At 62.5% G+C, this 56,744-nt stretch carries 50 protein-coding genes and 1 pseudogene (1 of these 51 running past the window's edge); 28 read left to right on the forward strand and 23 right to left on the reverse strand.

The genetic code is table 11. The annotated features are described in order from the left end of the window. Positions 1-152: 152 nt before the first annotated feature. Together AC0L2P_RS10095 and AC0L2P_RS10100 are read left to right on the forward strand one after the other, a co-directional pair. On the forward strand, positions 153-980 hold the full coding sequence (locus AC0L2P_RS10095; RefSeq protein WP_473501078.1) for a helix-turn-helix domain-containing protein: 828 nt from the start codon (positions 153-155) through the stop codon (positions 978-980). Between the two features lie 73 nt (positions 981-1,053). After that, positions 1,054-1,476, forward strand: coding sequence for a VOC family protein (locus tag AC0L2P_RS10100; protein ID WP_473501079.1), 423 nt, complete (start codon positions 1,054-1,056; stop codon positions 1,474-1,476). Here AC0L2P_RS10100 and AC0L2P_RS10105 read toward each other — a convergent pair. Further along, on the reverse strand, positions 1,473-2,942 hold the full coding sequence (locus tag AC0L2P_RS10105) for a cobyric acid synthase (RefSeq protein WP_473501080.1): 1,470 nt from the start codon (positions 2,940-2,942) through the stop codon (positions 1,473-1,475). The genes AC0L2P_RS10100 and AC0L2P_RS10105 overlap by 4 nt on opposite strands. A gap of 1 nt (position 2,943) precedes the next feature. Further along, complete coding sequence (locus AC0L2P_RS10110; RefSeq protein WP_473501081.1) at positions 2,944-3,558, reverse strand: dimethylsulfonioproprionate lyase family protein; 615 nt, start codon at positions 3,556-3,558, stop codon at positions 2,944-2,946. A gap of 151 nt (positions 3,559-3,709) precedes the next feature. Between AC0L2P_RS10110 and AC0L2P_RS10115 the strand changes: the two genes are divergently transcribed. Continuing rightward, positions 3,710-4,876 (forward strand): isobutyryl-CoA dehydrogenase, encoded by a 1,167-nt coding sequence (locus AC0L2P_RS10115; protein ID WP_473501082.1) that lies wholly within the window; start codon positions 3,710-3,712, stop codon positions 4,874-4,876. Between the two features lie 180 nt (positions 4,877-5,056). Continuing rightward, the gene (gene mmsB / locus AC0L2P_RS10120) at positions 5,057-5,941 is read left to right on the forward strand and encodes a 3-hydroxyisobutyrate dehydrogenase (protein ID WP_473501083.1); all 885 of its coding nucleotides are present in this window, start codon (positions 5,057-5,059) and stop codon (positions 5,939-5,941) included. Between the two features lie 321 nt (positions 5,942-6,262). On the opposite strand, the gene AC0L2P_RS10125 is transcribed toward mmsB, so the two are convergent. The 3 genes from AC0L2P_RS10125 to AC0L2P_RS10135 all read right to left on the reverse strand — a co-directional run bounded on the left by AC0L2P_RS10125 (position 6,263) and on the right by AC0L2P_RS10135 (position 11,205). After that, entirely contained in the window at positions 6,263-7,642 is a 1,380-nt protein-coding gene (locus tag AC0L2P_RS10125; RefSeq protein ID WP_473501084.1) for an aspartate aminotransferase family protein, read from the reverse strand. A 239-nt stretch (positions 7,643-7,881) separates the two neighbouring features. Further along, positions 7,882-9,951 (reverse strand): prolyl oligopeptidase family serine peptidase, encoded by a 2,070-nt coding sequence (locus tag AC0L2P_RS10130; RefSeq protein ID WP_473501085.1) that lies wholly within the window; start codon positions 9,949-9,951, stop codon positions 7,882-7,884. A gap of 96 nt (positions 9,952-10,047) precedes the next feature. Continuing rightward, complete coding sequence (locus AC0L2P_RS10135) at positions 10,048-11,205, reverse strand: MFS transporter (RefSeq protein WP_473501086.1); 1,158 nt, start codon at positions 11,203-11,205, stop codon at positions 10,048-10,050. A 208-nt stretch (positions 11,206-11,413) separates the two neighbouring features. Here AC0L2P_RS10135 and AC0L2P_RS10140 point away from each other — a divergent pair, with 208 nt between their 5' ends. The 4 genes from AC0L2P_RS10140 (at position 11,414) to AC0L2P_RS10155 (ending at position 18,705) form a co-directional block, all read left to right on the forward strand. After that, positions 11,414-12,991: a trimethylamine methyltransferase family protein gene (locus AC0L2P_RS10140; RefSeq protein WP_473501087.1), complete on the forward strand. Its 1,578-nt coding sequence runs from the start codon at positions 11,414-11,416 to the stop codon at positions 12,989-12,991. A gap of 136 nt (positions 12,992-13,127) precedes the next feature. Beyond that, positions 13,128-15,701, forward strand: coding sequence for a GcvT family protein (locus AC0L2P_RS10145; RefSeq protein WP_473501088.1), 2,574 nt, complete (start codon positions 13,128-13,130; stop codon positions 15,699-15,701). An 87-nt stretch (positions 15,702-15,788) separates the two neighbouring features. Continuing rightward, a complete protein-coding gene (locus AC0L2P_RS10150; RefSeq protein ID WP_473501089.1) occupies positions 15,789-17,366 on the forward strand; it encodes an ArnT family glycosyltransferase in 1,578 nt (525 codons plus the stop codon). 25 nt (positions 17,367-17,391) lie between these two features. Beyond that, the gene (locus AC0L2P_RS10155) at positions 17,392-18,705 is read left to right on the forward strand and encodes a M24 family metallopeptidase (RefSeq protein ID WP_473501182.1); all 1,314 of its coding nucleotides are present in this window, start codon (positions 17,392-17,394) and stop codon (positions 18,703-18,705) included. 131 nt (positions 18,706-18,836) lie between these two features. Here AC0L2P_RS10155 and AC0L2P_RS10160 read toward each other — a convergent pair whose 3' ends face one another. Continuing rightward, complete coding sequence (locus tag AC0L2P_RS10160) at positions 18,837-19,637, reverse strand: phosphate/phosphite/phosphonate ABC transporter substrate-binding protein (RefSeq protein ID WP_473501090.1); 801 nt, start codon at positions 19,635-19,637, stop codon at positions 18,837-18,839. A gap of 82 nt (positions 19,638-19,719) precedes the next feature. Then, on the reverse strand, positions 19,720-20,730 hold the full coding sequence (locus AC0L2P_RS10165) for a fatty acid desaturase (RefSeq protein WP_473501091.1): 1,011 nt from the start codon (positions 20,728-20,730) through the stop codon (positions 19,720-19,722). A 228-nt stretch (positions 20,731-20,958) separates the two neighbouring features. On the opposite strand from AC0L2P_RS10165, the gene AC0L2P_RS10170 reads away from it, so the two are divergent. Then, positions 20,959-21,801 carry a helix-turn-helix domain-containing protein gene (locus AC0L2P_RS10170; protein ID WP_473501092.1) on the forward strand — a complete coding sequence of 281 codons (843 nt, stop codon included), beginning with the start codon at positions 20,959-20,961 and terminating at the stop codon, positions 21,799-21,801. An 89-nt stretch (positions 21,802-21,890) separates the two neighbouring features. Further along, positions 21,891-22,907, forward strand: coding sequence for a betaine--homocysteine S-methyltransferase (gene bmt, locus AC0L2P_RS10175; RefSeq protein WP_473501093.1), 1,017 nt, complete (start codon positions 21,891-21,893; stop codon positions 22,905-22,907). Positions 22,908-23,054: 147 nt separating this feature from the next. On the opposite strand, the gene AC0L2P_RS10180 is transcribed toward bmt, so the two are convergent. The 4 genes from AC0L2P_RS10180 to AC0L2P_RS10195 all read right to left on the reverse strand — a co-directional run bounded on the left by AC0L2P_RS10180 (position 23,055) and on the right by AC0L2P_RS10195 (position 28,166). Continuing rightward, complete coding sequence (locus AC0L2P_RS10180) at positions 23,055-25,175, reverse strand: vWA domain-containing protein (protein ID WP_473501094.1); 2,121 nt, start codon at positions 25,173-25,175, stop codon at positions 23,055-23,057. A 2-nt stretch (positions 25,176-25,177) separates the two neighbouring features. Continuing rightward, positions 25,178-25,738, reverse strand: coding sequence for an RNA polymerase sigma factor (locus AC0L2P_RS10185; RefSeq protein WP_473501095.1), 561 nt, complete (start codon positions 25,736-25,738; stop codon positions 25,178-25,180). A 74-nt stretch (positions 25,739-25,812) separates the two neighbouring features. Continuing rightward, entirely contained in the window at positions 25,813-26,484 is a 672-nt protein-coding gene (locus AC0L2P_RS10190) for a hypothetical protein (RefSeq protein WP_473501096.1), read from the reverse strand. Positions 26,485-26,591: 107 nt separating this feature from the next. Further along, on the reverse strand, positions 26,592-28,166 hold the full coding sequence (locus tag AC0L2P_RS10195) for a trimethylamine methyltransferase family protein (protein WP_473501097.1): 1,575 nt from the start codon (positions 28,164-28,166) through the stop codon (positions 26,592-26,594). Positions 28,167-28,474: 308 nt separating this feature from the next. Here AC0L2P_RS10195 and AC0L2P_RS10200 point away from each other — a divergent pair, with 308 nt between their 5' ends. Continuing rightward, positions 28,475-29,173 (forward strand): corrinoid protein, encoded by a 699-nt coding sequence (locus tag AC0L2P_RS10200; protein WP_473501098.1) that lies wholly within the window; start codon positions 28,475-28,477, stop codon positions 29,171-29,173. 81 nt (positions 29,174-29,254) lie between these two features. On the opposite strand, the gene AC0L2P_RS10205 is transcribed toward AC0L2P_RS10200, so the two are convergent. Further along, complete coding sequence (locus AC0L2P_RS10205) at positions 29,255-29,395, reverse strand: EncA/B family entericidin (RefSeq protein ID WP_473501099.1); 141 nt, start codon at positions 29,393-29,395, stop codon at positions 29,255-29,257. Positions 29,396-29,459: 64 nt separating this feature from the next. On the opposite strand from AC0L2P_RS10205, the gene AC0L2P_RS10210 reads away from it, so the two are divergent. After that, entirely contained in the window at positions 29,460-30,089 is a 630-nt protein-coding gene (locus tag AC0L2P_RS10210) for a DUF1638 domain-containing protein (RefSeq protein ID WP_473501100.1), read from the forward strand. 8 nt (positions 30,090-30,097) lie between these two features. On the opposite strand, the gene AC0L2P_RS10215 is transcribed toward AC0L2P_RS10210, so the two are convergent. Beyond that, a complete protein-coding gene (locus AC0L2P_RS10215; protein ID WP_473501101.1) occupies positions 30,098-31,021 on the reverse strand; it encodes an NAD-dependent epimerase/dehydratase family protein in 924 nt (307 codons plus the stop codon). Positions 31,022-31,142: 121 nt separating this feature from the next. Here AC0L2P_RS10215 and AC0L2P_RS10220 point away from each other — a divergent pair, with 121 nt between their 5' ends. From AC0L2P_RS10220 to AC0L2P_RS10255, 8 genes are all read left to right on the forward strand, one after another. Continuing rightward, positions 31,143-31,718 (forward strand): DUF4893 domain-containing protein, encoded by a 576-nt coding sequence (locus AC0L2P_RS10220; protein ID WP_473501102.1) that lies wholly within the window; start codon positions 31,143-31,145, stop codon positions 31,716-31,718. 78 nt (positions 31,719-31,796) lie between these two features. Then, a complete protein-coding gene (locus AC0L2P_RS10225; protein ID WP_473501103.1) occupies positions 31,797-31,997 on the forward strand; it encodes a hypothetical protein in 201 nt (66 codons plus the stop codon). 43 nt (positions 31,998-32,040) lie between these two features. Next, positions 32,041-32,952 (forward strand): fatty acid desaturase, encoded by a 912-nt coding sequence (locus tag AC0L2P_RS10230; protein WP_473501104.1) that lies wholly within the window; start codon positions 32,041-32,043, stop codon positions 32,950-32,952. Between the two features lie 236 nt (positions 32,953-33,188). After that, complete coding sequence (locus AC0L2P_RS10235) at positions 33,189-33,491, forward strand: virulence factor (RefSeq protein WP_473501105.1); 303 nt, start codon at positions 33,189-33,191, stop codon at positions 33,489-33,491. Beyond that, positions 33,484-34,107, forward strand: a complete 624-nt coding sequence (locus tag AC0L2P_RS10240; protein WP_473501106.1) for a methylenetetrahydrofolate reductase C-terminal domain-containing protein — start codon at positions 33,484-33,486, stop codon at positions 34,105-34,107. The genes AC0L2P_RS10235 and AC0L2P_RS10240 overlap by 8 nt, the downstream gene beginning before the upstream one ends. Continuing rightward, positions 34,104-35,195 (forward strand): methylenetetrahydrofolate reductase, encoded by a 1,092-nt coding sequence (locus AC0L2P_RS10245; protein ID WP_473501107.1) that lies wholly within the window; start codon positions 34,104-34,106, stop codon positions 35,193-35,195. The genes AC0L2P_RS10240 and AC0L2P_RS10245 overlap by 4 nt, the downstream gene beginning before the upstream one ends. 80 nt (positions 35,196-35,275) lie before the next feature. Beyond that, positions 35,276-36,250, forward strand: a complete 975-nt coding sequence (locus AC0L2P_RS10250; RefSeq protein WP_023676516.1) for a methyltetrahydrofolate cobalamin methyltransferase — start codon at positions 35,276-35,278, stop codon at positions 36,248-36,250. A 113-nt stretch (positions 36,251-36,363) separates the two neighbouring features. After that, the gene (locus tag AC0L2P_RS10255) at positions 36,364-38,433 is read left to right on the forward strand and encodes an ASKHA domain-containing protein (protein WP_473501108.1); all 2,070 of its coding nucleotides are present in this window, start codon (positions 36,364-36,366) and stop codon (positions 38,431-38,433) included. Positions 38,434-38,460: 27 nt separating this feature from the next. Here AC0L2P_RS10255 and AC0L2P_RS10260 read toward each other — a convergent pair. Together AC0L2P_RS10260 and AC0L2P_RS10265 are read right to left on the reverse strand one after the other, a co-directional pair. Next, positions 38,461-39,015, reverse strand: a pseudogene (locus tag AC0L2P_RS10260) (class I SAM-dependent methyltransferase); the annotation flags it as partial. Next, the gene (locus tag AC0L2P_RS10265; RefSeq protein WP_473501109.1) at positions 39,006-39,293 is read right to left on the reverse strand and encodes a methyltransferase domain-containing protein; all 288 of its coding nucleotides are present in this window, start codon (positions 39,291-39,293) and stop codon (positions 39,006-39,008) included. The gene AC0L2P_RS10265 and the pseudogene AC0L2P_RS10260, both read right to left, overlap by 10 nt. 278 nt (positions 39,294-39,571) lie before the next feature. Here AC0L2P_RS10265 and AC0L2P_RS10270 point away from each other — a divergent pair, with 278 nt between their 5' ends. Both AC0L2P_RS10270 and AC0L2P_RS10275 read left to right on the forward strand, forming a co-directional pair. After that, a complete protein-coding gene (locus tag AC0L2P_RS10270) occupies positions 39,572-39,757 on the forward strand; it encodes a hypothetical protein (RefSeq protein WP_473501110.1) in 186 nt (61 codons plus the stop codon). 271 nt (positions 39,758-40,028) lie between these two features. Beyond that, a complete protein-coding gene (locus tag AC0L2P_RS10275; protein ID WP_473501111.1) occupies positions 40,029-41,012 on the forward strand; it encodes an alpha/beta hydrolase in 984 nt (327 codons plus the stop codon). Between the two features lie 6 nt (positions 41,013-41,018). Here AC0L2P_RS10275 and AC0L2P_RS10280 read toward each other — a convergent pair whose 3' ends face one another. Then, positions 41,019-41,918, reverse strand: a complete 900-nt coding sequence (locus AC0L2P_RS10280) for a LysR substrate-binding domain-containing protein (RefSeq protein ID WP_473501112.1) — start codon at positions 41,916-41,918, stop codon at positions 41,019-41,021. A 230-nt stretch (positions 41,919-42,148) separates the two neighbouring features. On the opposite strand from AC0L2P_RS10280, the gene AC0L2P_RS10285 reads away from it, so the two are divergent. The 3 genes from AC0L2P_RS10285 to AC0L2P_RS10295 all read left to right on the forward strand — a co-directional run bounded on the left by AC0L2P_RS10285 (position 42,149) and on the right by AC0L2P_RS10295 (position 44,092). After that, positions 42,149-42,334 (forward strand): hypothetical protein, encoded by a 186-nt coding sequence (locus AC0L2P_RS10285; RefSeq protein ID WP_473501113.1) that lies wholly within the window; start codon positions 42,149-42,151, stop codon positions 42,332-42,334. 335 nt (positions 42,335-42,669) lie between these two features. Beyond that, positions 42,670-42,804, forward strand: coding sequence for a hypothetical protein (locus AC0L2P_RS10290; RefSeq protein ID WP_013894968.1), 135 nt, complete (start codon positions 42,670-42,672; stop codon positions 42,802-42,804). Between the two features lie 349 nt (positions 42,805-43,153). Further along, positions 43,154-44,092, forward strand: coding sequence for a GlxA family transcriptional regulator (locus AC0L2P_RS10295; RefSeq protein WP_473501183.1), 939 nt, complete (start codon positions 43,154-43,156; stop codon positions 44,090-44,092). A 25-nt stretch (positions 44,093-44,117) separates the two neighbouring features. On the opposite strand, the gene AC0L2P_RS10300 is transcribed toward AC0L2P_RS10295, so the two are convergent. The 7 genes from AC0L2P_RS10300 to AC0L2P_RS10330 all read right to left on the reverse strand — a co-directional run bounded on the left by AC0L2P_RS10300 (position 44,118) and on the right by AC0L2P_RS10330 (position 53,494). Next, positions 44,118-44,906 (reverse strand): ABC transporter ATP-binding protein, encoded by a 789-nt coding sequence (locus AC0L2P_RS10300; protein WP_473501114.1) that lies wholly within the window; start codon positions 44,904-44,906, stop codon positions 44,118-44,120. Further along, entirely contained in the window at positions 44,903-45,679 is a 777-nt protein-coding gene (locus AC0L2P_RS10305; protein ID WP_023676527.1) for an ABC transporter permease, read from the reverse strand. Before AC0L2P_RS10305 ends, AC0L2P_RS10300 begins: the two co-directional genes overlap by 4 nt. Before the next feature lie 71 nt (positions 45,680-45,750). Continuing rightward, entirely contained in the window at positions 45,751-46,701 is a 951-nt protein-coding gene (locus tag AC0L2P_RS10310) for an ABC transporter substrate-binding protein (protein ID WP_473501115.1), read from the reverse strand. Positions 46,702-46,812: 111 nt separating this feature from the next. Continuing rightward, on the reverse strand, positions 46,813-47,661 hold the full coding sequence (locus AC0L2P_RS10315) for a DUF1194 domain-containing protein (protein ID WP_473501184.1): 849 nt from the start codon (positions 47,659-47,661) through the stop codon (positions 46,813-46,815). Between the two features lie 96 nt (positions 47,662-47,757). Continuing rightward, positions 47,758-50,319, reverse strand: a complete 2,562-nt coding sequence (locus AC0L2P_RS10320; RefSeq protein WP_473501116.1) for a GcvT family protein — start codon at positions 50,317-50,319, stop codon at positions 47,758-47,760. 262 nt (positions 50,320-50,581) lie between these two features. Beyond that, on the reverse strand, positions 50,582-50,845 hold the full coding sequence (locus AC0L2P_RS10325; protein WP_473501117.1) for a hypothetical protein: 264 nt from the start codon (positions 50,843-50,845) through the stop codon (positions 50,582-50,584). A gap of 156 nt (positions 50,846-51,001) precedes the next feature. Continuing rightward, complete coding sequence (locus tag AC0L2P_RS10330; protein ID WP_473501118.1) at positions 51,002-53,494, reverse strand: mechanosensitive ion channel family protein; 2,493 nt, start codon at positions 53,492-53,494, stop codon at positions 51,002-51,004. A 244-nt stretch (positions 53,495-53,738) separates the two neighbouring features. On the opposite strand from AC0L2P_RS10330, the gene AC0L2P_RS10335 reads away from it, so the two are divergent. The 3 genes from AC0L2P_RS10335 to AC0L2P_RS10345 form a co-directional block, all read left to right on the forward strand. Then, the gene (locus AC0L2P_RS10335; RefSeq protein ID WP_473501119.1) at positions 53,739-54,998 is read left to right on the forward strand and encodes a sarcosine oxidase subunit beta; all 1,260 of its coding nucleotides are present in this window, start codon (positions 53,739-53,741) and stop codon (positions 54,996-54,998) included. Between the two features lie 67 nt (positions 54,999-55,065). Then, the gene (locus AC0L2P_RS10340) at positions 55,066-55,362 is read left to right on the forward strand and encodes a sarcosine oxidase subunit delta (protein ID WP_473501120.1); all 297 of its coding nucleotides are present in this window, start codon (positions 55,066-55,068) and stop codon (positions 55,360-55,362) included. After that, positions 55,359-56,744: the beginning of a sarcosine oxidase subunit alpha gene (locus AC0L2P_RS10345; protein WP_473501121.1), read on the forward strand. It continues 1,611 nt past the right edge of the window; 1,386 of the gene's 2,997 nt are visible here — the first part of the coding sequence; its start codon is at positions 55,359-55,361; its stop codon lies beyond the right edge, outside the window. Before AC0L2P_RS10340 ends, AC0L2P_RS10345 begins: the two co-directional genes overlap by 4 nt.

Consider the following 56,744-nt stretch of genomic DNA (forward strand, 5'->3'; position numbering starts at 1 on the left):
GGGGGCCGGCGGGCGGCTTTTGGGGGGTAAAAAAAAAATTAAATAACACCCCAAACCCCCAAACCTCCCCCACCGGGGGCCCCCCCCAAAACCGCGGGCCGCTTTTGATTCTGCAGGATGGTCTGTTAGAATTCCTGGACGAGGGAAAGCACATGCCCGCCAGCGAAGACGGCAGCCGCCACGACGGCCCAGGGTTCGATCGGTTCGAGATGGTGCGGCGCCCGCCCAGTCATCGGCTTCAGGGCGCCGTCACCGACATATGTGGCTTTCGCGAAACCATGCCAGGCCATTTCCGCGACGTCGAATATGCCTCGCTGACCGTGCCGCTGGTCATCAGCTTTGCCGAACCGTTCGCCATCGGGCTCGGCAAGGACCCAAGCGACAATGACCGCTTCGCCAGTTTTGCCGCCGGCCTCTATGCCGGGCCGGTGGTGATCGAATCCTGCGGCGGTGCCTGCTGTGCACAGATCAATTTCACGCCGCTCGGCGCTCGTCGCTTCTTCGGCCGGCCGATGAGCGAACTGACCGACCGCATGGTCGGCCTGGATGACGTGCTCGGCGTTGAAGGCATCGCGCTGCGCGAAAGGCTCGGCAATGCGCCGGATTGGAGCGCACGTTTCGCCATCGCCGAGGCCTTCGTCGCGGATCGGTTGGCAACCGCAGACCGCGCTCAAGCCGAAATGGTCTGGGCCTATGAGACGATCGTCTCGACGCGTGGGCGGATCCGCATCTCGACGCTGGCCGAAAAGCTTGGCTGGAGCCGCAAGCATCTTGCCGGAAAATTTTCGGACGCGATCGGCACCGGCCCAAAAACGCTGTCGCGAATTGTCCGCTTCAACCATGCGCTCGGGCTGTCGAGACAGGCCAGCAGCGATTGGGCCGACATCGCCGCCGACTGCGGCTATGCCGACCAGGCGCATCTGGTGCGCGAGTTCCGCGACCTCGCAGGCACCACGCCGACGACTGTCGCCGCGAGGTGACATTTCTTCAAGACGCGCAACCGGCGTTCGCGCAGACTGGGTTGATCGACCAACCCACTGAAGGAGATCAGCCATGCCGAACACCACCGAAGCACCGCGGCTTTACCCGGCGCTACGCTACAAAAATGCCGGCAAGATGATCGACTGGCTGTGCGACGCTTTCGGCTTCAGCGTTCGCGCCCGCTATGGCGAAGGGGACGTGGTGCACCACGCCGAACTCGCATTCGGCTCATCGATCATCATGCTCGGCACGGCCCGCGACGATGCCTACGGCAAGATGGTTGGTGCGCCCGGCTCGGGCGGCGGCAAGTCGATCTATATTGCGGTCGATGACGCCGACGCGGCATATGCTCGGGCAAAAGCGGCCGGCGCCGAGATTCTTGAAGAACTCACCGACCGCGACTATGGCAGCCGCGAATTCATCTGCCGCGATCCGGAAGGCAATGTCTGGTCGTTCGGCACCTACTGGCCGAAGGCTAACGAAGCTGCCAACTAACGAGCCAGCCCAAAGATGGCGTCGCAGTCGAGGTGGGTTTCCACTTCGGCTGCGATCTCGTCCAGTGCCCGTTCGACCTCGGCGCGGTAGTCGATGCCGCCGCCCTTGACGCCGAGGCTTTCGAGGAATTTCGCCCGGAAGGCGTCGGCGGAAAACAGCCCGTGCATATAGGTGCCTGATACCTTTCCGTCGGCCGAGATAGCGCCGTCATCGACGCCGTTGATAACGGCGGATGGCCGCAGCGTGTCCGGACCGGTGGTGCGGCCGAGATGGATCTCGTAGCCCTCGAGCGGCAGATCGAACGGCACCGAGCACGCGCTGACATTGCGCACCGTCTTTTCCGGCTCCATCACCGTTTCGACGTCGAGCAGCCCGAGGCCTTGCGTCTCTGTGACGCTGCCCTCGATGCCCTCGGGATCGCGCACGCTATGGCCGAGCATCTGGAAGCCACCGCAAATGCCGACGATATGGCCACCGCGTTTCCTGTGCGCGGCAAGGTCGTGGTCCCAGCCGTTCTCGCGGAATTTCAGGAGATCGCCGATCGTCGACTTCGAGCCGGGAATGACCACCAGCCCTGCATCTTCGGGCAAGCGCTCACCAGGCGGCACGAACACCACCTCGACCTGCGGTTCGGCCTTGAGCGGGTCGAGGTCGTCGAAATTGGCGATACGCGAGAGTACCGGCACGGCGATCTTCAGCGCGCGCTTCTCGCCGGACGCCAGCCGTTCGAGCACGACGGAGTCTTCTGACGGCAGCCGCGCCGCCGCCCTCAGCCACGGCACGAGGCCAAAACAGCGCCAGCCGGTGAATTTTTCGATCGCCTCGATGCCATCGTCGAACAGCGAGACATCGCCGCGAAACTTATTGATGAGATAGCCGACGATCATTCGCCGGTCCTCGTCCGGCAGGATCAGATGGGTGCCGGCGACCGAGGCGATGACGCCGCCGCGATCGATATCGCCGACCAGGATCACCGGCACGCCGGCGCGCGTGGCAAAGCCCATATTGGCAATGTCGCGGCTCCTGAGATTGATCTCGGCCGGCGATCCCGCGCCCTCGACAATGACCAGATCGGCGCCCTCGCCGACCTTCGCCCAGGAGTCCAGCACCGCATCCATTAACCGGCCCTTCAGCGCCTGGTAGTCGCGCGCCCGCGCCTCGCCGAACACCTTGCCCTGCACGACGACTTGAGCGCCGACATCGGTTTGCGGCTTGAGCAGCACCGGGTTCATATGGACGGTCGGCGCCACGCCGCAGGCGATCGCCTGCAGCCATTGGGCGCGGCCGATCTCACCACCGCCTGAACCGCCAGGAATATCAGCGACGGCCGCGTTGTTCGACATGTTCTGCGGCTTGAACGGCCGCACTTTCAAGCCGCGCTTCTTCGCCGCGCGGCAGAGGCCGGCAACGAGCACCGTCTTGCCGACATCCGAACCCGTACCCTGCAGCATGATCGCCTTGGCCATGTCAGCCTCTGCCCTGTGCAACGGTTCCGGTGATCGTCGACTTGGCTGCCAGCGGGCCGCCCCGCCAGAGATAGAGCGCCAGCAGCGGCTCCGGGCCGGTGCGCATGGCGTGGCTGACGCCAGAGGCATGGTGGATCACCTCGCCCGCCGCTCGAACGCGAAAACCGCCATCGCCCATGCGCCATTCGGTGCCGCCGGTCAGCGGGATGTAGATCTCCTCCGCAACATGATGATGGTCGGGATAGACGATGTCGGGTCCAAGGATCAGCAGGCCGGCCGCGACCTCTTCATTGACGAAATGGCCGCGCGTACCGAACACCTCCAGCCAGCCGTAATTGTGGATGAAAACCTTCCCGAAATCCGCTTCGCCATAGGTCTGGCCCCAGTGCAGATCGCCGCGACGCTCCGCAACCAGCCGCGCCAGCGGCTTGGCCGCAGCGGGAGCGAGTTCGACGATACGGTCGAGCTGGACGAGACAAGGCAGTGCATGCGGTTCAAGTTGCCGGCCCGGCATGTCCCAGCCGATCTGGGCCGCGGCGTCGCGCACCAGCGCATCGTCGAACGTCTGGAGATAGGCATGGAAGCGTCCAAGCAGTTCGTCTAAATTTGTTGTCACACTTTGCTCCAAAGCGCATTCGCGCACAGCGGCTGCCCAGATAGTTGGGTCGAGACGGTCGGGTTGCGCGGCGGCATCATTGGTCTAGATTGGACTGCGCGCAAAGCCAAAAACGACAGGCCAGCAGGCCGGAAACATGAGGGAGCACGCCATGGACGCCGCTGTCGATGCGGGCACCAGCCAGTTCGAACTCAACGAGGACCAGCGCGCCATCCAGGAGATGGCCGAGGCCTTCGCCGCCGACCGTGTGGCGCCGAACGCACTCGACTGGGATCGCAACAAATATTTCCCCGCCGATGTGATCCGCGAGACAGGCCCGCTCGGCCTTGGCGGCATCTATGTCCGCGACGATGTCGGCGGCTCGGGGCTCGGCCGGCTCGACGCCGTGCTGATCTTCGAGGCGCTTTCGCGGGCCGATCCGGCGTTTTCAGCCTTCATCTCGATCCACAACATGGCGGCATCGATGATCGACCGCTTCGGCAGCGACGAGCAGCGCCGGCGCTTCCTGCCGAAGCTGACCTCGATGGAATGGCTGGCCAGCTATTGCCTGACCGAGCCGGGTTCGGGATCGGATGCGGCGGCGCTGAAGACGCGCGCGGTCAAAAGCGGCGGCGATTATGTGCTGAACGGCGCCAAGCAGTTCATCTCCGGCGCAGGCGACAGCGACATCTATGTCGTCATGGCGCGCACCGGCGCCGACGGGCCGAAGGGCATTTCCACCTTCGTCGTGCCGAACGATGCGCCCGGCCTTTCCTTGGGCGGCAACGAGCACAAGATGGGCTGGCATATGCAGTCGACGCGCCAGGTCGTCTTCGAGGACTGCAAGGTGCCAGCGGAAAACCTTCTGTCGGCAGAAGGCGCCGGTTTCGGCATCGCCATGGCCGGGCTCGATGGCGGCCGGCTGAACATCGCTGCCTGCTCGCTCGGCGGCGCGCAATCGGCGCTCGACAAGGCGCTCGCCTACACCGCCGAGCGCAAGGCTTTCGGCTCGAAGATCAACCAGTTCCAGGCGCTGCAGTTCAAACTCGCCGACATGGAGACCGAACTGCAGGCAGCGCGCATCTTCCTCTACACCGCCGCTTCGAAGCTCGACCGCAAGGCGCCGGATGCCTCGAAATGGTCGGCAATGGCCAAGCGCTTCGTTACCGACACCGGCTTCAACGTCGCCAATGACGCCCTGCAGCTGCATGGCGGCTATGGTTATCTGCACGATTACGGCATCGAGAAGCTGGTGCGCGACCTGCGCGTCCACCAAATCCTCGAAGGCACTAACGAGATCATGCGCGTCATCATCGCACGCGCGCTGATCGGTCGATAGAGAATTTAGTGAGTAGTGAATGGTGAATCAATCATATAGACCATGACTAAACCATGACCTGCTGACCACTGACCACTGACTACTCACTACTGACTACTCATCGCTGGCTACTCACCACTTACTACTCACTATTCACTATTAACTATCCACTATTCACCACTCCACTGACGGAGCGCCGCTATGACCACCATCGCCTTCATCGGCCTCGGCAATATGGGAAATCCCATGGCCGCCAACCTGGTCAAGGCCGGGTATACCGTGCACGGCTTCGATCTGGTGCCGGAAAACCTCGTCATCGCCAGAGAGCACGGCGTCGTCATCATGGCCAATGCCGTTGCAGCGGTGAAGGATGCCGATGCGGTCATCACCATGCTGCCGGCCGGCAAGCATGTGCTGTCGGTTTATGCAGACATCGCGGCCAAGGCGAAAAAAGGCGCGCTGTTCATCGATTCTTCGACCATCGACGTCGAGTCGGCTCGAAAGGCCCATGCCATCGCCGCCAGGCACGAGTTGCTGTCGATCGACGCGCCGGTCTCCGGCGGCACGGGCGGTGCGGCGGCCGGCACGCTGACCTTCATGGCCGGCGGTTCGAAGGATGCATTCGCCAAGGCCGAACCAATCCTCAAGCCGATGGCTGGCCGCATCGTTCATTGCGGCGACGACGGCGCCGGACAGGCGGCGAAGATCTGCAACAACATGATTTTGGGCATTTCGATGATCGGCGTTGCCGAGGCTTTCGTGCTGGCGGAAAAGCTCGGCCTGTCCCACCAGGCGCTGTTCGACGTCGCCTCGACCTCGTCCGGCCAGTGCTGGTCGCTGACTACCTACTGTCCGGTGCCCGGCCCGGTGCCGACATCGCCCGCCAACAATGGCTATAAGCCAGGGTTTTCGGCGGCGCTGATGCTGAAGGACTTGAAACTGTCGCAAGAGGCCGCACAGAGCGCCGGTGCGGCAACGCCGCTCGGCGCCGAGGCAGCCCAGCTCTATGCGCTATTCAACGCACAAGGAAATGCCGGCGCGGATTTCTCCGGCATCATCAAATTCGTGCGAGGTGACCCGGCGTAGGCTTTAATTTCGCAGGTTTTCGATCTGCCGGAGCGGAAAGTCGGCAAATTTAGGTTTGCTTAAGCTCTTGCTAACTCTGCAGTAACGATGTGCGTTTAAAACGGATTGCGAGGCGGACATCCGCCCGGCGCTCCGGATCAGGTCTCGCGTACCGGAGCCCGTAAGTTTCGCCGTACGTTTCGCAGGTGTTTAGTTGGCGAAGCGCCATGCGTATCTGGCAAAGCCGCGTTCCGATGGAGCGCGGTTTTTGCGTTTTGCATCCTCGCCCAGCAAGCGCTCAATCGATCGCCGGGCGCCCGATACGGAGCGCCCGGTCGTCATTCACCGCTTGCGCAAATCTGCTTCGGCCAGGTCGAGCGCCCTGGCGATGCGGTCGCAGGCCTCGTCGATCGTCTCGCGCGTCCAGATCAGCGGCGGCGACAGGATCATCGTGTCGCCGGTAGCGCGCAGCATCATGCCCTGAGCAATCGCATGGTCGCGAACCGTCACCGCCGCGCTGCCAGCCGGCAGGAAGCGCTCCTTGGTCGCCTTGTCCTTGACGATCTCGATCGCCCCCATCAGCCCGAACGAGCGCACCTCGCCGACCAGATCGTGACCGCCGAAACGTTCCTGCAGCGCCCTGGCAAAGTAAGGCCCGGTATCGTTCCTGACACGCTCGACCAGGCCTTCGCGCTCGATGATCTCGAGGTTCTTCAGCGCCACCGCGCAGGCCACCGGATGCCCGGCATAGGTGTAGCCGTGGTAGAATTCGCCGCCCTTTTCGACCAGCGTCGCCGCGATGCGGTCGCCGACCAGCAGCGCCGATAGCGGCTGATAGCCGGAGGTCAGCGCCTTGGCCGTGGTGATGGTGTCGGGCTCGACATCGAAGGCTTGTGCGGCGAACCACTCGCCGGTGCGGCCGTAGCCGGTGATGACCTCGTCCAGCATCAGCAGGACATCGTACTTGCGGCAGATGCGCTGCACCTCCGGCCAATAGCTCATCGGCGGGATCTTCACCCCGCCTGCCCCCATCACCGGCTCGCCGATGAAGGCGGCGACCTTGTCGGCGCCGGCTTCCAGGATCGCGTCCTCGATCGCCTTTGCCGCGCGCAGGCCGAAATCATGGTCGCTTTCGCCGGGCAGCGCGAGCTCATAGGCATAGGGCATCATCACATGGACGATGTTGGGCACGGCGCCGCCAAGCTGCTTGTGCATCAGATCCATCCCGCCGAGCGAGGCGCCGGCGATGGTCGAGCCGTGGTAGCCCATCTTGCGCGAGATGATGCGGTTCTTCTCGGGTCGGCCTTCAAGCACCCAATAGTGGCGAACAAGACGCAGCGCCGTGTCGTTGGCCTCCGAACCGGACGAGCCGTAGAACACCTGGTTGGTATGCGTCGGCGCAATCTCCGCCAGTTTCTTGGCGAGCAGAACCGGTGTCGGCGTCGAGCATTTGAAGAACGAGTTGTAGTAGGGCAATTCCTTCATCTGGGTGTAGGCGGCGTCGGCCAGCTCGTCGCGGCCATAGCCGACATTGACGCACCACAGCCCGGCCATGCCGTCGAGGATTTCCGTCCCTTCGGAATCGTAGATGAACGGCCCGTTGGCGTGGGTGATGATGCGCGAGCCGGTCTCGCGCATCTCCTTGTGGTCGGTGAACGGATGCAGGTGATGCGCGGCATCGATCTGCTGAAGCTGCTTCAGCGAATAATTCTGGTAGGTCATGACTGGTCTTCCTCTTGAACCAATCCGGCAGCTTTCGCGCCGGGGCGGATTCGTCAGAGGACAGCGGGTGGCGAATAGCCGATGCGGGCGCAAAGCCGCAACAGCTCGGCGCGAAGCGTGCGCGACGACGGCGTTACCGCCACCCCAAATGCGCAACCCGATTTCGCCAGCCGAGCCATGCAGGTACCTTAGGCTGCCTCGAGCCCTCAGTTCAAGCCGTGCCGGTCAAGCGACGCCGGTCAATTGGTGCCAGTCAGGGCCCGCTGCAGGAAGACGTACTTCATCGCCGCCTGGGCGGCCTGCGGCCGCCGGTCGCCGCGCCCGCCATGGCCTCCCTCGGTCTCCTCGAAGAACAGCGTCTTGGCATGGCCGGCCGCCTGCAGCCGTGCCGCCATCTTGCGGGCATGGCCGGGATGTACGCGATCGTCGGCGGTCGAGGTCGTCAGCAACACCGGCGGATAGGCTGCATCCGTGTCTACATGCTGGTAGGGCGAATAGGCGGCGAGCCAGGCTGCCTCTTCCGGCTTCGACGGATCGCCATACTCGGCCATCCATGACGCGCCGGGCGGCAGCTCGGTGTAACGCAGCATATCGAGCAGCGGCACGTCGATGATCACCGCGCCGAACAATTCCGGGTGCTGGGTCAGCGAGACGCCGGTCAGCAAGCCACCATTCGATCCGCCCTGGATGCCCAGTGTGGCGGGCGTAACAATGCCCCGTTTGACCAGATCTTGCGCGACCGCGGCGAAATCGTCGAAGGCATTCTGGCGATTGGCCTTGAGCGCCGCCTGGTGCCAGTTCGGGCCGAACTCGCCACCGCCGCGGATGTTGGCCTGCACATAGGCATTGCCCTTCTCCAGCCACAGCCTGCCGCGCACGCCGGCATAGCCGGGCAACAGCGGCACTTCAAATCCGCCATAGCCGTAAAGCAATGTCGGCACCGGCCCGTCCTGGTCGCGCCGCCGGACGACGAAGTACGGGATCATCGTCCCATCCTTCGAGCGCGCCTCGAACTGTTCGGAGACCAGGGACGACGCATCGAAACGCGGCGGCTGCGATTTCACCGCTGCCATCGTCGCAGCATTGTCGTCCGACCAGATGATCGAGCTCGGCGTCAGGAAATCGGTGAAGGAGAAGGAGATGCTGGAACCGAAATGCTCGGCATGGCTGATGCCGACATTGCCGTTTTCGGGCAATGCAACGGGCTTGAACTCCCAGCCGCTGTCGCTGCGCTCGCCGGCGATGACCTTGCCGCGCACATTGTCCATCAAATTGATGAACAGCCGGTCCTGCGTGCGGGCAATGCCGGCGATCGAGACGCGGTGCGCCGGCTCGAGAACGGTATCGATGGATCCGAATAGCCCGGTTTCGATCCAGCGCTCGAAATCGAGTGAATAGAGCCCGTCGGGCTTGCACAGCGTGCCGTCCGGCGCCGTCCATGGGGTACGCACGCCGAAGACAAGCTGGCCCTTGAACAGCGCCGTATCGGTGACGTCGTCCGGCAACGGGATGCGCCTGTTTTCGCCCCATGGCAGCCGCAGGAAACTGTGCGAGGCGAAGAAGTCGATGGTCCGGGCCAGCAAGACATGACGCTTGTCGCCGTCGAATTCGACGGACCCGCCGACGGCAAGATCCTGCTTCAGCGCCTCAAAGATCGGCATCGCCGCTTCCAGTGGCGTGCCGCGCCGCCAAAGCTTGACCACGCGCGGATAACCGGACTGGGTCTGGTCGTCCTCCTCGAAGGCGGCGGCAACGATAACTGCGTCCTCGTCCAGCCAGCTAAAGCTCGATTTCGAGGCAGGAGCACGAAAGCCGCCGTCGACGAAGCACCTGCTTTCGATATCGAATTCGCGCATCTCGCTGGCATCGCCGCCATCCGGCGACAGGCTGAGCAGGCAGCGGCTGAAGTCGGGGTAGAGCCGACTGGCGCCGCTGAACACCCATCTCACCCCCTCTTTCGCCGCCAGACTATCGAAGTCGATGATCGTCTGCCATTCCGGCTTGTCGGTCTTGTAGGAGGCGACCGAGGTGCGCCGCCAGAGGCCGAGTACGTTCGTCCGGTCCTGCCAGAAATTATAGACATGGCCGTTGATAGCGGTCCCGACGGCGATGTTATCCTCGGCCGTCATCAGGTCGAGCGCCGTCTCGAACGACGTCTGATAGGACGGATCACGCTGCAGCTCCCCGACCGTGATCGCATTTTGGCGATGCACCCAGTCGAGTGCCTGCTTGCCTCGTCTGTCCTCCAGCCAGAGAAACGTATCTTCGGCCGCCGGATCCGGCTGGGTCTGGCTGTTCAATTTGGTCATGAAGTCTCCGGTTAAGTCGGGCGTCGGTACCGCCCAGATCGACATGGGGCCGCTTATATTCAAGTCATTGCTTCAGGAACGGCGACCTTCTGGCATTCACACCATCCGCCTTCGAATAACGGTCACAACCGCCAGCGCCAGGCAAATGGCGCCGAGCATCGGCAGACCGCCTGCCCCAAGGACATCCATGGCGCTGCCCGCCAGCGGCGGCACGGCGATGCCGCCGACGCCCCACATCAGCGAGAAGGCGGCGTTGCCGGCAACCAGTGCCGAGCCGGTGAAGCGCTCGCCGAGCTCGATGATCGACATCGTGTAAATGCCGTAGGAAACCGCGCCCCAGATGAAGACGCACGGCCATATCAATGGCGTCTCGATGAGAACCGGCAGCAGCACGCATCCCAGCACCGTCATCGAAACACAGATGAACCGCACCAGCCGCGCCGTCAGCCGTTCCGCCAACAAGCCGAGCGGCACCTGCATAGCGATATTGCCGGCGATCATCACTGACAGCAGCGCCGAGATGCGCGCTTCGGCGATGCCGTAATGTGTTCCATAGACCGGCAGCAAGGCGAGCACCGCCTGTTCAAAACCGGCGGCCACGACGACCGCCGATAACAACAGCCAAGCCTGCGGCACGAACCCTAGGACCGAAACCCGGTGCCCGCGCTCGTCGACCCTCGGCAGCCGTGCCAGCACCGAGGCGAGGCAGGCGCCGCAAAACAGGAATGCGCCGATGCCGACCAGAAATGGCGGCCATCCCACGGTGCCGACCGCAAGCAGGCACAGCGGCCCCGCCGCAAAACCCGCCGAAATGATCGTCGAATAGATGCCCATGACGCGGCCGCGGCGTGCTGGCGGCGCCTGTGCGATCACCCAGACTTCGCTCAGCACGTAGAGCGGGTTGGTGACGGCGCCGATCAAAAAGCGCAGCGGAAACCACAGATAGACATTTTGCGTCCAGCCGATCAGCGCCAGCACCAGCGCGGAAAGTGCCGCGCAAGTAAGCGCGGTGCGCCCGGCCCCGAAACGGCGCGCCAGCGCTGGAACCAGCGGCGAAGAGACGATGAAGCCGATCGGCGTCATGGCCGCCGACAGGCCGATCATGGCCGGCGAGACGCCCTGGCGCTGCAGGATGAAGCTCAACAGCGGATAACTCAGCCCTTGCGCGATGGCAAACACCGAGACGGTGGCAATCACGCCGGTGATCGCCGCCCATTGCCCTATCTCGCCGCTGCTCTGTTCCGCCCGGTCCATGATGCAGGACTAGCGTTTCGTTTCCGTCGCAGTAAGCACCGGCAACGAAAACCGCTTGCGCCAGCCGGAAGAGATAAGAGCCCGACGATCCCGCCGGCTGCCCCCAGGGCATGTCGCTTCCCTCGTCCTAGTGGTCGCCGCCTCCGCAATGGCCGGGCGGCCGGCAGTCCATTATGCTGCCGCACTGCCGCAGCGTACGAGGACTATCATGACCGCCGCCCTTCAGCCCGCCGAACCGGCACCGGCAAACGACCGCGCCCGTCGCGGCGGCCGCGCGGGGAAGCGTGCCGGCGGATCGGCGGCGTTCGAGCAGCCGCCGTTTCGGCAGTTGAAGAACCCGCTAGCGCCGACCCGGCTGGTTTCTGACGACGAGCTGGAATCCATCCACCTCGCCTCTCTGCGCGTGCTCAGGGAAATCGGCGTCGACGTGCTGCATGACGAAGCCCGCCGCATCATGAAGGCGCATGGCGCCGATGTCCGCGAAGGCAGCGAGCGGGTCCGCTTCGACAGCGACATGATCCTGGAACTGGTTGCGTACTGCCCGCCGGAATTCACCATCCACTCCCGCAACCCGGCGCATAATGTGCGCTTCGGTGGCGATAATCTAATCATCTCGATGATGGCGTCGGCGCCCAATTGCTCCGACGTCGACCGCGGCCGCCGGCCAGGCAACCAGCAGGACTACCGCAACTTCCTCAAGCTTGCGCAAATGCACAACATATTGAACTGCACGGGCGGCTATCCGGTCGAGCCGATCGACATCCATCCGTCCGTGCGCCACCTCGAATGCATCCGTGACCTCGCCACGCTGACCGACAAGATGTTCCACATCTATTCGCTCGGCAAAGAGCGCAACGTCGACGGGATCGAGATCACCAGGATCGCGCGCGGCATCAGCCATGAGCAGTTGCTCGCAGAGCCGTCGGTATTCACCATCATCAACACCAATTCGCCGCTCAAGCTCGACGTGCCGATGATGGAAGGCATCATCCAGATGTCGAGCAAGGGCCAGGTGGTCATCGTGACGCCCTTCACCCTGTCCGGCGCCATGGCGCCGGTGACGATTGCCGGTGCGCTGGTGCAGCAGAATGCCGAGGCGCTGTCCGGCATCGCCTTCGCGCAGATGGTGCGCAAGGGCGCACCTGTCGGCTACGGCGGGTTCACCTCGAATGTCGACATGAAGTCCGGCGCGCCGGCCTTCGGCACGCCGGAATACATGAAGGCGCAGCTGGTCGGCGGTCAGCTCGCCCGCCGCTACAACATTCCCTACCGCACCTCCAACACCTGCGCCGCCAACACGGTCGACGCGCAGGCCGCCTATGAAAGCGTGTTCTCGCTGTGGGGCGCCATCCAGGGCGGCGGCAATCTGATGATGCATGCCGCCGGCTGGCTCGAAGGCGGCCTGCGCTGCTCCTATGAGAAGACCATCCTCGACATAGACCTGTTGCAGATGGTCGCCGAGTTCCTGACGCCGCTGGATCTTTCTGAGGAAGCGCTCGGTTTCGACGCCATCCGGTCGGTCGGCCCCGGCGGCCATTTCTTCGGCACTCAGCATACACAGGACCGCTACAAGACCGCCTTTTATGCGCCCATCATTTCCGACTGGCGCAATTTCGAGAGTTGGGCGGAGGCGGGATCGCCGACCGCGCTCGAAAAGGCCAATCGCGTCTGGAAGGAGCGGTTGGCGTCCTATGAAGAGCCTTATATGGATCCGGCGATCCGCGAGGAGCTCAACGCGTTCGTCGACAAGCGCCGGGCCGAAGGCGGCGCGCCGACCGATTTCTGATCACTGGTTTAATGAACAGTCGACCCCCACTCCGTCTTGATGGCAGGCTGGCCGAAAACCTCGCAGTATCCGATCTCCGCTTTGTTTTCGCGCCCCGCTCACTCGATTCAATCTCTTCAAAAACGGAACTATCTTCATGAAATCTCATGCAAAAGCGGTTGTCATCGGCGGCGGGGTCGTTGGCTGCTCGGTGCTCTATCATCTGGCCAAGGCTGGCTGGACCGACATCATGCTGATCGAGCGTTCGGAGCTGACCTCCGGCTCGTCCTGGCATGCGGCGGGCGGCTTCCATACGCTCAACGGCGATCCCAACGTCGCCAAGCTGCAGGCCTATACGGTGCAGCTCTATAAGGAGATCGAGGAGATTTCCGGCCAATCCTGCTCGTTGCACCTGACCGGCGGCGTGATGATGGCCGACACGCCCGAGCGCATGGATTTCCTTCGGCTCGCCCACGCCAAGGGCCGCTATCTTGGCATGGACACCGAACTGATCACGCCGTCCGAAGCCAAGGCAATGTTCCCGCTGATGGATGAGACAAACTTCGTCGGTGCCATGTGGGATCCAGTCGAGGGCCATCTCGACCCTTCCGGCACCACCCATGCCTATGCCAAGGCCGCCAGGAAGCTGGGCGCCGAGATCTTACTGCGCAACCGCGTCGTCGAGCTGACGCAGGAGGTCGACGGCACCTGGAACGTCGTCACCGAGCAAGGCACGGTCAAAGCCGAGCATGTCGTCAACTGCGGCGGCCTGTGGGCGCGCGAGATCGGTCGCATGGTCGGCGTCGAGCTGCCGGTGCTGGCCATGGAGCACATGTATCTCCTGACCGAGCCCATGCCCGAGGTCGAGGAATTCAACAGGTCGACCGGCCGCGAGATGATCGGCGTGCTCGACTTCAAGGGCGAGATCTATACCCGCCAGGAACGCAACGGCATCCTGCTCGGCACCTATGAAAAGGCCTGCAAGCCGTGGTCGCCGGTCAACACGCCCTGGGATTTCGGCCACGAGCTGCTGCAGCCTGACATCGACCGCATCGCGCCGTCGCTCGAGATCGGCTTCAAGCATTTCCCCGGCATCGAAAAGGCCGGCATCAAGCAGATCATCAACGGTCCCTTCACCTTTGCACTCGACGGCAACCCGCTGGTTGGCCCGGTGCAGGGTCTGACGAATTTCTGGTGCGCCTGCGCTGTCATGGCCGGCTTCAGCCAGGGTGGCGGCGTCGGCCTGGCGTTGTCGAACTGGATGGTCCACGGCGATCCCGGTTTCGACGTCTGGGGAATGGACGTTGCGCGCTTCGGCGAATGGGCAACGCTGCGCTATACCAATGCAAAAGTGCGCGAAAACTATTCGCGCCGTTTCTCCATCCGCTTTCCCAACGAGGAATTGCCGGCGGCAAGACCGGCGCAGACGACTCCGCTTTACGACACCATGCTCACCAACAACGCCGTCATGGGTGACAGCTGGGGTCTCGAAACCCCGCTCTGGTTCGCGCCGAAAGGCTCAGAGCCGAAGGATATCGTGTCCTTCCACCGCTCCAATGATTTCGGCCCGATCGGCGAGGAAGTGCGCGCCACCCGCGAGAGGGTCGGCGTCACCGAGATCGCCAACTTCGCCAAATACGAAGTCTCCGGGCCAGGGACCGAGGATTTCCTCAACCGGCTGATGACCAATCGCATGCCAAAGACCGGCCGCATCGTGCTGACGCCGATGCTGAACGAGTTCGGCCGGCTGATCGGCGACTTCACCATCGCCAAGGCGGGCGAAGAACGCTTCATGATCTGGGGCTCTTCCGCCGCGCAAAAATACCACATGCGCTGGTTCGAGAAGCATCTGCCAAAGGATGGAAGCATCCGCATCCATCGCTTCGACCAGACGCTGGTCGGTCTCTCCATCGCAGGGCCGAAATCCCGCGACCTGCTGCAGAAACTGGTCGATGTCGACATCTCGACCAAGGCGTTCCGCTTCATGGATTTCCGCGAGATGGCGGTCGGCGGCGCGCCCTGCATGGTCAACCGCATCACCTATACCGGCGACCTCGGCTATGAGATCTGGATGCCGCCTGCCTACCAGCGCCTTGTCTACAAGGCGATCAAGGAGGCCGGCGAAGAGTTTGGCCTTGTGGATTTCGGCATGCGCGCTTTGCTCTCGATGCGGCTTGAAAAGAACTTTCCGACCTGGTTCCGCGAGCTTCGTCCGATCTATGGGCCGTTCGAGGGCGCGATGGACCGCTTCATCAAGTTGGAGAAGAACGATTTCATCGGCCGGGAGGCAGCGGCCAAGGTACAGGCGGAAGGGCCGAAGCTGCGCCGCGTTTCCTTCATCGTCGATGCCGCGGACGCCGACGTCATGGGCGACGAGCCGATCTGGGCCAAGGTCGGCGACAAGGATTACGGCACCGTGGAAAAGCCGCATGGCTATGGCGCGCCGCGCTTCGACGCGGGCGGTAACGAAGTGCGCGGCTCGAACGCCGCCGAAGGCGCGTCTGCCGTGCGCGGCGTTGTCGATGGCGAGTGGCGCGTGGTCGGCTGGGTCACTTCCGGCGGCTATGCGCATTATGTCGAGAAGTCGATGGCGCAAGGCTATGTGCCGGCAGCGCTTGCCGAGAACGAGAGCGCCGGACTGTTCGAAATCGAAATCCTCGGCCACCGGCGGCCGGCACGCATCAACGTCGAGCCGCCCTTCGACCCGAGCGGCGAGAAGATGCGGATGTAGGCGCAGCCGGCCGGTCGCATTGTGCGAGCATACTCTCCATGCTAGCGCAGCCGGCAACACTCTGCTGGCAAGGGCGATGAGATTTCATTGAAGTACAATCCGAGATGGGCCGAGTGGCTGGCCGAGGGACGGATCGGCCCCTTCCCGGCCGCGATCGTCATGGTCGCGGCTTACTTAACCTTGCAGACCATCACACTGTCTTTGTTGAGCGCTTGGGCGGGCACCGGCGTCGGCATCGACGATGCGGAGCAGCTGATCTATGTTCCATATCTCTGGGCCGGTTATGGCGGCTCGCAACCACCCCTCTACACCTGGATCAACTGGCTGGCCGCGCATGTTTTCGGTACCAGTATCTTCACGCTGAAGCTCGTCAAATACTCCGTGTTGTTCCTTGCCGCCTGCAGCGTGTTCGCCGCCATGCGGCGGTTCGGCTACACCAAAGCGACAGCGGCGGCGGCCATGTTCGGCCTGTTTACGGTCCCGCAGATCGTCTGGGAATCGCAGCGCGCCTTGTCGCATTCCGTCGCCGTCGTCGGCTTCTGCTCGCTGCTCCTGCTCGCCATGGCCTATCTTCTCGAGCGGCGAAGCATGATCGCTTATGCGGCGTTTGGCCTGGCCACCGCGGCGGCAATTCTTGCCAAATATAATGATGTCTTCCTCGTGGTCGCCCTTGTTGCGTCAGTGCTGTCGCTGCGCGAATGCCGCAGCGCGATCCTTGATCCGAAGTTCGCCATCAGCATAGCGGTCGCGATATTGGTGCTGGCGCCAACCACCTACTGGAGCCTCATGCATCCCGCCGACTTGTTGTCGAGAGGCGAGAAGTTCGGAATAGACTCGCAACAAGGGCGCATGGCGGCGGCCTTTGTCGGCGCCGGCAAGTTTATCATGGGGACCTTCAATTTCGCGGTCTTGCCGGTGCTCGTTTCCGCCCTGGCATTCTGGCTGGGGAAGTTGCGTTTCCCCGAGCGGCACCCGAAAGGTCCGGCCCGGGAAATTCTGTTGTGGCGTACCTTGGCGCTCGGCTTGGCCATGCTGGCTACACTTGTGCTGGCCACCGGCGTGACGGTGGTGAAGGACCGCTGGCTGCTGCCGGTCCTGTTCCTGTTGCCTCTGGCCATCGTCGCCACTATGGAACGGCTGGCGCCGCGCGGCCGGAATACGCAGCTCCTGGTGATCGCGGCTGGAGCGACCATCGCCGTGCTGCTCGCGCCCGCCACCTGGTACGTCCAGATAAACGGGACAAGTGGCCTGTCGCGGATGATCCGCGTGGATTACCCCGCCCTCTATCGCCAACTGACCGCGGACGGACCGGTCAAAACCGCAATATCGGACGGTGCATGGGTCGGAAACCTGCGGTTGGTCGACGAAAAACTGGTTGCGCTTGACCAGGAAGTGCCTAGTTTCGAAACGCTGATGCGGGAGCCGGCCGTACTCGTCTGGCTTGACCGCGACGATCCGCGGCCGGTCATTTTGGACCAGCTCAAAGCGGCCGGCTATGAGCCGGACGGCCAACCGCGGCAAATCATGGTTCCGTTGTTGCGTGGCACCGACAAGTCCGCCCGGCCCGGCGCCTATATAAGATTGAAGAGAATGGCGAAGGGAGGAGGCACGGCGCCCAAGGAAGCTGTTAGCGAAGGAGCCGAGGGTGGACAGGAACCCGACTGACCGGCCCCGTCATAATCGCAAGATCATGCCGTTCGAGCCGGCCGGCTCGATCGATGCGCTGCGCAAAAAATCGCGGCTGAAGGCCGCTGAACTCAACCAGCATGTGCTGGGCTATGGAGCGCTGGCGGAAGCCGAATGGCAGGCGGCGGGCATTGCTGCTCCTGACCTGCCCGCCATGCGCCGATACCGGCTCGAGCGCATCCGCGCCGAGCTGAAGCGCCGCGATTATGCGGGAGCCCTGCTCTACGATCCGGTCAATATCCGCTACGCCACCGACGCGACCAACATGCAGCTCTGGGTCGCGCACAATTCCACCAGGCATTGTTTCGTCGCCACCGATGGGCCGGTGGTGCTGTTCGACTATTTCTCCTGCGAGCATCTTTCCGATCATTCCGGCGTCGTCGACGAGGTGCGGCCGGCGGTGTCGTGGGCTTATCTGTACAGCGGCGAGCTGACCGGTCAAAAAGTCCGCCGCTGGGCAGCCGGCATCGCCGAGGTGGTATCGGAACACGGCGGCGGCAATCGCCGTATCGCCGTCGACCACATCAATCTCGAGGGCATCGAAGAGCTCGCCCGTCTCGGCATTTCGACCGGCAATGGCGAGGCGGTATTGGAAAATGCGCGGCTGATCAAATCGCCCAACGAGATCCTTGCCATGCGCCGAGCGATCGTCGCTTGCGAGGCGGCGATGGGTGAGATGCAGCAGGCGCTGAGGCCGGGGATTTCAGAGACCGAATTGTGGGCCGAACTCCATCGCGGCAACATCGCCCGCGGCGGCGAATGGATCGAAACCCGGCTCCTGTCGTCGGGCCCGCGCACCAATCCATGGTTCCAGGAGTGTTCGTCGCGAACGATCGAGTCCGGCGAGCTCGTCGCTTTCGATACCGACCTGATCGGTCCCTACGGCTTCTGCGCCGACCTTTCGCGCACCTGGCTTTGCGGTGACGCGCCGCCGTCGCAGGAGCAGCGCGGCCTGTTTCGGATCGCCGCCGACCAGATCGCCCACAATACGGAGCTGATGCGGCCGGGCGTATCGTTCCGCGACCTCGTCGAGCGCTCGTCGGTGCCGCCGGGAGATTGCTTCCCGGCCCGTTACGGGGTGCTCTATCACGGCGTCGGCCTTGCCGACGAATACCCGACCTTGCCGCATGCTAGCGACTGGACCGACGACACACCCGACGGAGTGCTCGAACCTGGCATGGTGCTGTGCGTCGAGAGCTATATCGGCCGGCTTGGCGGCTACGAAGGCGTCAAGATCGAGGAACAGATCCTGATCACCGAGACCGGTAATGAGAAGCTTTCGACTTACCCGCTCGACGAGCGGCTGCTTGGCGGCTGAGCGAAGCTAATGCATGTCGCGCAAAAGCATGTCCTCGGGCTTGACCTGAGGGTGTGCAGCGGTTTTGCGATAGCGACATGCCTAAACAGGAACCTAAGCCCGTTGCATGAGGACGACCAACGCAACGCGCTTTATGTGAGCGCGGCGATCGCTTCGCGCATCGCGGCGACAATCTCTTCCGGTGTCGTTCTGGCGGTGATGAACGGCAAGCCTTTGCGCCGCCTTGTCCAGCCGACGACCGTCACCTTCTGCGCCGTACGCTCGAAACGCTGCGCCAGCGCCCAGCTCTCGCAATCAATCGCCGCCGCATCCGCGCTGCCCTCGGCAACAGCAACGATCGAAGCACGGTGCCCAAAGCTTTCGCTCAGCGCGGAAAAGATATCCAAACTCTCGCCCAATGCTTGCAGGTCGCGGCTTGGCGCGATGATGCCCGACATGGAATCGAGACTATTGAAGGTGAAACGTTTACCGCGCAGCAGATCGAGCGGAATGGCGGCGCTGCCGTCGGCCGGCGACCTTGCCGGCGATGCCTCGCCCGCCCTCATGACGATGGCGCTCGAATAGAGTTCGCCGTGTCCGCCCTCGAAGGCATCGTAATGCGGCTGGCCGACGAGTTGGACACGTTGCGACAGGCCGAGTTCCATCGGTCCCCAGCAGGTTTGCGCAAAGAGCAGCGCCGGGTGCAGCCAGAGCCGGTGAAAATCCAGCTCGTCCGGCGGCAATGTCGCCGGATCGGGCGCGATGAGTTTTCCCTGATCGTCGCGAATACCGCCAGGCATTGGAGGCAAATCGCCATTGCGGCGAATAACCGTCTCCGGCGCATCGATGCCTTTTTTTCTGAAAGCATCGCGCAGCCGTGCCCATTGCGCGTCGACCTCGTCCCGCGCTTCCGGCCAGTCATACATCGGCAGAGCCGCAATGAATTCGCTCATGCCGGGATTTGACCGTTATGCGGGGAATTGACAAGGTCAGGAAAGCGTCGTCCGCGCGGCACCGCCTGCGACAATGCAAAAATCATTCCTTCGGCGGCTCGGCGGGTACCGGTGCGCTGCCAAGCCCGTTGAGGCTGCGCGCCCTGACACGCGGCTTGAACGCGCGTCCCGGTTCCGGCATGCGCCGCAGCACGGGATGGACGACCGGCTCCTTCGCCTTGAAGGCATAGGCCCTGAGCAGCGCGAAATAGTTCGGATAGGCGTAGCCATTGTTCATCCGCAGCCACTCGTCGCGGCGGTCGTGAAACAGCTTCGGCAGCCTGTACCAGGCCACTGTCGGGCTCTTGTGATGGACGAAATGCAGATTGTTGTTGAGGAACAGGAAGGATAGCGGCGAGCGCTCGACGATGATCGTGCGGCCTTCCGGATGTTCCGACCATTGGTGCTCGGCGTAGGTGCGGATCGAAATCAGCGATTGCCCAAGCCACACCGGCACCAGAACGTAGAGCCACAACGGCAGGCCGAAGCCGAACTGCACGACGGGCAGCACGATGGCGAGGCCGATCGCGTGCAGTAGCCAGGCCCTGCGGACGACCTTGTCGCCCGCGGCAACCTGCCTGGCGTCGTCGATGAAGAAGCCGATGCAGGAAAGCCACGGACCGAGCACCAAACGCCCGAGCATCGTGTTGTTGATCTTCAGCAGGAACTTCATCGCCGACGGCAGTTCTTCGTGCTGCCAGAGCGCCTTGTAATAGCTTTCGGGATCGTCGAGCGGATCGGTCAGGCGCTCGTCTGCATGGTGGCGCAGATGAATGGTCTTGAACCTGCGAAACGGCCAGACAAGCCCAATCGGCAGGAACACAATGGCTTCGTTGAGCCGCGCGTTCCGGGTTGGGTGGCCGTGCAGGACCTCGTGCATTAGCGAGGATTGCAGCGCCGCAATCAGGGCCAGAAGGGCAAGCGCCAGCAGCGGGTAAGAGGGCCAGAGCACAAAGCCGGTAGCGAGCCAGCCGCCGTAGCAGAAAAGTGCGAGAAACACCGTCGGCCATTCGATGGTCGCCGCGCCGTGTCGCCTGTTGCCCATGCTCGTCATGCTATCGACCACTGCCTTTCAGTCGCCGGAACCCGCTTGATTCCTGACAGCATTGTGTCAGGAGCGTTGCATTGCTGCAACGCGATAAAGCGCACAAACTGTTGCGATTGCGCATTTTCAGCTGCATATGTTATGCATTGTAAACAACGTACCGGATTCATTTACGCCTGAAGCTCCGCGTCCGCGGCTTCAGCGCAATTTTTTCCTCCTATCTGGTGGAGTGGCGATTTGGACAAGCGCGACCTGTCGACGATCTTTCGCGAGCGCCTGAAAATGCTCTTGACAAGGTCCGATCTGAACCAGTCGGCCTTCGCCGCCGCGGTTGGCATCGACCGTTCGGCGCTGTCGCAGCTGCTCTCCGGCGCCTCGACCCGCCTTCCCCGCGCCGAAACCCTGCTCAACATCGCCGCCGAATTCAAAGTCTCGCTCGACTGGCTGCTCGGCCTCAGCCACGACGAGGGCGTCACCGGCGAAATCCGCGAGAGCCTTGAGATCGAGGAGGCGCCGGACGGCTTCGACCGTACGCTGCTGGCTCGCTGGCATGCCGAGGCGGCCGGAACGAAAATCCGCTACGTGCCGGCCGGCATTCCCGATCTTCTGCGCACCGAGGCGCTCGTCGACTACGAAGCCGTCATCGCCAACAAGAGCCGCGAGGCACAGGCCGGCGAAACGCAGTACCGCATCGACTACAACCGACGGCCCGAAACCGACATGGAAGTCTGCATGCCGCGCCACACGCTGGAGATTTTCGCGCGCGGGCTGGGCGTGTGGGACCGCTTCCCGGAGGCCGACCGCCACCAGCAACTCCTGCACATGGCGACGCTGCTCGACGACCTCTATCCCACCTTCCGCCTGTTTCTCTATGACGGGCGGATGCGCTATTCGATCCCCTACACCATCTTCGGGCCTTATCGCGCCGCCATTTACGTCGGCGACATGTATCTGGTGCTGAATGCCACCCAGCCGATCCGCATCCTGACCAGCCATTTCGACAATCTGATCCGTGCCGCGGACGTCAACGCGCATGAGGCGGCCAACTTCACACGAAAGCTGGCGGAGATGCGGTTTTGACCGGTTGCTCTTCGCGCCGACATTGACGCCACATAAAGAGTTCTTTATATCCTTATCTCAGTTATTCTCCCGGGAAGGCGTATTTCACCATGACCAATCCGATCGACGCGCTGCTTGCCGAAAAGGGCGTCCTGCTCGCCGACGGCGCCACCGGCACCAATCTGTTCGCCATGGGCCTTGAGGCCGGCGAGGCTCCCGAGCTCTTGAACGAGACCGCGCCCGACACCATCACCAGCCTGCACCAGAACTTTGTCGATGCCGGCGCCGACATCATCCTGACCAACTCTTTTGGCGGCACTCGTCACCGGTTGAAATTGCACCATGCGCAGGACCGGGTCTACGCTCTGAACAGGCGCGCCGCCGAGATCGCAAGCGCCGTTGCAAAAAACGCTGGCCGCAAGGTGATCGTGGCCGGCTCAGTCGGCCCGACCGGCGAGTTGCTGGTGCCGCTCGGCGCCATGACCTATGACGAGGCGGTCGAGGCCTTTGCCGAGCAGATCGGGGGGCTGAAGGCCGGCGGCGCCGAAGTCGCCTGGATCGAAACCATGTCGGCGCCGGACGAGATCCGTGCCGCCGCCGAAGCCGCCATCCGCGTCGGCTTGCCCTATACCTATACCGGCTCCTTCGACACCGCCGGCCGCACCATGATGGGGCTGCTGCCGAAGGACATCCACGGTGTCGTCGACGGCCTGTCGCAGACGCCGCTCGGTGTCGGCGCCAATTGCGGTGTCGGCGCCTCCGACATTCTCGCCTCGCTGCTCGACATGACCGAGGCGAAGCCGGAAGCAACGGTGATCGTCAAGGGTAATTGCGGCATTCCCGAATTTCGCGGCGCCGAGATCTACTATTCCGGCACACCCGAGCTGATGGCCGACTATGTGCGCCTCGCCGTCGATGCCGGCGCCAAAATCGTCGGTGGCTGCTGCGGCACCTCATTCCAGCACCTTGCCGCCATGCGCAAGGCGCTCGATGCGCACACCAAGTCGGATCGCCCGACCGTCGAGCAGATCGTCGAACGCATCGGCCCGATGCGCAACAAGCAGGCGACGGTCAACGTCGCCGAAACCAGCGAAGCCCGCCGCGAGCGGCGGCGCGGACGCGCCTGACGCTTTCGGTTGCGAGGCGGTCCGCGAAGCGATGCAGCCACAAAAAAAGGCCGGCAAGGTTTCCCTCGCCGGCCTGCCTCACCCGCCCATAGGCCGGCTCCTCCTGTCAGAACGATCCCATCTGAAAGAAACCGGCCATCATTGCCACTACCGGTTACCGCCCAGCGCCGAGGCAAGGCGCACAAGCGAGAGGAACTCGGACCGGTACCCAAACGGGTCGGCTCCTCTGGCCGCGGTGGCAATCTCCATGATCTTGTCGTAGCCGAACTTCGCGGTCGCATCCTCGTCGCGCAGCTTCTGGCCGAAGGCAGCGACGGCAACGGAGAAACGCTGGTCGGTGCTGGCCTGGTCGAACGACGCCACCTCGTTGGCTGACGTCACCGGCGTGGTGATCAGCTTCGAAGTGTCCTCGTTGGGCAGCTTGTAGCGGATCTTGACGAAGGCATATTCGTCGGCATTGGCGACGCCGCCATTGTTCACCGAGGCCTGGCCATAGCGCAGCTGATCGATCTGTTCGCCGCCGCTGCCCTTAGGCGTGATCTCGTACATCGCGGTGACCGAATGACCCGAGCCGATCTCGCCGGCGTCGACGCGGTCGTTGTTGAAATCCTCTCGGTTCAAGGCGCGGGTCTCGTAGCCGATCAGCCGGTATTCCGAGACCTTGTTCGGGTTGAACTCGACCTGGATCTTCACGTCCTTGGCAATGGTGAACAGTGTCGAGGAGGCATCCTCGACCAGCACCTTCTCGGCCTCCGCCAAAGTGTCGATATAGGCGGCGGTGCCGTTGCCGTTCTGGGCGATGGTCTGCATCATCTGGTCGTTCAGATTGCCGCGGCCGAAGCCGAACACCGACAGGAACACGCCTGTCTTGCGCTCCTTTTCGATCAGCCGCTTCAGATCGTCGTCGTCGGTCTGGCCGACATTGAAATCACCATCGGTGGCGAGCATCACCCGGTTGATGCCGTCCTTGACGAAGGATTTCTGCGCCAGCCTGTAGGCTTCCTTGATGCCCGCCTCGCCTGCCGTCGAGCCGCCGGATGCCAGATTGTCGATGGCAGCGAGGATCTTGTCCTTTTCCGAAGCCTTGGTGGGCTCCAGCACGGTACCGGCATCGCCAGCATAGGTGACGATCGAGACGGTATCGTCGGGCCTCAGCTTGTTGACCAGCAGCCGGAAGGCCGACTGCAGGAGCGGCAGCTTGTCCTGTTCGTTCATCGAGCCCGACACATCGATCAGGAAGACCAGATTGGCTTTGGGCTGCTCGGCCGGCTTCACGTCGAAACCCTTGATGGCGACATGCATCAGCCTGGTGTGCTCGTTCCACGGCGTCGGCATGACGCTGACCGTCGAGTTGAACGGCACCGAGGCCAAGTCCGGGCCTTTCCAGTCATAGGGGAAGTAGTTGACCATCTCCTCGACGCGTACCGTATCGGCCTGCGGGACAAAACCGTCCTTCAGCGAGCGCCGGACGAAGGAATAGGAAGCGGTGTCGACATCGATCGAGAAGGTCGACACCGGGTCTTCGAGTGCGGCATGCACCGGATTGGTCTTGAAATCCTTGACGCGGTCGCGGTTTTCCTCGTGCGGCAGCATCTGGTCGGCCGGCGCAGCCGCGGGCTGCTGTGCCATCAGCTTGGAATCGGCAACGGTACCGGGCATGCGTCCGACCCGCGCGCCGCCATCGACTGCCGGAGCAGCGGAGCTTGCACCCCCATCCAGCGCAAACCCGCCGCTCTGCGCCGGTTCGGGTGCATTGCGGGTGAGCACGTTCTGCTGCGTCAACCCGCCGACTGCGGTCGATTCCGCTTTCGGCGGCGATGTCGGCGCCACAAGCGCCTCGCCGGCATCGCGGCTTTCGCTGTCGGCGTCCACCTTCTTCTGCTTGTCCGCTTCGGCAACGACCGGCGGTTTGACGGTCGCCGGCTTGTCAGCCAGCGTCTCGGTGATCTTTTCGTCGCCGCCGAATTCGGGCCCGCCGAATTTGGATTCCCCCAGCATATGGATGGTGGCATATCCGGCGATCGGCAGGGCAACAAGCCCGGCAATAGCCGGCGTGGCGAAGAGTTTCCTTTGCATGATTTCGCTCCAGAGCCTTTGTGCTCGCTCTGTGAGACGAAGCCCGCTCACCGATCCTTGGGCGGCCGGCAAAGTTTTTTCTTCCATGTCATAGGCGCGCAGCGCGGCCTCGAGGGCACGCACCTTTGCATCCGCGCCGGGCGCCGGTGCTGCGATATCGCGCAGCCTATTCAGTTGATTGTCGTCGACCATGGTCACACTTCCCCGGCTGAACGCATCAGCGTCTTCAGCCGTTTCTTCGCTTCATGGATGTGCCAGGAAACCGTTGCCTCCGAAATCGCCATCGCCTCGGCGGCAGCTGCGTGGCTCAGCCCTTCGCCATAGACCAGCAGCACCGCGTCGCGCTGCTTGTCAGGAAGCTTGCGCACCGCCGTCCAGAGCGCCTCGGCCGGGTCTTCCAGCTCTGCAGAGGTTTCCCCCGAAATCAGCGCATAGGCGCCATACGCCTCGGTCTTGACTGTCTCGCGCGCGGTCTTGCGCATCATGTCGCGCGCCGCATTCAGCGTCATGGTGTAGAGCCACGTCGTGAAGGCGCCGCTGCCGTGATAGTCGCGTATCGCCCGGCCGAGCCGGACGCAGACTTCCTGGGCGATATCCTCGGCGTCGGCCTTTTTCCCGCACCAGCGATAGGCGGCGCGATAGACGAAACCATAGTGTCTTTCGAGCAATTTGCCGAAAGCAGCCCGGTCTCCGCCCTTCGCTCGCCCGATCAGTTCGGCGTCGGAGGCTTCGCTTTCGTCCAGCATCATCGCCATCATTTGCCTGTTGGACGAAGGCTAATGGCGGTTCCTTGGGGCGATGGGAAGAATCTTTTTGGCGGGCAGTCACGTTACAAACGCGCGAATGCTGCCATGTGAAAGGCCTGAGCCTCGGCCGGATAGCGATAATCGGTGCCGTAAGGACAGGCATTGCGATCAAGGCAGCCGCCGGTCCGGCAGGGCGCGCCGTTTTGCCCACGCACATGCGTCAGACAGGTTTCATGCGCAAAACCATCGGCAGAATACGCGTCGACCGGACAGGATTTCAGGCAAGGTTTTTCCAAACATGTATCGCAAAGGTGGATCACGTCGCGGGGTTCTTGGAGCGCGAATTCGTCTTCGAACAGCAGCGCGCCGCGATAGGCGTGCCAGAGCCCGTATTGCGGATGCATGAGGATGCCGAGCGGCGACGGCTTCAGCGCCTCCGCCCGCATCGCCCATTGCTGGAACGGCAGATAAGGCCTGTCGGACGGCGACACCGCGCGTGCCCCGAATCTTTCGGCCACGACACCGATCGCTTCGCGAGACCAAGCGTCGAGCGGATCATCAAGCGGCTGTGACTGTTTCTCCAGCCAGCGCAGGAAGTGCGGCCAAGGTGCGGCACCTGCCTGCCCGACCAGCAGGACCGATCTGGCGGCGTTGCCGGAGAGACCGGAAGGTGTTTCCCCACCGCCTGCAAAATTGAAGCCGCCACGCAGAATGAGGCCGTTGGCGGAAAGCGCAGCCGCGATGGTTTCCGTCATGCCGCGCTCAAGTATCATCCCTTCTTGTCCGGGTCGGAGAAGGCGCTCCGCCAGACTTCCTTGTGGATGATGTTGGCGACTTTAGCCCCGCCTGATTCGGGCTCCCTTCAGGTGAAGGCGTCGGCCATCGACGCCTTCTTCCTGGCGATGAAGTCCTTCAGCCCGTCGTCGATGCCCGGGTCGAGATAAGGCGCCTCGTAGCTCTCGAGCCAGCGGCGGGCGAGCTCGTTCGCGCGCTGCGGCGCGGTTTTTTCGCCTTCGGCCAGCCACTGCTCGTAGGAATTGTTGTCGGCGATGTTGGAACGGTAGAACGCGGTCTGGAAATTGGCCTGGGTGTGATCGCAGCCGAGGTAATGGCTGCCTGGGCCGACCTGGCGGATGGCATCCATCGCCTGACCGTTTTCCGACAGGTCGACACCCTCGGAGAACTTCTGCGTCATGCCGAGCTGGTCGATATCCATCATGAACTTTTCGTAGCAGGAGGCGAGACCGCCCTCGAGCCAGCCGGCCGAATGCAGCACGAAGTTGGTGCCGGCGAGGATCGTCGAGTTCAGCGTGTTGGCGCTCTCATAGGCGGCCTGCGCATCGGGGATTTTTGAGGCACAGAGCGAACCGCCGGTGCGGAACGGCAGGCCGAGCCTGCGGGCAAGCTGTGCAGCGCCATAGGAGACCAGCGACGGCTCCGGCGTGCCGAAGGTCGGCGCGCCCGACTGCATCGAGATCGACGAGGCGAAGGTGCCGAACAGCACCGGCGCGCCCGGACGGATCAGCTGTGTGAACGAGGCCCCGGCCAACACTTCGGCCAGGACCTGCGTCAGCGTGCCGGCGACAGTCACCGGGCTCATCGCTCCGGCAAGGATGAACGGCGTGACGATGCAGGCCTGGTTGTGGCGCGAATAAACTTTCAGCGCCCCCAGCATGGTCTCGTCGAAGACCATCGGCGAGTTGGCGTTGATCAGGCTGGTCAGCACCGTGTTGTTCTCGACAAAATCGTCGCCGAACACGATCTTGGCCATTGCCACCGTATCTTCAGCGCGCTCGGGTGCCGTCACCGAACCCATGAACGGCTTGTCCGAATATTTGATATGGCTGTAGACCATGTCGAGATGGCGCTTGTTGACCGGCACGTCGACCGGCTCGCAAACCGTGCCGCCGGAATGGTGGATCGACGGAGCCATATAGGCGAGTTTCACGAAATTCCGGAAATCCTCGATCGTCGCATAGCGCCTGACGCCGTCGAGATCGCGCACGAAGGGCGGTCCATAGACCGGCGCGAGCACTGTCGCGTTGCCGCCGATCTGCACCGAGCGCTCGCTGTTGCGGGCGTGCTGGGTATAGACGGACGGAGCGGTCTTCAATAGCGAGCGGCAGAGGCCCTTGGGGAAATGCACCCGCTCGCCCTTGACGTCGGCGCCCGCCTCTTTCCAAAGCTGCAGTGCCTCGGCGTCGTCGCGGAAGATGATGCCGATCTCTTCGAGCACAGTGTCGGTGTTCTTTTCGATCAGCGCCAGCCCTTCCTCGTCCAGCACTTCATAAACGTTGATCTTGCGCTTGATATAGGTGAGCTGTGTGCCGGGGCCGCCGCCCGAACGCGCAGCCCGTCGGGCTGCGGCGCCACCGCTGGCAGCGCGCCCGCGCCGTGCGTTTGACGCTTCCTGATCGACCGGCGCGTTCTCACTCATGATCGTTCTTCCCTGGCTTTCGTTCTGGCCTGATTTACTCCGGCCGGGCTCTTGTACCGGCCTGAAATCCGTTTGCGGCCGCATATTGCGGTCTCTGGCCGGATCGTAGCCATGCACCCTATTCGAAACGGCCCGCCAGCGCCAACGCCTGTCGCAAAATCGACAAGAATTCCAGGAGATTTACGGTCGCTTTCGTTTTGCGGGAAGTCGCAAATCAGCTATGGACAACCGGCCCGCGCAGGTTAGGTATTGACGCGATATTTTTAAGCTGCCGCAATAGTTGTAGCCGGCAAGGAGCCTGAGAAAAAATGGCCGACGACGAGATCATCCTTTCGGAACTCTCCGACGACGAATTGGTGCAGCAGATGCACGACGATCTTTACGACGGGCTGAAGGAAGAGATCGAGGAAGGCACCAACATCCTTCTCGAGCGCGGCTGGCAGCCTTACAAGGTTTTGACCGAGGCTCTGGTCGAAGGCATGCGCATCGTCGGCGAGGACTTTCGCGACGGCATCCTGTTCGTTCCCGAAGTGCTGCTGTCGGCCAACGCGATGAAGGCCGGCATGTTCATTCTGCGTCCGCTGCTTGTCGCCACTGGCGCACCGAAGCAGGGCAAGATGGTGATCGGCACCGTCAAGGGTGACATCCACGACATCGGCAAGAACCTGGTCGGCATGATGATGGAAGGTGCCGGCTTCGACGTCATCGATCTTGGCATCAACAATGCGGTCGAAAAATATCTCGATGCCATCGAAAAGCACCAGCCCGACATCATCGGCATGTCGGCGCTGCTCACGACGACCATGCCTTACATGAAGGTCGTCATCGATACGATGAAGGAAAAGGGCATTCGCGACGACTATGTCGTGCTGGTCGGCGGCGCACCGCTCAACGAGGAATTCGGCAAAGCCGTCGGCGCCGACGCCTATTGCCGCGACGCCGCGGTGGCGGTCGAGACCGCCAAGGACTTCATGAAGCGCAAGCACAACGTCCGCGCTTCGGCTTGAGCTAACAAATTCGGCACCGACGAAAAAAGCCGCGCCTTGCAGTGCGGCTTTTTTATTCCCAAATGTTTGAAATCGTGCAGATCAGGGTTTCTTGACGGTATCGTCAACCGCCTTCGCAGTGGATTTGAGATCCTTACCGACGCCGCGCACCGTGTTGGCGCAGGCTGAAACAGCCAAGGCGCAGGCGAGAATAGCGATTGGCGCACCGCGGAACAATTTCATGAATGGTGTCTCCCTCAGCAAATAAATTCGCTGGACAGCAACGAAGATCGATTAGACTGGTTCCATGACTACCGCGCGAAAACAACGATCAGATCAAGGTGACAGGCTGCTCGTCATCGCCTGCGGGATGATTGCGCGCGAAGTTCTGGCGGTCAAGGAGCAGCTCGGGCTCGACCATCTCGACCTGACCTGCCTGCCGGCGGAGTTCCATTTCTATCCGGACCGCATCGCGCCGGCCATGGACAAGGCAATCGCCAAGGCCAAGGTGGACGGCTACAAACACATCTTCGTCGGTTATGCCGATTGCGGCACGGGTGGCCTGCTCGATCGGATCTGCGAGAAGCATGGCGTCGAGCGTATGGCCGGGCCGCATTGCTTTGCCTTCTACCAGGGCATGGATGCCTATGCGAAGGTCGCCGATGACGACATGATGTCGTTCTACATGACCGATTTCCTCTGCCGGCAATTCGATGCATTCTTCATGAAGCCGCTCGGCCTCGACAAGCACCCGGAGCTGATCAAGGACTATTTCGGCAACTACGAGAAGCTGATCTATATCGCTCAGACCGACGACCCGGAACTCGACAAGGTCGCCGAAAAGGCGGCGAAAATGCTCGGCCTCGCTTATGAGCGGCGCTCGACCGGCTATGGTGACCTGACAAAGGAACTGGCCCGCGCTGCAATCCAGGCTTGACGATATTTCTAGGCAAAGCCTTCGTCAGCTTCGAGCCCTGCGAGCACATCGGCAAAGCTCGTCTTGCAGACGAAACCCAGCCGGTCCCTCGCTCGCGACGCGTCGTAGACCCGGTCGATCGACGAAAACATCGTCCAGCCTTTCTTCGCGTAGAGTGCCGGATAATCCGGAAAATAGCGTGCGACAACCGACGGTGCGTCGGCGATCAATGCCCCGCAATCATCGGGCTGAAATGGCGTCGGTGCTGAGATGATGAAGATGTCGAAGCCCAATTGCGGCGCTTTCTCCAGGGCAGCGATGTGGGCGTCGGCCGCATCCTCTACCGTCAGCCGGCGGAACAAAAGCTCATTGGCCTTGGTGTTGGCGTCCGACTGTTCGATCACATGCGCCATGTCGTCTGCCTCTGGAAAAAACCGGGCGGTGCGCAACACGACCACCGGCAGGCCGAACTGCAAATGATAGAGCTGGCAGAGGTGTTCGGCTGAAAGCTTGGTGACGCCATAGATGTTGCGCGGTTCAGGCGACATGTCTTCCGTCAGCCATGCCGCCTTGCGCGCCCCGCCGGTGAGGCCGGTGCGGATGGTTTGGGAAATCATCAGCGATGTCGTCGACGTGAAGACGAAACGCTGAACGCCGAATGCAGCCGCCGCGTCGAGCAGGTTGAGCGTGCCGCGCACATTCGTCTCGACGAAATCCTCGTTGCGATGACGTTCGATGTCGGGCTTGTGCAGCGCGCCGCTATGGATGATGGCCTCGATGCGGTTCTCCTCGACCGCCCTCATGACCAGGTCGCGATCGGCGACTGAGCCGACGATTGGCGTTTCCGAGGATGGGACGGGATCGAGGCCGGTGACGTCATGGCCGAGAGTCCGCAGGCGTGGCGCCAAGGCCAGGCCCAGCCAACCGGACGATCCCGTCAGCAAGATCCGCATTCTTTCCACCTCCTTTCTGCCGTCGATGCTCAAGCACGGATGACAGAGCGCGGCGAAACATTAAGGTATGCGCCAGACAAGAAAACAGGCTGCTCCAGCCATCAAAAGGGAAACGCCACCGATGATCGCTCGCCTCATCACTGCCGCAGCAGTTGTCTTCTGCTTTGCCCTGCCCGCGTTCGCCGATGGCGAGGTGCAGAAGCTGATAACCGCCGCCGACAAGGCGCGGCTCGACAAATATGGCGAGACGCGCAAGGCAGCGCTTGACGAGGCGAAGGCCGGCGATCCCGCCGAGGTCAAGCAGCTCGACGCCTTGCTGGCAAAGCCGCTGGTTTCTTTTTCCGATACGGACCTGACCGGCAATTGGCAATGCCGCACCATGAAGGCCGGCGGATTGAGCCCGCTCGTCATCTATGGCTGGTTCAAATGCAAGGTGAGCGACGACGGTTCCGGCTGGAGACTGGAAAAGATCACCGGCTCGCAGCGCACCAAGGGCCGCTTCTTCGACGATGGCGAGAAACGCGCGGTCTATCTCGGTTCCTTCTACGTCAACGACAATCCGGCAAAGCCCTACGGCAGCGGCCCGGAAAGCGACCAGGTCGGCTATGCCTTCCGCAACAGCGCCAGCGAATGGCGCATCGAGTTCCCGGCGCCCTACTACGAATCGAAGCTCGACATCCTCGAATTCAAGCGCTGAGCCCTCCGATCACCAAGGGTTAACCCGGCCGATCTTGCATTCGCGCGCAAAGAACAGGTCTTTGTAGGGTCGCGAAGCATGGCACGGTCGAAAACAAACCAACGGCCGATCGTCGTCGTCACCGAAGGCGGCCCGCATATCTGGGCGATCGTCAACGCCATCGCCGACCACCTCGCGCCTGTCAGCGTCATCCTCGAAACCCCTGAATCCAAAAAGCAATTGCTTCTCGGGCGGGCGCAGCGGCAAGGCTGGACCGGGATAAGGAACGGCGTCTGGTGACGCGCCGATTTACCGGACGGCCACCTGCCGCTAACATTGCATCATGAGCGACATCGACCACCGCACCATCATTGCCGGTCTTTCGGTCGAGGACCGTCGCGACCTCACCGCCAGGCTTGACGGGCCAGGCATTGTCCGGCTGGCCGGCCATGGCGGGCTGGTTATCCTGCTGGGCGCGCTGATCGCTGCCCGCATCCCATTCTGGCCGCTTCTCGTCTTGCCGCAGGGAATCCTGATCGTCTTCTTCTTCACGCCGTTGCACGAGACCATCCATGAAACGGCGTTCAGGACGGCGTGGCTCAATCGCGCTGTTGCCGCCGTGGCCGGCTTTCTAATCCTGCTGCCGCCGGCATGGTTCCGCTATTTCCATTTCGCCCATCACCGCCATACACACGACCGGGAAAACGACCCCGAACTGATGGCGCCGAAGCCGGAGACCATCGGCCAATATCTGCTCTATCTGTCCGGCGGCCCCTATTGGATAGGCATGGCTCGCGTGATCGCAACCAATGCGGCCGGCCGCAATCGCGACGGCTTCGTGCCGGAAAAGGGTCGCGGCAAGGTGGTTGCCGAAGCGCGGCTGTTCCTGATCGGCTATGCGGTGTTGCTGGCCGCATCGCTAGCCGCGCAGTCCGAGCTGCCGTTGTGGGTCTGGATCCTGCCGGTGCTGGTCGGACAGCCGTTTTTGCGGGCCTACCTGCTGGCCGAACATGCGATGTGCCCGCATGTCACCAACATGCTCGAGAACACTCGCACCACCTTCACTACAAGGCTGGTGCGCTTCGTCGCTTGGAACATGCCGTACCATTCGGAGCACCATTCCTATCCGGCCGTTCCCTTCCATCGCCTGCCGCGCTTCCATGAGATCGTCGCGGAGCATTTACGCACGACCGAACGAGGTTACGTGCGCTTCCACAGGAAGCTGGTCGGCAGCTTCGATGGCCGCGCCGGCTGACCAGCGCTGGAAGAAAGTCCGCTTTCAGCCGCGGCCGCCGATTGCGTCGCTTTTGAAGGCGCCCGCGTCGTCCCATAACAAGCAGCCCAACAACGCTTCCGGCAATGCTCGAAACCACTGCACCGGCCCAAAAGATCGGAATCGATCTTCGGACGGAGCGATGCAGCGGAGTTAGGTGGTAGAGCATCGTTTGTGCGTTCGATTGGACGCGCGGCGCTCTGCAGGAGCAGGAATTCATGGCCGATCTGATCGTCGTCTACTGGCGCGACATCCCCGCCCAGGTCATCGTCAAGAAGGGCCGGCAGAACGCCAAACGCGAACTGCCGTTGCGCTTCACCGAGGCGATCGACATGTGCGCCATGCGCACCGGCGCCGGCGGCACCGACGACTATCTTGCCGAATGGCGCAAGGCAGAGCCCATCCCAGTCGGTGACGATCTTGAAGTCGAGGCCGAGAAGGCCCTTCAGGAACTTGATGCGAAGTACGACCGTGAGCGGCTGGTCGCTCTGGTCAAGGCGGGCGGCAAAGAAAATGTCTGATCCCCAATCAATGCCGGCGACGACGGCTCAAGCCGGCGTGACCCAGGCGACCATCGTCAAGAAGGCGGCACCGAAATCCGACTACAAGCCGGCCGACGTGTCGCCGCAGCGGCGCGTGCAGCGCTCGTTTGCGGTGCGGCTTTGGTCGGTGCGGCACTCGCGGCTCCTTGAATGGTTCTACGCCAGGTTCGCCGACATGTTCCTGGCTCTCCACCCACTATGGAAGGGCATCGGCTACAGCCGTGTCGAAGGGCCGGTGAAGTTTGTCGAAAAGCGCGTCAAGGGCTTCATGTTCGACTGCCGCATGTGCGGCCAGTGCATCCTTTCCTCGACCGGCATGTCGTGCCCGATGAACTGCCCCAAGCAATTGCGCAACGGCCCTTGCGGCGGTGTCCGAGCGAACGGCAATTGCGAGGTCGAGCCTGACATGCCTTGCGTCTGGGTCAAGGCCTGGGAAGGCTCGCAGAATATGGTGCATGGCGACAAGATTTTTGACGTGCAGAAGCCGGTGGATCAGTCCTTGCGCGAAACCTCCGCCTGGCTGCGGGTCACCGCGCAGGCCGCGGCCGCCCGCAATGCGGCCCAGAATACTACGAACACCGGAGCATCGGCATGATCGGCCGCCAGCTAGACGAGAATCCGGCCGGCATCCATTTGCCGCTCGATCCCCTGCCCGGCCACACCTCCCGCGGCCGGCTTGAGCGGGTTCTGCGACGCGGCGAGTTCGCAGTCACGACCGAGCTCAATCCGCCCGACAGCGCCGATCCGGAAGACGTCTACAACCGCGCCAGGATTTTCGACGGCTGGGTCGACGCCATCAATGCCGTCGACGCTTCCGGCGCCAACTGCCACATGTCGTCGGTCGGCATCTGCGCGCTGCTGACCCGCATGGGCTATGCCCCGATCATGCAGATCGCCTGCCGCGACCGGAACCGCATCGCCATCCAAGGCGACGTGCTTGGGGGTGCAGCGATGGGTGTCGCCAACATGCTCTGCCTGACCGGCGACGGCGTGCAGGCCGGCGACCAGCCCGGCGCCAAGCCGGTGTTCGATCTCGACTGCATGTCGCTGCTCGAAACCTGCCGTATCATGCGCGACAACGGAAGATTCCTGTCCGGTCGCAAACTCACGACGCCGCCGCAGCTTTTCCTTGGCGCGGCCATTAACCCGTTCGCGCCGCCGATCGATTTCCGGCCCTATCGGCTTGGCAAGAAGATCGCCGCCGGCGCGCAGTTCGTGCAGAGCCAGTACTGCTTCGACGTACCGATGTTCCGCGACTACATGCAGAAGGTCCGCGATCTCGGCTATACCGAGAAATGCTTCATCCTGTGCGGCGTCGGGCCGCTGGCCTCGGCCAAGACGGCCAAATGGATCCGATCCAACGTGCCGGGCATTCACATTCCCGATCAGATCGTCAAGCGCCTGGAAGGCGCCCAGGATCAGAAGAAGGAAGGCAAGCAGCTCTGCATCGACATCATCAATGAGGTGAAGGAAATTCCCGGTGTGTCCGGCGTCCATGTGATGGCCTATCGCCAGGAAGAATACGTCGCCGAGATCGTCGACGAATCCGGCGTGCTGAAGGGCCGCCGGCCGTGGAAGCGCGAAATCCGCCGCGACGACCAGCTCGTTGCCGACCGGCTCGACCACATACTGCATGACGACCTCACCGAAACCCAGGTCGACATGGTCAAGACTGCGCATTGACGGCGCGAATCGTCAGCATTCGCTTGATCAGAAACAGATAACGATATAAAGAACTCTTTATATCACGACGGAGAGATTTCATGACCCGGACCATCGTCGCCTCGGCGACACGAGAAATCATCATCGGCTTCGATCAGCCCTTCTGCGTGATCGGCGAGCGCATCAATCCGACGGGCCGCAAAAAGCTGGCCGCCGAAATGATCGCGGGCAATTTTGAGACCGTCATCAAGGATGCGCTGGAGCAGGCCGCCTGCGGGGCGACCATGCTCGACGTCAATGCCGGGGTCACCGCAGTCGATCCTAACGCCACCGAGCCGGCGCTGCTGGTGCAGACGCTGGAGATCGTGCAAGGCCTGGTCGACCTGCCGTTGTCGATCGACTCCTCCGTGACTGCGGCAATCGAAGCGGCGCTGAAGGTCGCCAAAGGCCGGCCGCTGGTCAATTCCGTCACCGGCGAGGAGGAAAAGCTCGAAGCCATCCTGCCGCTGATCAAGAAATACAATGTTCCGGTCGTCGCCATCTCCAACGACGAGACCGGTATTTCGATGGACCCCGATGTGCGCTTTGCCGTGGCCAAGAAGATCGTTCAGCGCTGTGCCGACTTCGGCATTCCGGCGCATGATGTGGTCGTCGACCCGCTGGTCATGCCGATCGGCGCGCTGGGCGATGCCGGCCGCCAGGTATTTGCCCTGCTGCGCCGGCTGCGCGAAGAGCTCAAGGTCAACACCACCTGCGGCCTCTCCAACATCTCGTTCGGCCTGCCGCACCGTCACGGCATCAACGCCGCCTTCATCCCGATGGTGATCGGCGCCGGCATGACCTCGGCGATCATGAATCCGGTGCGGCCGCAGGAAATGGAAGCGGTGCGCGGCGCCAACGTGCTGAACGGCACCGATGAGAACTGTACCAACTGGATCAGGACCTACAAGGACTACAAGCCTGCCGAAGGCGGCCAGGCCGTTGCCGCCCGGACACAGGTCAACGCGCCGGGCGACGGCAATGGCAATGGCGGACGCAGGCGCGGCGGCCGCGAAGCGCGGATGGCACGGGGTTGAGCCATGGCTTGGCCGACACGATATGGGGCCTAGGACTGGGGAGGAACCGAAACACAGCGGCATCGCTGCCGTGGCCAAGTCCCGAGCAGCGTAGAAAGTAAAGTCTGGAACGTATGAACTCTCCCGTCAACATCACCGATCCGCTCGTGCTGTTCATGCCGTCGGGCAAGCGCGGGCGGTTTCCGGTCGGCACGCCGGTGCTGGATGCCGCGCGCCAGCTCGGTGTCTATGTCGAGAGCGTGTGCGGCGGGCGTGCCACTTGCGGGCGTTGCCAGGTCGAGGTGCAGGAAGGGAATTTCGCCAAGCACAAGATCGTTTCCTCCAACGATCACCTCTCGCCCAAGGGCGCCAAGGAAGAGCGCTACGAGCGCGTGCGCGGCCTGCCCGAGCGGCGCCGCCTGTCCTGCTCGGCACAGATCCTCGGCGATCTCGTCGTCGACGTGCCGCAGGACACCGTCATCAACGCGCAGACCATCCGCAAGGATGCCGACACCAGGGTCATTGCCCGCGATGCGGCAATCCGCATGTGCTATGTCGAGATCGAAGAACCCGACATGCACAAGCCGCTCGGCGACCTCGACCGCCTGAAGATCGCGCTGATGAAGGACTGGGGCCTCAAGAGCCTCGATTTCGATTTCCATCTGTTGCCGCAGGTGCAAGGCATTTTGCGCAAAGGCAACTGGACCGCGACCGCCGCCATCCACAAGGACACCGATAGCGAGACCGCACGGGTCATCGCTTTGTGGCCCGGCCTCAAGAACGAGGCGTACGGGCTTGCCTGCGATATCGGCTCGACCACGATCGCCATGCATCTGGTGTCGTTGCTGTCGGGCCGCGTTGCCGCCTCGTCGGGCACATCCAATCCACAGATCCGCTTCGGCGAGGATCTGATGAGCCGTGTTTCGTACGTGATGATGAACCCGGATGGGCGCGAAGGCATGACGGTCGCCGTACGCGAGGCCATTTCGGGTCTTGTCGACAAGGTCTGCGCCGAAGGCAATGTTCAGCGCAACGACATCCTGGATTCCGTCTTCGTCGGCAATCCGATCATGCATCACCTGTTCCTCGGCATCGATCCGACCGAGCTCGGCGGCGCCCCCTTCGCGCTTGCCGTCTCTGGCGCCGTGCACATCAAGGCATCGGATATCGGCCTGAAGCTCAACCAGGGCGCCAGGCTTTATATGCTGCCTTGCATTGCCGGCCATGTCGGCGCCGACGCGGCCGCCGTGACGCTGTCGGAAGGCCCGCACCGCCAGGACGAGATGATGCTGATCGTCGATGTCGGCACCAATGCCGAGATCGTGCTCGGCAATCGCCAGCGGGTCGTGGCGGCCTCGTCGCCAACCGGCCCAGCCTTCGAGGGTGCGGAAATCTCCGGTGGCCAGCGCGCCGCACCGGGTGCCATCGAGCGCGTCCGTATCGATCCCGAAACACTGGAGCCTAAATACCGCGTCATCGGTTCGGAACTCTGGTCCGACGAGCCGGGCTTCCTCGACAGCGTGCAGGCGACCGGCGTCACCGGCATTTGCGGCTCCGGCATCATCGAGGTGGTCGCCGAGATGTACCTCGCCGGCATTATCTCCGAGGACGGCGTCGTCGATGGATCGCTGAGCGGCCGCTCGCCTCGCGTCATCGCCAACGGCCGCACCTTCTCCTATGTGCTGAAGGAAGGCGAGCCGAAGATCACCATCACCCAGACTGATGTGCGCGCTATCCAGCTTGCCAAAGCCGCCCTTTATGCCGGCACCAAGCTTTTGATGGAAAAGCAGCACACCGATTATGTCGACCGCATCCACTTCGCCGGCGCATTCGGCTCGTTCATCGACCCGAAATACGCAATGGTGCTGGGCCTGATCCCGGATTGCGACCTCGACAAGGTCTCGGCCGTTGGCAATGCGGCCGGCGCCGGCGCCCGCATGGCGCTGTTGAACCGTGGCTATCGCCGCGAGATCGAGGAAACCGTTAGTAAGATCGAGAAGATCGAGACGGCGCTGGAGCCGAAATTCCAGGAACATTTCGTTTATGCCATGGCGCTCCCGAACAAGATCGACCCGTTCCCAAAGCTCTCGGCGGCGGTGAAACTGCCGCCGCGCAAGACGGTGAGCGAAGACGGCATTGCCGGCGACGCTGCCCCGCGGCGGCGTTCGCGGGAAGGCCACGCCGCGCGGCGCGGCCGGGGGTGAAGAAACGCCGGACGGCTTGAGACCCAATCAGATGCGCGACCACGCACCGGTTTCCGCCCGCCCGATGACCACGCTTCCGAGTGAAACGACCTCGTCGAGCATTCTTGCCGACAGGGTTTTGGTATCGATCTCGTCTTTGGTGACGATTCCGAGACGCTCCATGTCTGGTAGCAGCGTCCGCACAAGATCAGCGACAAGATCGAGCTTGTCTGCATCCGCCAGGCCCGCACCGACAACGGATTCAAGTCGCATCGATGGTGGACGAATACCGGCTTTCACAAATGCGGCCTGCAATTTCGGACCCATGCCGGTTTCGGCACCGAGACGGCGAATGGTTTCGGCGCACAGCGCACAGCAGCGGTCGTAGAGCGGCGCAGGTGGCACCGAGCGCGCGCCAGCCCAATCCAACTCGTGGAAGACGATGATGCCGCCAGGAAGCAAATGGGTCTTCAGTTGGGCCAATGCGGCTGCAGGATCAGCCATGAACTGCAGGACGTAGCGGCCGACAATTGCGTCGACGGGCTGCGCCGGATGCATCTGCGTCAGATCACCCATATCGAACGTCACATTGTTCAATCCGAGCGCGGCGACCGACGCCGGGCAACGTCGAGCGCCGTGGCGGAAGTATCCATTCCGACAACCTTTCCCGTCGGGCCGACCAAATCGGCAAGCAGGATGGCGACATCACCAGCGCCCGAACCGACGTCGAGCACGCGCATTCCGGGAGCAATTCCAGCCTCCATGAAAAACCGTCGCGTGATCGGATCTATGAGGCGCGCCTGGGCACTGAGGCGCTGCAGTTCCAACTCGGAATGACCTAGTGCATACGGCACTTCACTGATTGCGTCGGCGCTGCCCATCACAACCTCTCGTCTATGGGATCAAGACACTAACAACGCCGGGCGCTGTAAACCAGCGGATCGGTCACATGTTCTTGCCACCGCGACAGTCATCCAGGTGTCGACAACGGCATTCCGCTCGGATTTCATTTGTATGCAAATGTTTCCAAATCGCGCCTATCTGGAAACGAAACTGCGCCTTCGTGAAATCTCGCAGATACAGGGACGGAGCATTTAGCTGGCATCGAACGGCAGCGAGAAGCAATTTCCGTTGCCGCAACACTCCAGGGGAGATCAAGATGTCGATGTTTGGAACGCTCGGCCGCTATGGCGCGGCCATCAAGCATGCACACAGCAGAAGCAAGTCGATCCGCGCACTCAACAGCCTGCCGTCCGAAATCCAGAAGGATATCGGCTGGCCCGTGTCGCAGCGCGATGATCCGCAGGCCAAGCTGGCGGCCCTGCTGCTGGGTTCGGCGCGCTGATGACCTTCGCCGACAAATGCAAGCTGCTCGGCACACGCCAGGGTCGGTATGTGGCCTTGACCCTATCCGACAATCGGCTGCACGCCACGTTGCTGCCGCGAGCTGAGCGGCCCGGGTGGGCCAGCGACTTCATGGACCGGACGGTTTGTCGCCGGCTGGGATCAAACCAACGTGTTGAGATTGCATAAATCTTGACTTTTTTGGTGGCGACACAATCTTCGAAATGGTCGGGGGTTCTCTTAGTCGGCTCAGCCGAAGTCCGTGTATCTGCATGCCCAGTCTCAAAAGCCACGTCGTGTCGTTCATCCTCAGGTACAGCCGCAAGAAGGCGTTTTCCAGCCCCGAGAACCTGCAGCGCTGGATCGCCTACGCGCGCAAGACGGAAAACCATCAGCCGCCCGCGCCGCTGAGGGCGCGCCTGGAGATCACAACCCGCACGATCAACGGCTTTCCCGTCTACGAGATCGCGCCCAAGGCTGGTGAGCGCAGACGGATTCTGTACCTGCACGGCGGCGCTTACGTCTTTGAAATTACGCCCTACCATTGGCGGCTGATCGCCGACATGGCCGACCGCCTCGGGTTCGGTATCACCGTGCCGATCTATCCCATTGCTCCCGAAGACGATTTTCACGCCATGTTCGGTATGGTCGGCGCCGTCTACCGCCAGATGTTCGGCGAAACCAGGGCGGATGACATCATCTTCATGGGCGATTCCGCCGGCGGAAACATGGCCGTCGTGCTGACCATGATGGCTGCGCAAGACGGCCTGCCCTTGCCATCACGCCACGTGCTGATTTCGCCCGGCCTCGACGTGTCGCTCGCCAATCCAGAAATGTATGAGGCTGAACGCAACGATCCGTGGCTGGGCATTGCCGGCGGGCGCGAGGCGATCCGGCTTTACAGCGCCGGCATAGATCCCACCGACTGGCGCATCAGCCCGGTTTACGGCGACTTATCGGTTCTGCCCAAAACGCTGCTGCTGACCGGTTCACGCGACCTGCTCACCCCCGACAATCTGGTTTTCGCGGAAAAGGCACGCGCCGCCGGCGTCGAAATTGAGGTCGTCCATGAGCAGGGCATGTTCCATGTGTGGCCGTTGATCGACATGCCGGAGGCGCGGCGCGCGCGTGACAGTATAGTGGCCTTCTTGACCAACGAATCCGACAGTTATCATGCCAAGGCAGGAGAGTTGTCGCTGCAGAGGACAGACCGCGACGGAACCCCTCGCGATCTGGTTGCGCCGCTCAGGTCATAGTTTGGGTCAGAACTTCCCAGTTTCCCTGAACATCTCGAACGTCGCGCGGATATGGTCGGCGACTGCCTTTACCGGCGCGCTGGCGTCCGGCGTCACCACCATGGCGAGGTTATAGGTGCCGATATCAGGCATGCCGTCCTTCGGGCACAGCTCGACCATGTCGCTGCCGAGGAACGATTTCGGCAGCGGGGCGACCGCAAGATCGGCCATGATCGCGGCGCGCTGGCCGGCCGTGTGCGCGCTCATATAGGCGATACGGTAGTTGCGGCCCTCGCGGCCAAGCGCCTCCAATGCCCCTGCCCGCCAGGCACAGCCCTCTTCCCACAATGAGACCGGCAGGGGCTCGCGCAGATGCGCGCAACCGCCCTTGGCACCGGCCCAGACGATCGGCTCGGTGAGTAGCACTTCAGCACCGATCGCGCTGGTCTTGTAGGAGTTGGTGAGCAGCGTGATATCGAGTGCCCGATCATCCATGCGCCGGCGCAAATTGACGCTCTGGTCGATTGTGACGTCGACCGCGATCGATGGATGCGATTGTGCGAACCGCTTCAGCACATGCGGCAGCACACGTTCGCCGTAATCGTCCGGCGAGCCGAGTCGCACCACCCCGACAATGTCTGGAATGATGAACTTCGACACCACCTCGCGATTGATCGACAGCAGCCGGCGCGCATAGCCGAGCAGCATCTCGCCATCGGTGGTCAGCGTCACCGAACGGGCGTCGCGCACGAACACCGAGCGGCCGAGGATGTCCTCCAGCTTCTTGATCTGCATGGAAACGGCCGACGGCGTGCGGAAGACCGCATTGGCCGCAGTGGTGAAGCTGCCGGTCTCGGCGATTGCGACGAAAGTGCGCAGAACGTCGAGATCGAGCAGCGGCAGCGGATGATTGAGTGGGGCGTTCATGGGAGGCGACCTTCAATTTTTCTGATGCAAACCATCATTCCATTTCGTTTGATTGAACATCAGTTTGGGAGGATAGTCAACTCCATCGAAGGCAGGACGCGTCGAAGTGGTCCCGAAACAACCATGACACGGACCTGCAATCGACACGAAATGAAGCTGAAACAAACCGGGTGTATCGCCTGACGCTGCAAGCGCCGGGATAATCCCGGCCCAACGCGAAGGAGAATGAGATGTCTATCCTGTCATCCATCGGTCGGATCGCGACCGAGTTCAGCGAGGCCCGTGCCCGCTACCAGACTGAACGCGCCATCCACGCGCTGCCGATTGAACTGCAGAAGGACATCGGCTGGCCCGAAGCTGCCGATGCCAAGACCGGCACTCGCCATGGTGTGGGATCTTGGGCTGGAGCAAAGTAAACCGTGTGTATCAACAGCTGAAGGCCTGCCGCGCAGATCAGCCCGGCAGGCCTTTTTGTTTGTATTCAAATGATTTTCCCGTGCCATGTCGCCGTCGCATGCCGCATATGAGCAAGTCGCATAGCACCCCGCGCTTGCAATCAACACATTGTAAATAATCGAAAATCCTGGGCAGAATGCCCAAATTTGTCGCATTCCGTGTCGCTTTTCATATCAAGTGCTTCGCTTTTGCGATTTAGTTTCCCCTGACGTAAGCCTATATCATCATCAACAAACGAGCTGCCCCACTCCATCAAGCGAAGGCGACCCGTCTGAGCAACCGAATGGAGATGATCATGAAGCTTTTTGCCCGCCTCTTTGCCCGCCGCGAAATGAACCTGACGACCGCGCTGGAGCGCCAGCGCCTGGCCAACACCATGCCCGGCCAGACCGGCGCCATGGCTGCCGCGCGCCTCGGCTTTGTCGCCTGAGGCAGCACGTCTTGGCGGAAGCAGGCTAGCGCTGCTTCGACGTCGATCCAGCGCCGCTTCGGCTTTGCCGAGGCGGCGTTTTCGTGTGCCCAGACTGCGTCGGCTCGTTTGGTCGATCCGGCGGCATGTTGTGTCCTTCGCCGCACAGTGATTGCCCATTTGCGACCCATGTCGCAAATAAAGTCTTTCCGTTGCGGTCTAGCCAATTGACAGGAAACGTTTTTCCTGATGTCGCTATGCTGATCGCGACATCCTGTTCGCGCCATTGCAGCGTGAGGATCTACCCGTGAACGTCGTAAAGCACCCCATCCGGCGATCGTTTGTATTCTTTCTGGTCCCCGATTTCACCATGATCGCCTTCGCAACGGCGCTCGATCCGTTGCGTTCGGCCAACCGCATGCTCGGCTATGAAGCCTATCGCTGGCGGCTCGCCAGCATCGACGGTAAGCCGGTGCGCGCCTCGAACGGCGTCGAATGCGCCGTCAACACCTCGCTGGAGGAAGAGCGCAAGAAAATGTCCGGACCGGACCGGCCGAACATGGCCATCGTCTGCAGCGGCATCAATGTCGAGCGCTACCAGAACAAATCGGCCTTTGCCTGGTTGCGCGAGGAGTACAATCGCGGCGTTGCCGTCGGCGGCCTGTGCACCGGCGCGCACATCCTGGCCGCCGCCGGCCTGCTGTCCAACAAACGCTGCGCCATCCATTGGGAGAACCTGCCGGGCTTTTCCGAGGCGTTCCCCAAGGCCAATGTGTTCGCGGACCTCTTCGAGGTCGACCAGAACATCTACACCTGCGCCGGCGGCACCGCCGCGCTCGACATGATGCTGAAGCTGATCGGCGACGATTTCGACGAAAGCCTCGTTAACCGCGTCTGCGAGCAGGTGCTGACCGATCGCGTGCGCAGCCCGACCGACCGCCAGCGCCTGCCGCTGCGCGCCCGCCTTGGCGTGCAGAATTCCAAGGTGCTGACCATTATCGAGCTGATGGAGGCCAATCTTTCCGAGCCGCTCTCGCTGATCGAGATCGCTGACCATGTCGACCTGTCGCGACGGCAGATCGAGCGCCTGTTCCGCACCGAGATGGGGCGCTCCCCTGCCCGTTATTATCTGGAGATCCGCCTCGACCGCGCCCGGCACCTGCTGATCCAGTCGTCGTTACCGGTGGTCGAAGTGGCGGTCGCCTGCGGCTTTGTTTCCGCCTCGCATTTCTCCAAATGCTATCGCGAGTTGTACGCCCGCTCGCCGCAACAAGAACGCGTCGACCGCAAGCAGCTTCTGGCGGCTTGATCCGGCACGGTGAGTAGGAGAAGCATCAATTTAATGCTTCTGCCGTGCGCATCGCCTCGACGCGGATGTCTTCCGTCAGCCGCGCCTTCAGTGCCGAAAACTCCGGGCTGGTCTTCAGCGTGTAATGGCGCGGATGCGGCAGGTCGACGACAACGTCCGACTTGATGCGGCCGGGCCGCGCCGTCATCACCACGACGCGCGACGCCATGAAGATCGCCTCCTCTATGTCGTGGGTGACGAACAGCACCGTCTTTTGCCGGCGCTCCCAGATGCCGAGGAGCAGTTCCTGCATCAGTCCGCGGGTCTGGTTGTCGAGTGCGCCGAACGGCTCGTCGAGCAGCAGGATCTCCGGATCGTTGGCCAGTGCCCGGGCAATCGCCGTGCGTTGTTGCATGCCGCCGGAAAGCTGCTTCGGCCAATGGTTCTCAAAACCTCTCAGACCGACGAGATCGACATAGGATGCGACGATGTCGCTGCGCTCGCGCTCTGCCATTCCGCGCTCGCGCAGGCCGAAGGCAATGTTGTCGGCGACCGTCAGCCACGGGAACAGCGTATACGACTGGAAAACCATGCCACGGTCTGGACCCGGCCGATCCACCACCCTGCCGTCGAGCAGAACACGTCCCCCACTCGGCGCTTCGAGGCCGGCGACGATCCTGAGCAACGTCGACTTTCCACAGCCGGATGGCCCCAGGATGGTGATGAAGTCGTTGGCGGCAACCGCCAGATCGATCGGCATCAGCGCCTGGACCGGCTGCCCGCCGCCGACACCGGCGAATGTGCGCGAGACGCCTTCAATGAGGAGCTTGCTCACGCCAGGCTCCACGGAAACAGCCAGCGGTTGAGCGCCTTGAAGGCGAAATCAGACAGCAGTCCGATCAGGCCGATGACGATGATGCCGAAGATGATCTGCCCCGTCGCCAGCCGCGACTGGCTGTTGATGATCATGTAGCCGATGCCCGACGACGAGCCGATCAGTTCGGCGACGATGACGTAGGTCCAGGCCCAGCCGAGCACCAGCCGCAGCGTCTCTGCAATCTCCGGCGCGTTCGCCGGCATGATCACGCGCCGCACGATGCCGTTGTCGGACGAGCCCAGCGTATAGGCGGCCTCGACCAGGTCGCGCCGTGTGCCGCCGACCTTGACCGCGATGATCAGGATGATCTGGAACACCGAGCCGACGAAGATCACCAGCAGTTTTTCGAGCTCGCCAACGCCCGCCCACAGGATGAGTAGCGGGATGAACGCCGACGCCGGCAGATAGCGGGCGAAGGAGACGAACGGCTCTAGGAACGCTTCCACCGGCTTCCAGGCCCCCATCACGATGCCGAGCGGCACGGCCACGATGGCCGCCATCAGAAACCCGCCGAAGACGCGCCAGATGGTGATAAGGATGTCGAGCCAGAAGCGGTCCTCGACCAGCAGCCGCCAGCCGTCTCTCACCATCGACAGCGGATCGGCAAGGAATATGCGATTGACGTGGCCGCCAAGCGTGATCCATGCCCAGAACGCCACGAACAGCACGAAGAACGAGATGCCGAGCACGGTTCGAATGCCGGGCGAGACCGGATGCAAGGGGCGCGGCATCGTCAACCGTCCTTTGATCTGAATGAAAAGCGGCGGCGCAGGGCACCGCCGCCGGGCGACAATCCTGCCGGTCAGTCGGCGACGGCGCTGGTGTCGGCCAATGTCGAGACGTCGGGCGCTTCCTTGATCAGACCCATCTGCAGCAGAAGCTCGCCGGCAGTCTTGGAAAAGTCCTGGAATTCCTTGGTGAAGAACTGCTTGTTTTCGGCCTTGTCCGCCCATTTCAGATATTTGGCCGACTCTTCGAACTCCTTGGCCGACTGCTTCACGTCGGCGCCCATGGTCTCATAGGATTTCTCCGGATCGCTCTTGATCAGGGCGAGTGCCTCGAAATAGCTGTCGGCAAGCGCCTTGGCCGCATCCGGATTGGCCTTAAGGAACTCCGGCGTGCAGCCGACCGTGTCGAGCACCATCGGATAGTCGAGAGTGGTCACGAGGATATGGCCCTGGTCCGACTTTTCGCGCACTGCCGAGATGAACGGCTCATAGGTGACTGCCGCATCGTTCTGTCCGGCAAGAAACGCCTGCGCCGCCGCATCCGGCTCTAGATTGACGACCTTCACGTCCTTGGTCGACATGCCATTCTTGTTGAGCACCCAGGCCAGCATGAAATAGGGCGACGTGCCCGGCGCCGATGATGCAATCGACTTACCCTTGAGGTCGGCAACGGTCTTGATGTCGTTGCGGGCGACGATGCCGTCGGCGCCGTAGGATTTGTCGAGCTGGAATATCTGCTTGGTCGTCACGCCGTTGGCATTCCAGACCAGCCAGGTCTCGACCGTGGTGGCGGCACATTGCAGGTCTCCGCTGGCGATGGCAAGCGGCCGGCTGGCTTGCGGCACCTTCTTCAAGGTGACGTCGAGGCCATGCTTTTCGAAGATGCCGGCCTGCTTGGCGAGCGTCAGCGGCGCAAAGCCCGTCCATCCGCTGATGCCGATGCTGACCGATGTGGCGGCCATGGCCGGCGCGCACAACCCAGCGACAAGCGTCAAGCCTGTGGCAAGAATTCCGATCCTGTTCATGTCGGTTCCCCTTTTTTGTTCGGATGGGAATTGTGTCACAGACGCCCGCAGGCTTGTCAATGAAGCCGATGCTGCACTGCGGTATGTGGCCGCCGGCAGCAAACTTCGCCATTAGCGGCTGTTGTACATCCAACTGCGGTCGCGCCACATTTTTTCGCCGACCAGGCAGTCGGTGACGGGGCTGTCCTGTGCCAGCACCAGTGGCGGATGCGCCGCCTCTTCCGCCGCTCGCTGCGGCGAGGCCGGCCCGGCAAGCTCCAGCACCAGCTTGCGGCGGACGGCCTCCGGAAACTGCGTCCAGTCATTGACCGGGATCATGAAGGAGCCTGGCCCGCCGATGACGCAGTCGCTGTAGTAACGGTCGAGATTGTTGACATCATAAGCGCTGCTGAACCCGCCCCTGGTCATCAGCGGCAGGCCGTTGACGGTAATGCCCTGCTTGATCACGGCTTCGCGGGTGATATCGACAGGTGCGCCCTGGTTGTTGGGGCCGTCGCCCGAAATGTCGATCACCCGCTTGACACCCTGGAAGCCGCTTTCGGCAAAGAGATCGCTGGCGAATTCCAAGGCGCCGGAGATCGAGGTGCGCCTGGCACTGGCCGGCGGATGAGCGGAAAGCTGCGCTGCCAGCCGCTCGGCGTCGGCGCGATTGGCGATCACCGTCCACGGCACAACGATCTGCTGCCAGGTCGCGCCTGCCCATTCGACATAGGTGACGGCAATCTTGCCATGAGCGCCTTCGCCGATTGCCTGCAGCACATCGTCATGAGTCAGCGCCGCCGCATAGCCGTGACGCTGGATTTCAAGCTCGTCGGGCGACATGGACAAGGATACGTCGACTGCCAGCACCAGTTCGACATCGACCAGCTCGGCAGCGCGAGAGTTTGCAGTCAGCCATAGCACCGAGGCCAGCGCGGCGGCACCCGAGACGAGATGTCTTGCATAGGCAAAACCAGACATGCCGCACGGTAAGCGAAAATAGTCGGCCGACAAAGAGGAAAGCCCGGTGGAGAGCGCGGCTGTTCCAGTCACGTTTTTGCGAGCGCGTCCCGATGCTCAGGTGCGCGGATTGAGGTTCTCCGGATCGTAGAGCGGTCTGTAGCCGATGGCGGCCACTTCGGCCGGGTATTTCTCGCCGAAATATTCGACACTCAGCTTGCGGCCCTCCTGGCAATACGCCCAGGGCAGGTAGGCGAGCGCGATGTTCTTACCGATGCTAGGGCCATAGGCCACCGAGGTCGTGAAGGAGCGGCGGCCGAGCTCATCGACCAGTGTCTCACCGGTTTGCGGGTCCATCACCGGCATCGTGCCGACCGGATAGCGGGGGACGCCGTTGGAATCGGTATTGTCCGTCATGATAAGCGTGCAAAGCATGGCCGGCTGATGCGCCCGGGCGCGATATTCCAGATGCTTTGCCTTGCCGCAGAAATCGGCCTCCTTGACCTTCGGGCGGGCAAGGTCGGCTTCCAGCAGATTGTATTCGGTCAACAGATCCGCGTTTTGCAGGCGCAGGCTCTTCTCCATGCGGCGGCTGTTGGCATAGGTCTCGACGCCAAAGGCCATCACACCGGTCGACCGCAGCGCGTCCCAGACAGCGAGGCCGTCCTCGTAGCGCACGTGCAGTTCCCAGCCTTGCTCGCCGACATAGGAGATGCGGAAGGCGGTCACGTCCTTGCCGGCGATCCTGACGGGCTTGATCGCGGCAAAGGGAAAATTCTCCGGCGTCAGCCCGTCGGGGTTCTCCACGACCTTGCTCAATGTCGCCCGCGCGTTCGGACCCCAGATGCCGACCGTCACATATTTCTCGGTCACATCGGTGACGGTGACGTCGAAGCCTTTGTCTTCTGCCGTCCGGCGCATGTACTGGAAGTCGCGCGGTCCGGCATCGGCGCCATCGATGACACGGCAGCGGTCGGCCATGCGGATGACGGTCAGGTCGGCACGCACCATACCCTCCTGGTCGAGGAAATGGGTATAGATGCCCTTGCCGATATTGCCGTCGCCGCCGATTTTGGCCGCGCAAAGCCATTCCATCAGCGCGACATGACCGGGACCTTCGACGTCGTACATGGCGAAATGCGACAGGTTGACGATGCCGCAATCCTCGCTCATCGCGAGATGCTCGGCGTTCGAGACGCGCCAGAAGTGGCGGCTATCCCATTCGTTTTGGCGCACCGGCACCCGGTTGCCGTATTTCTCGAGCAGATGCTCGTTGGCGGCGTAGCCATGGGCGCGCTCCCAGCCGCCGAGCTCCATGAAATAACCGCCGAGTTCCTTCTCGCGCTCCCAGAAGGGCGAACGGCGGACATTGCGGGCCTTGGAGAAGGGTTCGCGCGGATGGACCGCCGGGTTGTAGACCTTCATCGCAGTTTCGGTGCAGCGGTCCCAGATGAACTGCTCTTTCGTCTGGTGCGGATAAAAACGCGAATAGTCGATGGCGTGGTGGTCGATCGCCGTGCGGCCGTCCGTCATCCAGTCGGCAATGAGCTTGCCCATGCCGGGGCCGTCCTTGACCCAGATGGCAACGGCATACCAGAGCCCCCTGACCTTCTGGCTTTCGCCCATCGAGGGGCCGCCGTCCGCCGTCACCTGCAGCAGGCCGTTGAAGGAGTGGCTTTCATTGTAGCCCAGCTCGCCCAGGATCGGCGTCAGTTCCATGGCGCGCTCGAGCGGCGCCATGATCTGTTCCATGTCGAGATCGCGTTGCGACGGCGAAAGCCGTGCCTCATTTTTCTCGAGAATATCGCGCGGATGGCAAAGACGCGGATTGGTCTCTTCGTAATAACCCCATTCGATCTGCCCGCCTTCGGCGGTCTTGGGATCGCCGGTATCGCGCATGTAAGCCGAGTTGCCCTGGTCGCGCAGCAGCGGCCAGCCGATCTCCTTCCCGGTGCCGGCGAACTCGTTGTACGGCCCGAAAAAGGTGAGCGGATGGTCGATCGGCATGACCGGCAGATCCTCGCCCGCCATTTCCGCAATCAGCCGTCCCCAGATGCCGGTGCAGACCACGACATAGTCGGCTTCGATGGTGCCGCGGTCGGTCACCACGCCCTTGATGCGGCCGTTCTCGATGACGAGCGACCTGGCCGAGGTATTGGCAAACGCCCTGAGTTTGCCGGAGGCTTCCGCCTCGTCGACCAGCTTGCCGGCGACTGTCTGCGAGCGCGGGATGACGAGGCCGGCATCGGGATCCCACAGGCCGCCTTGCACCATCTGTTCTTCGATCAGCGGGAATTTTTCCTTGATCTCGGCGGGATCGATCAGGCGGGCGCGTGTGCCGAAGGCCTTCGCCGAGGCGATCTTGCGCTTGATCTCCGCCATGCGGGCGTCGTCGCCGACGCGGGCGACCTCGAGGCCGCCGATGCGCGCGTAATGGCCCATCTTTTCGTAGAAATCGATGGAATAGAGCGTCGTCCAGCACGACAGGAAATCATGGCTGGTCGTGTAGCAGAAGTCGGAGGCATGCGCCGTCGAGCCGATATCCGTCGGGATGCCCGATTTGTCGATGCCGACGATATCGTCCCATCCGCGCTCGATCAGGTGATGGGCGACCGACGCGCCGACGATACCGCCCAGCCCGACGATGACGACCTTCGCCTTTTCCGGAAACCCTGCCATTGCCCGCGACTCCAAGATGCTATTGCGAGCAGACTATAGGGCGGCGCGGCGGCGCGCTTGCAGCCTGTTTGCGACATCGCCAAAAAAGCCCGCGCCACCAGCCATCAAATGCAGTTAGACTTGCGCCCTCGCCCTGCTCGGCATGAAGGCGCTGCAAGAGCCCGGTCTGCACAGCTTCGAAGAAAAGTGCGCCCCTTGATCGCCGATTACCAGAAGCAAAAGGCCGGGCATTTGCCCGGCCTTGAAGATCATGGCGTCGACATTACTTGATGCGCGCGACGCCGCCCGAGATCTCGATGGTTTCCGAACCGGTCAGCGCCTCGAGGTCGCCATTCGGCAAGGTAACGAAACAGCCGCTCGAGCAGAATTCCACGGTTTCGCCGGCGGCCAGCGCCAGCTCGGTCTTGCCGCCGCCTTCCGTCACGATCAGTGTGCGGGTCTCGGCGTCCTTGTTGACCGCGCTGGCGGCATGGGCCGAACCGCCCACGGCCAGAAAAGCGATGGCGGCGACGAGAAACTTCCACATTTTGCAGTATCGGTGTTGCCACCGCCTCTGTTGCATTTCGCAAGGCATTCTCGCCGTTTGCATGTGAGCTTATATGCAATGCAAGCTGAACGGCAACTGAATGCCGCATTCATGCCGCAATTGGTTTCCGAAGACTTGAAGGCAAGCTCCAAACAGCTAGTCAGGATCGGGCTTCCGCACCTTGCGTCCCGACTTGGCGAGGCGTTTCGCCTCGATCGCCGCTAGTGCTTTCGCTTGTTCCCGCTCGGCGAATTCGACTTCGATCTTGTCGTCGTCGATCGGCCACGCCTCGTGCTTTTTGGTCTCGACGACGGCGCGCGGCGCCGACGGGATTTCGATATGCTGGTCGGCGAACACATCGAAGATGGCAAAGCGGATGTCGTTCTGGACGATATTGCCGTTCAGGACGTCAGCCAGGAAAACGCGAATCTCGAATTCGAGCGCGGCCGGGCCGAAATTGGAAAACAGCACAAAGGGTTCCGGGTTCTTCAGCACCAGCGGATGGCTGCGTGCGATCTCCAACAGGACGCCATGCACGTGCTTGACGTCGCTGCCATAGGCAACGCCGATCTTGATGTCGATGCGGCCGAGCTTGTTGCGGTGCGTCCAGTTGCCGACCGCATTGTTGATCAGGTTTGAATTGGGCAGGATTACCGATTGCCGCTGGAACGTCTCGATCTCGGTGGCGCGCACGCTGATCTTCTTGACCGTGCCACTGATATCGCCGGCGACGATCCAGTCGCCGACCTTGAACGGCCGCTCGGCCAACAGGATCAGGCCCGACACGAAATTCGAGACGACATTCTGCAAGCCGAAACCGATGCCGAGGGACAAGGCGCCGGCGACCAGCGCGAGATTGGAGAGGTCGATACCGGCCGCCGAGATGCCGACCAGTGCCGCGACCGCGACACCGGCATAGCCGACCGCCAGCCGGATCGAATTGCGCACGCCAGTGTCGACCCGGCCGCGCGCCATCACCGAGCCGTCGAGCCAGCCTTGGAACCAGCGCGTCAGGAAATAGCCGATGATGAACACGACGACGCCGGTGAGGATACCGGTGACCGAGATCGTCACCGAACCGATGGTGAGGCCGGTCGCCAGCTTGTAGGCCCAGGCCTGGATGTCGCCGGGCTGGAAGCCCCACATCAACAGGATCAGCGGCAGGAACACCAGGACGATCATGATGTTGATGGCGGCGCTGACGACAAGCCCGAGCTGGTCGAGCGCGGTTTCTTCATAACTCGAATTGGCCGACAGCCAGCGGCCGATCGAGCTATTGGCGAAGCCGCCTTCCTCGCCGATCGCCCGCGCCGACAGGAAGCCGATATAGGCAGTGACCAGGATCGTGCCGGTGACCACGACCTGCACCGACACGAAAATGGCAAGGCCGATATAGCCAAGCAGCGCCGACGCGATGGTGAATAGCCCCAACGCGACGGCGGCGTAGCGCAGCCATGCCGGCCACGGGCGCCACCTCCCGTCGGCAGCCTTGAACGGCTTCAGCAGGCCCATCAGGATCAGGATGACGCCGACGCTGATAGTGGCGACAAAACTTCTGGCAATGGTCAGCGACAACGGCGAGCCCATCTTGTCGTTGACGACCGACAGGAAATAATTGATGCCGATGGCGACGGCCATGGCAGTCGTTAGCCGCACCAGCCAGCGGGCCGGGCCGGTTTCGACCGGGATCAGACGCCAGTTCGGCAGTCGCGGCTCCAGCGCCGCATTGGTCAGCCGGTTGACGCAGAACACCACCGCGATGACGGCTACCAGCGCATTCAGGAAGATCCCGATGTCGCCCCGCAAGACGTTGTAATAATTGAAGAAGAAAATACTCGAGACAAGGAAGGCGCCAACCGCCAGCGTCGGCAGCAATGTCGACCAGAACGCCACAGACAAGCGACTGAGATAGGAGGGATCCTCGACGGAAGGATCGGCTTCGAAGACGCGGCCGAACAGGCGTCGCCCGCCGACGAAAAGCACGGCAGCCAGCGCCAGCGCCGTCAAGGTCGCGGCAAGGATGGCCTGGAACTTGAACTTGAAGGCGAAGCTCAGCCAGGACGACACCGCCTTATAGAAGCTGGCAAATTCGCCATTGGCATCGGAAATGACTTCCGGGCTCAATGCATCCGACAATACGTAGCGCTTGGTGAGCTGATTGCGGAACAGCTCGCTGCGCATATTGCCGATCTTCTCAATCAGTCCGCTGATGCGGATCGACAGATTTTGCGCGCTGGCAATGACGGCATTGATCTCGGCTTTTTCGGAAGCTAGCGCCTGGCGCTCGCCGGTCACGATGTCGGGCTCCGCCGGCTGGCCCTCGGCCGGCGGAGGTCCCAGCGTCTCGATCCGATCGTTGATACCGCCGAGCCGCGAGCGGAACGCCAGCGCGCTGGTGAGCGCCGCCCGCGACAAATCCTCCAGTTGCAGACGGATTCCCACAAGCGTGGCATCGTCTTGGCCGTCCTGCTGTATCTTGTTCTCGAGATCGTCGGTCTTCGCCGTCAGGCCCTGGATGACCTTCTGCTGGTCAGCGATCAGCCCGGCGGCACCTTGTCCGAGCGCCTGCGCTACCGCCTCGAACGACAGCGGCGGCGAGGCAACAAGCGCAAGGATCAAGACCAGGCGAAGAAGCAATCGAAAGAACATGATTTCTTGGCGACTCGCGGCAGCAAAGGCGGTTTTGAAAAACTTCGTCATTGATAAAGACGCTCATATCACGGGGCAAGCCGTCCCAGGCGGCTCGTTTCAGAGGCGGCCCGACTTGCAGTCGCCGATCTGCAATCGGCCCATCTTGAAGTCGGGGAGTCGAAAAGCGATGGCGCAATCTTGGCTTTGCGTTGGCCGCCTGCTCTATAGTCTGCCGCCAAGCCTGAAATGGATGACAATAAGAATGGCGGAATATTCGGCCTTTTCGCTTCTCAAGAACGCGCTCACTGGAAACAAGGACTGGAGGCCGGCCTGGCGCAAGCCCGACCCGAAACCGTCCTACGACGTGATCGTCATCGGCGGCGGCGGCCACGGCCTGTCGACCGCTTACTATCTCGCCAAGGAGCAAGGCATCACCAATGTCGCGGTGCTGGAGAAGGGCTGGCTCGGCTCCGGGAATGTCGGCCGCAACACGACGGCGGTCCGTTCCAACTATCTCCTGCCGGCCAACACGCGCTTTTACGAGCATTCGATGAAGCTGTGGGAGAATCTGTCGCATGACCTCAACTACAACGTCATGTTCTCGCAGCGCGGCTGCCTGAACCTCGCCCACACACCTGCCCAGCTCGACGACTATGCCCGGCGTGGTAACGCCATGCGCCATCTTGGCGTCGACGCCGAACTGATGACCCCCGCCGAGATCGCGCGCCTGGTGCCGGCGCTCGACGTTTCGGCCACCGCGCGTTTCCCGATCGTCGGTGGCCTGATGCAGCGGCGCGCCGGCACGGCCCGCCACGATGCGGTCGCCTGGGGCTATGCGCGCGGCGCAGACCGCCGCGGCGTCGACATCATCGAAAATTGCGAGGTCACCGGCTTCCTGCGCGACGGCGACCGCATCACCGGCGTCACGACGACGCGCGGCGAAATCCGCGCTAAAAAGGTAGCCGTCGCGGTGGCCGGCAGCACCGGGCGGGTCATGCGGCTTGCCGGCATCGACACGATGCCGATCGAGAGTCACGTGCTGCAGGCCTTCGTCACGGAATCGCTAAAGCCCTTCATCGATACGGTCCTGACCTTCGGCATGGGCCATTTCTATATGTCGCAATCTGACAAGGGCGGCCTTGTCTATGGCGGCGATCTCGACGGCTACAACAGCTACGCCCAACGCGGCAGCCTGCCGATCGTCGATGAGGTGATGAGCGAGATGCTGGCGCTGTTCCCGGGGCTCGCCCGTGTCCGCATGCTGCGCTCATGGGGCGGCGTCTGCGACATGTCGATGGATGGCTCGCCGATCATCACCACCGGTCCGCTGCCAGGCATGTATCTCAACTGCGGCTGGTGCTATGGCGGCTTCAAGGCGACGCCGGCTTCCGGCTGGTGCTTTGCCTGGACCATCGCCAAGGACGAGCCGCACGATCTCAACGCGGCCTTCACGCTCGACCGCTTCTACCGTGGCCTGGTGATCGACGACAAGGGCCAGGGCGCCACGCCCCGGCTGCATTAGGCCATGATCCCGAAAATGGAAACCGGTCTTCGGACAAGATCATGGTCAAACGAGAAGTTAAGCATCCATGCTCATCACCTGCCCCTATTGCGGCCCGCGCGACGTCATCGAATTCACCTATCAGGGCGACGGCAACCGCCAGCGCCCACAGCCCGCCTCGCAGAACCTCGACGCCTGGAACGCCTATGTCTACGACCGGCTGAACCCGGCCGGCGACCACAATGAGATATGGCAACATTCGGGCGGCTGCCGCGCCCATCTCAGTGTGGTGCGCAACACGCTGACGCACGAGATCTCCAGTACCGCCTTCGCGCGCGGCGACCACAACTCGGTTGCGCGGCACAGGGTTGAGGACAAGTCATGAGCCCGCGCCGTACCGAGGCCGGCGGCCGCATCGACCGGCTGCGGACCATCCGCTTCACCTTCGACGGCGCGCATTATACTGGCCATGCTGGCGACACGCTGGCTTCGGCGCTGCTGGCCAACGGGGTCACCCTGTTCGGGCGTTCGTTCAAATATCACCGCCCGCGCGGCGTGCTGACCGCCGGCGTCGAGGAGCCGAACGCGCTGGTGACCGTGTTGAGGGGCGAGGTTCGCGAGCCGAACATCCCCGCCACCATGGTCGAGATCTATGACGGACTGACGGCGGTCAGCCAGAACCGCTTCCCCTCGCTTGCCTGGGACGTCAATGCCGTCAACCAGCTCGGCGGCAAGCTTTTGTCGGCCGGCTTCTACTACAAGACCTTCATGGGACCGGTGATCGGTCCGCTGAAGGGCACGCGCTTTTGGATGTTCTGTGAGCATTTCATCCGCCGCGCCGCCGGCCTGGGCAAGGCAGGCACGGCTCCCGATACAGTGCGCTACGAACGCATGAACGCGTTTTGCGATGTGCTGGTGGTCGGCTCCGGCCCGGCTGGACTGATGGCCGCCAGGGCGGCCGCCGATCAGGGTGCACGCGTCATCCTCAGCGAGCTCGAGCCGCATTTCGGCGGCTCCACCAATTGGTCGGGCGAGACGATCGATGGCACGCCGGCCGCCGACTGGGCGGCGCGCGCAACTGGCCAGCTCGAAGGCCGTGACAATGTCCGCCTGCTGCCACGCACCACCGTCTGGGGCTATTATGACGGCAACACGCTTGCCGCGATCGAACGCGTCACCGACCACAAGGAAACGCCGGGCAAGGGCGAACCGCGCCATCGCTATTGGACGATCCGCGCCAAATCGGTGGTGCTGGCCACCGGCTCCCTGGAGCGTCCGCTGGTCTTTCCGGGCAACGATCGGCCAGGCGTAATGGTGGCGCATGCGGCCGAGCGCTATGCCAATCAGTATGGCGTGCTGCCCGGCGACAGGGTCGCGCTGTTCACCAACAATGACAGCGCCTATCGCTCCGCGCTTACCCTGAAGAAGGCCGGTGCCGTCATCGTCGCCATCGTCGACGTGCGCCCAGAGCTTTCGAGCGAAATGCGCAAGCTGGCCGGCGAAGCGGAGGCTGAGATCCTTTCTGGCCACGCGGTAATCGCTACCGAAGGCGGCAAGACGCTTTCCGGCTTCAAGGTGCAGCGCTTCGACATGGTCAACGGCGCGCTTTCCGGCGGTGCGCGCAGCATCCACGCCGATTGCCTGCTGATGTCGGGCGGCTGGTCGCCGACCATCCATCTGGCCAACCAGGCCGGCGCCAGAGCGGAATGGAACGAAGCATTGCAGGCGTTCCTGCCGCCCAAGCCGACGACACGGCAATGGATCGGC

It is taken from the genome of Mesorhizobium sp. WSM4836, from assembly GCF_055811815.1.

Excerpts from the sequence above, each read along its gene's own strand:
- AC0L2P_RS10220 (WP_473501102.1), top strand. The coding sequence starts at position 31,143 with ATGATCGCTCGCCTCATCACTGCCGCAGCAGTTGTCTTCTGCTTTGCC.
- AC0L2P_RS10325 (WP_473501117.1), bottom strand. The coding sequence starts at position 50,845 with ATGTGGAAGTTTCTCGTCGCCGCCATCGCTTTTCTGGCCGTGGGCGGT.
- AC0L2P_RS10190 (WP_473501096.1), bottom strand. The coding sequence starts at position 26,484 with ATGACGGAAACCATCGCGGCTGCGCTTTCCGCCAACGGCCTCATTCTG.
- AC0L2P_RS10255 (WP_473501108.1), top strand. The coding sequence starts at position 36,364 with ATGAACTCTCCCGTCAACATCACCGATCCGCTCGTGCTGTTCATGCCG.
- AC0L2P_RS10275 (WP_473501111.1), top strand. The coding sequence starts at position 40,029 with ATGCCCAGTCTCAAAAGCCACGTCGTGTCGTTCATCCTCAGGTACAGC.
- AC0L2P_RS10195 (WP_473501097.1), bottom strand. The coding sequence starts at position 28,166 with ATGAGTGAGAACGCGCCGGTCGATCAGGAAGCGTCAAACGCACGGCGC.
- AC0L2P_RS10130 (WP_473501085.1), bottom strand. The coding sequence starts at position 9,951 with ATGACCAAATTGAACAGCCAGACCCAGCCGGATCCGGCGGCCGAAGAT.
- AC0L2P_RS10135 (WP_473501086.1), bottom strand. The coding sequence starts at position 11,205 with ATGGACCGGGCGGAACAGAGCAGCGGCGAGATAGGGCAATGGGCGGCG.
- AC0L2P_RS10340 (WP_473501120.1), top strand. The coding sequence starts at position 55,066 with ATGCTCATCACCTGCCCCTATTGCGGCCCGCGCGACGTCATCGAATTC.
- AC0L2P_RS10125 (WP_473501084.1), bottom strand. The coding sequence starts at position 7,642 with ATGACCTACCAGAATTATTCGCTGAAGCAGCTTCAGCAGATCGATGCC.
- bmt (WP_473501093.1), top strand. The coding sequence starts at position 21,891 with ATGACCAATCCGATCGACGCGCTGCTTGCCGAAAAGGGCGTCCTGCTC.
- AC0L2P_RS10235 (WP_473501105.1), top strand. The coding sequence starts at position 33,189 with ATGGCCGATCTGATCGTCGTCTACTGGCGCGACATCCCCGCCCAGGTC.
- AC0L2P_RS10145 (WP_473501088.1), top strand. The coding sequence starts at position 13,128 with ATGAAATCTCATGCAAAAGCGGTTGTCATCGGCGGCGGGGTCGTTGGC.
- AC0L2P_RS10225 (WP_473501103.1), top strand. The coding sequence starts at position 31,797 with ATGGCACGGTCGAAAACAAACCAACGGCCGATCGTCGTCGTCACCGAA.
- AC0L2P_RS10250 (WP_023676516.1), top strand. The coding sequence starts at position 35,276 with ATGACCCGGACCATCGTCGCCTCGGCGACACGAGAAATCATCATCGGC.
- AC0L2P_RS10160 (WP_473501090.1), bottom strand. The coding sequence starts at position 19,637 with ATGAGCGAATTCATTGCGGCTCTGCCGATGTATGACTGGCCGGAAGCG.
- AC0L2P_RS10285 (WP_473501113.1), top strand. The coding sequence starts at position 42,149 with ATGTCTATCCTGTCATCCATCGGTCGGATCGCGACCGAGTTCAGCGAG.
- AC0L2P_RS10205 (WP_473501099.1), bottom strand. The coding sequence starts at position 29,395 with ATGAAATTGTTCCGCGGTGCGCCAATCGCTATTCTCGCCTGCGCCTTG.
- AC0L2P_RS10320 (WP_473501116.1), bottom strand. The coding sequence starts at position 50,319 with ATGGCAGGGTTTCCGGAAAAGGCGAAGGTCGTCATCGTCGGGCTGGGC.
- AC0L2P_RS10335 (WP_473501119.1), top strand. The coding sequence starts at position 53,739 with ATGGCGGAATATTCGGCCTTTTCGCTTCTCAAGAACGCGCTCACTGGA.
- AC0L2P_RS10310 (WP_473501115.1), bottom strand. The coding sequence starts at position 46,701 with ATGAACAGGATCGGAATTCTTGCCACAGGCTTGACGCTTGTCGCTGGG.
- AC0L2P_RS10210 (WP_473501100.1), top strand. The coding sequence starts at position 29,460 with ATGACTACCGCGCGAAAACAACGATCAGATCAAGGTGACAGGCTGCTC.
- AC0L2P_RS10095 (WP_473501078.1), top strand. The coding sequence starts at position 153 with ATGCCCGCCAGCGAAGACGGCAGCCGCCACGACGGCCCAGGGTTCGAT.
- AC0L2P_RS10140 (WP_473501087.1), top strand. The coding sequence starts at position 11,414 with ATGACCGCCGCCCTTCAGCCCGCCGAACCGGCACCGGCAAACGACCGC.
- AC0L2P_RS10115 (WP_473501082.1), top strand. The coding sequence starts at position 3,710 with ATGGACGCCGCTGTCGATGCGGGCACCAGCCAGTTCGAACTCAACGAG.
- AC0L2P_RS10295 (WP_473501183.1), top strand. The coding sequence starts at position 43,154 with ATGATCGCCTTCGCAACGGCGCTCGATCCGTTGCGTTCGGCCAACCGC.
- AC0L2P_RS10105 (WP_473501080.1), bottom strand. The coding sequence starts at position 2,942 with ATGGCCAAGGCGATCATGCTGCAGGGTACGGGTTCGGATGTCGGCAAG.
- AC0L2P_RS10290 (WP_013894968.1), top strand. The coding sequence starts at position 42,670 with ATGAAGCTTTTTGCCCGCCTCTTTGCCCGCCGCGAAATGAACCTGACG.
- AC0L2P_RS10315 (WP_473501184.1), bottom strand. The coding sequence starts at position 47,661 with ATGTCTGGTTTTGCCTATGCAAGACATCTCGTCTCGGGTGCCGCCGCG.
- AC0L2P_RS10200 (WP_473501098.1), top strand. The coding sequence starts at position 28,475 with ATGGCCGACGACGAGATCATCCTTTCGGAACTCTCCGACGACGAATTG.
- AC0L2P_RS10180 (WP_473501094.1), bottom strand. The coding sequence starts at position 25,175 with ATGGTCGACGACAATCAACTGAATAGGCTGCGCGATATCGCAGCACCG.
- AC0L2P_RS10165 (WP_473501091.1), bottom strand. The coding sequence starts at position 20,730 with ATGACGAGCATGGGCAACAGGCGACACGGCGCGGCGACCATCGAATGG.
- AC0L2P_RS10100 (WP_473501079.1), top strand. The coding sequence starts at position 1,054 with ATGCCGAACACCACCGAAGCACCGCGGCTTTACCCGGCGCTACGCTAC.
- AC0L2P_RS10155 (WP_473501182.1), top strand. The coding sequence starts at position 17,392 with ATGCCGTTCGAGCCGGCCGGCTCGATCGATGCGCTGCGCAAAAAATCG.
- AC0L2P_RS10230 (WP_473501104.1), top strand. The coding sequence starts at position 32,041 with ATGAGCGACATCGACCACCGCACCATCATTGCCGGTCTTTCGGTCGAG.
- AC0L2P_RS10280 (WP_473501112.1), bottom strand. The coding sequence starts at position 41,918 with ATGAACGCCCCACTCAATCATCCGCTGCCGCTGCTCGATCTCGACGTT.
- AC0L2P_RS10305 (WP_023676527.1), bottom strand. The coding sequence starts at position 45,679 with ATGCCGCGCCCCTTGCATCCGGTCTCGCCCGGCATTCGAACCGTGCTC.
- AC0L2P_RS10185 (WP_473501095.1), bottom strand. The coding sequence starts at position 25,738 with ATGGCGATGATGCTGGACGAAAGCGAAGCCTCCGACGCCGAACTGATC.
- AC0L2P_RS10240 (WP_473501106.1), top strand. The coding sequence starts at position 33,484 with ATGTCTGATCCCCAATCAATGCCGGCGACGACGGCTCAAGCCGGCGTG.
- AC0L2P_RS10265 (WP_473501109.1), bottom strand. The coding sequence starts at position 39,293 with ATGGGCAGCGCCGACGCAATCAGTGAAGTGCCGTATGCACTAGGTCAT.
- AC0L2P_RS10330 (WP_473501118.1), bottom strand. The coding sequence starts at position 53,494 with ATGTTCTTTCGATTGCTTCTTCGCCTGGTCTTGATCCTTGCGCTTGTT.
- AC0L2P_RS10215 (WP_473501101.1), bottom strand. The coding sequence starts at position 31,021 with ATGCGGATCTTGCTGACGGGATCGTCCGGTTGGCTGGGCCTGGCCTTG.
- mmsB (WP_473501083.1), top strand. The coding sequence starts at position 5,057 with ATGACCACCATCGCCTTCATCGGCCTCGGCAATATGGGAAATCCCATG.
- AC0L2P_RS10245 (WP_473501107.1), top strand. The coding sequence starts at position 34,104 with ATGATCGGCCGCCAGCTAGACGAGAATCCGGCCGGCATCCATTTGCCG.
- AC0L2P_RS10270 (WP_473501110.1), top strand. The coding sequence starts at position 39,572 with ATGTCGATGTTTGGAACGCTCGGCCGCTATGGCGCGGCCATCAAGCAT.